Consider the following 57,671-nt stretch of genomic DNA (forward strand, 5'->3'; position numbering starts at 1 on the left):
AACCGCGACACGTTCTCTCCCGACATGGCATTCCTCTCGTGTACAACCGGACGAACGGACTTGCACGACGTTCAAGTAGAACCGTAGCGGCCGACTCGTACAGCGTGCAAGTCATTCTTGAACTTTGTGCAATCAGGTCTTCTGACCTACTGTTGGCTCATGCCGCGTGACACGTTGACCAGGGAGCAGATCATCGAGGCCGCCATCGGGCTGCTGGATGAAGAGGGCCTGGAAGGCCTCAACATGCGCAGTCTCGGCAAGCGTCTGGGTTCCGCCGCGACGGCGGTCTACTGGCACGTCCAGAGCAAGGACAACCTCGTCGTCCTCGCCAGCGACGAGGTCTGGACCGAGATCGAACTGCCCGACCTCGACACGGTGGACTGGCACACGGCGGCCTCGACGATGGCGGGTGACCTGTTCGCCATGTTCACCAGGCATCCCTGGCTCGTGATGGCGTTCGCCTCCCAGCCCCTCTACGGCCCCAACAAGGCCCGGCACGACGACCACAGCCTCGCGGTCTACGAGAAGGCCGGCTTCGTGGGCGCCGAGGTCGACCAGGCGACCGCGGCCGTCTTCATGTACGTGCTGGGCAACGCGGTCGGTATGGCCGCGGAGGTGTCGGTGAACCGGAAGCTGAGCCGGCACGGCGGCAACTCCCAGACGCGGATCGAGGAGGCCATGACCCACGCGACCGAGATCGCCGCGCGCTTCCCCCGGCTGCGGTCCCGCACCGAGGCCTTCGCGGACTCGGACTACGCGGCCGCTCCCGAGAAGAGCTTCGAGTTCGGCCTCCAGGCGGTCCTCTCGGGCCTCACGGACCGTCTCGGAAGCCGGTAGCTGCCGCTGCGCGGCCGGGCCGGCGCGGTGGACGTGAACAGTCGTCATCGATGCCTCCTCGGCCGCCGGACGGATGCGGTTCCCGCTTACGGAGACGACGCTAGGGCGCTGCCATATCGTCGCCCTATCGGACGCTTATCGCTCTTCGCGCACGCGCGGATATCCCCGTCGGCACCTGTCCGGCGGGGATCGTCCTGTCTCGCGTCGTGGCTACGTGGTCCGGACCGCCAGCGAGCGCACCCCGGTGAACTCGGGTGAGCCGAAGAAGACCGGTGCGATGTCCGGGTCCACCCGGAGCTGCGGGAAACGGTCCAGGACGAGGTTGAAGACGATGCGGGTCTCCACCCTCGCCATGGCCGCGCCGATGCAGTAGTGGGCCCCACGTCCGTAACCGAGGTGCTGGTTGGGCGCGCGGGTCACGTCGAACACGTCCGGGTCGGTGAACTGACGGGGGTCCCGGTTGGCCGCTCCGAGCTGGAGACTGACCATCCGGTCCCGGGGGATCCCGACGCCCGCGATCTCGACGTCGGTCTCGGTGGCCCGGTAGGTGGTCGTCGCCGGCGTGAAGTACCGCATGACCTCCTCGAACATCCCGGGTACGAGCCCGCGGTCGGCCCGCACCTTCGCCGCCTGCTCCGGGAAGGACTCCAGGCACAGCATGGTGTTGCCGATCAGGATGGGGCTGGTGAGGTGCCCGGCTCCCAGCACGGCGACCGCGAAGTTGATGACCTCGTCCCGCGCCATCGGGGCTCCGTCGAGGTACCTGAACTCGAGCATGAGGCTCAGCAGGTCGTCCTTGGGGTCCTTGCTGCGCTCGTCGATGATGTCACCGAGGAAGTCCCGCAGCGGGAGCAGCGGCCCCAGCAGCGAGTCGAAGTACTCCTCGCCGCCCGAGTCGACCGTGCTCATCTGCACGTCGGCGTCCATCGTCTGGTCCACGGCCTTGAACATCTCCCGGTGTTCGGCCGGGGTTCCGAGCAGTTCGCTGAAGAGGATGCCCGACAGGTCGTCGATGAAGTCGCCCAGCAGGTCGAACCGTTCCCGGCCCGCCAGCTTGTCCAGCAGCTCGGTGCCCAGCCCGGTGATCCGCAGCTCCAGGTCCTCCATCGCCCGTGGGCTGAACGCCCGGCCGACCTGGCGCCGCATGTGGATGTGCTCGGGTCCGTTCATCTGGGCCATGTCGCCCTTGATGAGCTTGGCCTGCTCCTCGTCGACGTCGAAGAGGCGCGTCGAGTCGGCCGAGAAGGACTCGGAGTCGTTGAGGGCGGCCAGGACCTCCGGGTACCCGGTGACCTGCCAGACCCCGTGCTCCTCGTCGAACACCACTTTGTCCTGCGGAAGCTGCCCACGCAGCCAGTACTTGTCCGGTGCGAGGCCCCACCGGTCGGCGAACGCGGTCATACGTAGTCCCTTGGCTGGAGGTCGGCTGGGTCATCGCGTGCGGTGCCGGGTGCGGCGCACCGCTCCCGGCGGAGCGGGAGGGTCAGAGGCGGACGTGCATCGAGCGGACGCCCACCATGTCCTCCGACGGGAAGAACGTCGTGGGGTTGTCGGGGTCGGTGGTGAAGTCCGGGTACCGGTCGAGCAGCGCGTTGATCGCGATCCGGCCCTCGAGCCGCGCGAGCCGGGTGCCCAGGCAGAAGTGGACGCCGTGCCCGAACACGATGTGCGGGTTGGGGCTGCGGCCCGGGTCGAAGTCGTCGGGGTTCTCGAAGCGGAGCGGGTCCCGGTTGGCCGCGCTCACCCACGGCAGGACCATCTGCTGCGCGGGGATGGTGACGCCGCCGATCTCCACCTCGCGGGTGGTCACCCGGGACAGGGTCGCCGCCGGGCACAGCAGGCGCAGTGCCTCCTCGATGGCGGTCGGCACCAGCGAGCGGTCCGCGACCACCCGGGCGAGCTTGTCGCGCTCGGTGTCGAGACAGGCCATGGTGTTGCCGACCATCATGGTGCTGGTGATGTGGCCCGTGATGAGCAGGACGTTGGCGATGTTGACGACCTCGTTGTCCGTGAGGGTCTCACCGTCCTGTTCGGCCTGCATCAGATAGGTCAGCAGGTCCTCACGGGGCTTCGCGCGGCGCTCCAGCACCTGGGAGAGCATGTAGTCGAGCAGGGGCTTCAGACGGGCCTCCGCCGCATGGATCTGGTCCTCGATCCCGTCTCCGCCGGCGACGAAGTCGAGGCCGCTCATGTTCTCGATGATGTCGAACGCGGCGCCCTTGAAGAGGTCGAAGTCGTCGGTGTCGAGGCCGAGGAGGTCGGCTATGACACGGACCGGCAGCGGATAGGCGAAGTCCGCGACGAGTTCGAAGCTGCCCTTGGCCGGGACGGCGTCGAGCAGTTCGTTCGTGATCTTGACGATCCGCGGTTCCAGGCTCGCGATGACCTTGGGGCTGAAGGCGGACCCGATCAGCTTGCGGTACTTGGTCTGCTCCGGCGGGTCCATCTGCGAGATGTCGCCCTCCTGGAATTTCGGGTCGACCTGGACCGCGGCGTAGGCGGCCGTGCTGGCCGAGAAGCTCTCGTGGTCGCCCAGGATCCGCTCCACCTCGTCGAAGCCGTACGCGCACCAGGAGCCGAGCTGCTCCACGTACTCGACCGGGGCCTTCGGCCGGTTTCCGTGCAGCCAGGGGCTGTTGGGGTGGACGTTCCAACGCTCGGTGACTCTGGACATGAAAGGGGTTCCTCTTCTCCGGGACGGTCTGCGGGACGGGCGGGGTGAGGGGGTGACAGCTGGGGCTACTCCGGGGAGGCGGTGGCGTCCTGCAGGCTCCTCGGCCGCAGGTCGGTCCAGTGCTCCTCCACGTACCGGAGGCACTCGTCCCGGCCGGCGGGGCCGTGCACGGACCGCCAGCCGGCCGGTACGTCCGCGAACGAGGGCCACAGCGAGTGCTGCTCCTCGTCGTTCACCACCACGCGGAACTGGCCGTTCTCGTCGTCGAAGGGGTTGCTGCTCATTCCTGGACTCCTTCTCTCTCCGGTGCGGAGTGCTGTTCGGGTGGGGTGTCCGCCGGTGTCACCGGCGCTCCACCGGGTCGGTGCCGCGCATCGCGGAGAGCTCCCGGCCGATGACCGCGCAGATCTCGGCGGCGGGCCCGGCGTTGATCAGGTCGTGGTGGGTGCTCCGGACGTCGAACTGCTTGACGGTCCCGGTGATGTACGGCGCCCACAGGTCCCCGTACGTCGCGTCCTCGTTCGGCACCGCGTTGAAGAAGAGCGCGTCGCCGTGGTGGACGGGGGACTGGAAGCCCGGCGTCAGCGAGGTGTGGTTGACGACGACCTGGACCGCCCTGTCGAGGAACGACTCGTAGTCGTCGGAACCGGCTCCGCCGGTGAGCTGGGCCCGGAAGTACTCCCGCAGCGCGCTCGGGGTGGGGGGCGCCTGGGTCACCAGATAGCTGCTGGGCACGCTGTCCATCAGTGCGAGCACCGCCACCTCGTGCCCCAGCCCCGACAGTTCCGCGGCGACCGCCTGGGCGAGGGTGCCGCCGATGGAGTACCCGGCCAGGTGGAAGGGGCCCTTCGGCTGGACGGCAAGGATCTCACCGACGTAGTCGGTCACCATCTCGGCCAGCGACCCGGGCAGCGGGGTCACCCCGTCGAATCCCTTCGCCTGGATTCCGTAGACGGTCCGGTACTCCGGGAGCCGGCCGGCGAAGCCGAGGTAGGGCCAGCAGATCCCACCGCCCGGGTGGACGAGCCACAGCGGTTCGCCGTCCTCGTCGGCCGCGTCCGCCGGGGCCTTGATCGTGAGAACGCCGGCGAACGGGTCCTCGGCCCGGCCCGACGTGCCCTCCGTCTCCAGGAAGGCGGCGAGTTCTGCCACGGTCGGCGCGTCGAACACGGCCCTGATCGGCAGGCTGACGCCCAGGACCACCTCGATGCGGCTGATGAGGCGGGACGCCAGCAAGGAGTGCCCGCCCCGGGCGAAGAACCCGTCGTCGATGGTGACGGCGTCCAGTCCCAGCACCTCGGCGAAGAGACCGCACAGGATCTCCTCCCTGGTCGTGCGGGGCGCACGGCCGGTGGAGACGCCCGCGTAGTCCGGCGCGGGCAGCGCCCTGCGGTCCAGCTTCCCGCTCAGCGTGAGGGGGATCGCGTCGATGACCGTCAGCGCCGAGGGCACCATGTGCTGCGGCAGCCGGCCGCGCACCAGGTCCAGGACCTCCGCCACGAGGGCGTCGTCCCCGGCCCGGCCGGCGGCCGGGACCAGGTAACCGGCGAGGCGCCGGTCCCCGGCGTTGTCGTCGACCACGACGACCGACCGGTCCACGGCCGGATGTGCGGTGAGGGCCGCCTCGACCTCGCCGAGTTCGATCCGGAAGCCGCGGATCTTGACCTGGTCGTCGGCGCGGCCGTGGAACACGAGCGCTCCGTCCGCGGTCCAGGACACCCGGTCCCCGGTCCGGTACATCCGCTCACCCTCCGCGCCGAAGGGGCAGGGCACGAAGCGGCCGGCGGTCACGAGCGGCCGGCCGAGATAGCCACGGGCCACGCCCGGGCCGGCGATGTAGAGCTCGCCCGGCACCGAGACGGGCACCGGCTGCAGGGTCGCGTCCAGGACGTAGAGACGCGTGTTGTGGATGGGGGTGCCGATGGGGAAGACCGGGTCGCCCGCGTCGAGCGGCGTGCTCATGGTGGCGCACACGGTGGTCTCGGTGGGCCCGTAGACGTTCATCATCCGCCGGCCGGGGGCCCACCTGGCCACCAGGTCACCGGGTGGTGTCTCGCCGCCGACCAGCAGGGAGACGACACTGCCCAGTGCGTCGTGCGGCATCGCCGAAAGCATCGCCGGGGGCAGCATCATGTGGGTCACCCGGTGCCGGTCGACGGTCCGGGCGAGCGGGGTGCCGGGGGCCAGGTCCTCCTTGTCGGCGAGCACCAGCACGGCTCCCGAGAGCAGCGCGGTGAAGATCTCGCACAGCGACACGTCGAAGCTCGGCGAGACGAGTTGCAGCATCCGGCTGTCGTGGGTGACCGCCATCCGCTCCACGTGGGCCGCCACCAGGCCGGAGACGCCGCGGTGGGTGACGACCGTGCCCTTCGGCAGGCCGGTCGACCCCGAGGTGTAGATGAGGTACGCGGCGCTGTCGGGTGTCACCGTCCGCGCCACCCGCGTGCCGGACCGGTCCGTGGGGACCTCGTCCACCCTGACACCCGGCAGACCGTGTCCGGCCAGCACTCCGGCGGCCGTCCCGTCCACGACGGCGAGCCCGGCTCCGGAGTCACCGAGCATGTAGGCGATGCGGTCGGCCGGGTAGGTGTGGTCGACGGGCATGTAGACGCCGCCCGCCTTGATCACACCGAGCAGCGCGACGACCAGGTCGGGCGACCGGCGGGCTGCCACCGCCACGACCGTCTCGGGGCCGACCCCGTGACCGCGCAGGACCTCCGCGAGGCGGTCGGCCCGCGCGTCGAGCTCCTGGTAGCTCACCGTCTCCGCCCCGAAGAGGAGCGCCGGGGAGTCAGGACGGGCGGCGGCCTGCCGCTCGAACTGGTCGGCGACGGTCCCCCCGGGTGTCGTGGCGGCCGTGTCGTTGAAGCCGGCGAGGAGCAGTTCCCGCTCCTCCTCCGGCTGGGTGCGGGCCGCCCCGAGCACCGTGTCGGGGTCCGCCACCACCTGGCACAGGACCCGGGCGAAGCGGTCCGCGATGCCCTGCGCGCCGGTTTCGTCGAAGTGGTCCTGCTGGTACTCCATCACCACGTGCAGACGGTCGTCCGCCGCGGCGGCGATGCCCAGCGGGTAGTGCGTCCCGTTGCCCGTGCTCACACCGGCGATGGAGACGCCGTCCGCGAGCCCGTCGCTGAGACCCTCGCGGTCCATAGGGAAGGACTCGAACACGACGACCGTGTCGAACAGCGAACTGAGTCCGGTACCCCGGCAGATGTCGGTGAGCCCGATGTGGTGGTGGTCCATCAGCGGCCCCTGCCGGTCCTGGAGGCCGGTCAGCACCTGGCGGAGGGTCTGCCAGGGCGACAGTTCCACGCGTACGGGCAGCGTGTTGATGAACAGGCCGGCCATCGACTCGACTCCCGCGACGGCCGCGGGGCGGCCCGAGACGGTGGTGCCGAACACCACGTCCTGGCGGCCGGTCAGTCCGGCGAGGGTGATCGCCCAGGCGCCCTGCACCAGGGTGTTGAGGGTGACCCCGATGGTGGCCGCGGAACGCACCAGCTCACGGGCGGTGTCCCCGGGCAGCGGCACGTCCAGCTGGCCCACACGCCGCGGGTCCGCCTCGACCGAGTGGTCGGTGACGATCAGGGTGGCGTCCTCGACCCCGGCGAGTTCGGTCCGCCACGCCCGCGCGGAGGCCTCGGCGTCCTGCCGCGACAGCCACTGGAGGAAGTCCCGGTAGCCGCGGTTGCGCGGGAGGACGGACGGGTCGCCACCGGAGGCGTACAGCCGCAGCAGTTCCTGCATCAGCACGCTCAGCGACCAGCCGTCGAGCAGTGCGTGATGGCTGGTCAGGACGAACTCGGCCTGTCCGGGTGCGGTCAGCGCCAGCGACATGCGCAGGAGCGGCGGCACGGCCGGGTCGAAGTGGTCGGCCTCGTCCCTGGCGAGGAAGCGTTCCAGTGCCTCGGCCCGCCGCTCCTCGTCGAGTCCGCGCAGATCCGTCTCCTGCCAGGGAAGTGCGACGTCGTCCAGGACCAGCTGGACGAGCTCCCCCGTGGTGTCGCGGACGAAGGCGGTGCGCAGGTTGGCGTAACGGTCGAGCAGGGCCTGTCCGGCCGCCCGCATCCGCCGCGGGTCCACCTCGCCCGCGAGCCGGTAGACGACCTGGACGTGGTAGGCGTCGTACTCCGAGTCGACCAGCATCGATTCGAAGAGCAGGCCGGACTGGAGCGGGGTGAGCGGCCACACGTCGGTCAGTGACGGGTAGCGGGCCTCCCAGCGTTCGAGTTCGTTCTGGCGTACGGACACGAGCGGCACGTCGGAGGGTGTCAGCCCGCCGGCACCCGGGCGGGTGGCGTGCCGGGCGACACCCTCCAGGGCGGATGCCCACAGGGTCGCCAGCTCGTTCACCTCGTCGTGGGTGAGGACCCCCGTGGGGAAGCCGAGGCGGACGCCGAGCCGGGGCCCGTCGGGCCCGTCCGTCACGGCGGCGTTGATCTCGAGGGTGGACATGGCGGGCATGTCGGCGTCGGGGACGGCGATCAGCTCGTTCATCCCCGGGGTCTGCGTCCAGCCCAGACCCCGCAGCTCCTCGGGCATGTCGGCGGAGGAGAACCGGCCGAGGTAGTTGAACGCGATCTGCCCGGTCGGACACGGGGCGAGCACCGCCGCGGTGTCCTCGTTCAGATACCGCAGCAGCCCGTAACCCATGCCCTTGTCAGGGATCCGCAGCAACTGCTCCTTGACCGCCTTGACCACCGAACCCGCCGCCCCGCCACCGGCGAACGCGTCCTCGACGTCCACGTCACCGACGTCCAGACGCACCGGGAACATGCTCGTGAACCAGCCCACCGTCCGCGACAGGTCCGCACCCGGGACCACCGCCTCCTCACGGCCGTGACCCTCCAGCTTCACCAGCACCGACGACTCGTCCACACCCCGCGCAGCACGCCAGCGGGACACCGCCAACGCCAGCGCGGCCAGCAACCCGTCGTTCACCCCACCACGGAAAGCGGCGGGAACGTCCGTCAGCAGTGTCTCGGTCACGGCCTGCGGGAGACGCACCCAGACGTAGTCGACCGACGAGATGACGTCGGTGGTGGGGTCGAGGGGGCGGCTGCCGATCAACGGGTCCGGGCCCTCCACGACCGACCGCCACAACTCCAGCTCACCCGCACGCCCCGACGCCTGTTCCCGCAACGCGTGCGCCCAACGACGCACCGACGTCCCCACACCGGGCAACTCAGCCACCCGGCCCTCACGCACCGCCCGCCACGCCGACGCCATGTCCGGCAGCAGAACCCGCCACGACACACCGTCCACCACCAAGTGATGCAACACCACCACCAGACGCCCCGCCACCGACGCACCCGCGTCGAACCACACGAACCGCGCCATCACCCCACCAGCCGGATCCAGACCCCCCGTCGCCCCGTCCAGCTCCCGCGCGGCCACCTCCAGCCACGCACCGTCCCACGAACCATCACACTCCACCCGCCGCACCAGCCCGGCCACATCCACCGAACCCGCCGGCAACACCTCCAACCCACCCCCCACCAGACGCGAACGCAACACGTCATGCCGCTCCCACACCGCCGACAACGTCGCCGCGAGACCCCCCGCACCGATCCCCACCGGCAGATCCACCACCGACGACATCGAGAACCGCCCGAACCCACCACCCAGCTCCAGCAGATACCGCGCCACCGGCATCAACGGAACGAACCCCACACCACCCCCCGCCAACTCCTCCAGCACCACCGACCCACCACGGCCACCCGCCACCGACGCCAGCTCAGCCACCGTCCGCAACTGGAACACCTCACGCGGCGACACCTCCACACCACGCGAACGCGCCCGCGACACCACCTGGATCGAACGGATACTGTCCCCGCCCACCGCGAAGAAGTCATCGTCCACACCCACCCGGTCCACACCCAGAACCTCGGCGAACACCGACGCCAGAACCCGCTCCCCCTCCGACACCGGCGCCCGGTACACCTCACCCTTGAACACCGGAGCAGGCAGACCACCACGATCCAGCTTCCCGTTCGGCCCCAACGGCAACCGATCCAGCACCACCAGCACCGACGGCACCATGAACTCCGGCAACCGCCCCGCCACGAACCGCCGCAACTCCGCAACCGACACACCAGCCGTCAGATCGACGTGCAGGTCACCGATGCTCTCGGCCGTGCCCTGCTGCGTCCCGACCGCGCCCACCGGGACGACGTAGCCGACGAGCTGCTTGGCACCGCCCTGGGTGTGTACGGTCACCACGGCCTGGGACACCCCGGGGTGTGCGGTCAGCGCGGCCTCGACCTCGGCCGGCTCGATCCGCAGACCACGGATCTTCACCTGCCCGTCCCCACGCCCCACGTACTCCAGACGCCCCTCCGCGTTCCAGCGGGCCAGGTCACCCGTCCGGTACATCCGCGCACCCGCCGCACCCCACGGATCCGCCACGAAACGCTCCGCCGTCAGACCCGGCCGGTCGCGGTACCCGCGGGCCACGGACCCACCGCCGACGTACAACTCGCCGACGACGCCCGGCGGCACCGGCCGGAGGCCGTCGCCGAGGACGTAGGTACGGCCGCCCTCCAGCGGGGTTCCGATGGGGACGGCCGCCGAGCCGCCCCACTCCTCGTCGGACGCGAGGGCGAAGGCCGCCGCGTAGAACGTCTCGGTCTGGCCGTACCCGTTGACCACCCGCACACCGGGGAGGGCCTTGCGGGCCCGTTCCACCAGGGAACCGGGCAGCGCCTCGCCGGCGAAGACGAGCGTGTCGACGTCGGTGCGGCCCTCGATCCGGTCGAGGATCTCGGCGAACACCGACGGCACGGAACTGATGACCTGTCCGGGCCAGCCGTCCCGCTCGGCCAGCTCCAGGACGTCCCGCACCACCTCGACACTGCCGCCCGTCGTCAGCGCCGTCATGATCTCGAACACCGACACGTCGAAGTTGACGGACGTGCCGGCCAGTACCCGGGCTCCGGGCCTCGCTCCGAGCGCGGCGGCCAGTCCCGGAAGGCAGCTCGTCACGTTCCGCTGGGTGACCGTGACGCCCTTCGGGGTGCCGGTGGAACCCGAGGTGTACATGACGTAGGCGGCGTTGTCGGGCAGCGCGGCGCGAACGGCCGGCGCGGTGCCGTCACCGGCGTCTTCGGCGTCCCCGGCGTCCAGGAGGAACCGGGGGACGTCGTGGTCGGGGAGCGTGCCGTCCGTGGTGGCGTCGGTCAGCATCAGGACGGGCCGGGCCTGCTCGAGCATCAGCCCGAGCCGGGCGCTCGGGTAGCGGGGATCGACCGGCAGGTAGGCGGCACCCGCCTTCCATATGCCGAGCATCGCGACGACCAGGTCCGCCGACCGCGGCAGCGCGAGCGCGACCAGCGACTCCGCCGTCACACCCCGCTCCCCCAGCGCCCGCGCCAGACGGTTCGCCCGCGCGTCGAGCTCCCCGTACGTCAGCTCCACCTCCCCGCACACCACCGCGAGCGCGTCGGGTGTCCCGGCGGCGCGGGCCTCGAAGAGCGCGGGCACGGTCGTGTCCGCGGCCCGTACGGTCGGGCCGGCGAGCGTGGCCAGCCGTTCCGCCTCCCCCTCCAGCAGGACGTCCGCGGCAGCGACGCGCCGGTCCGGGGCGGTGACGAGCTGCTCGACGAGGGAGGTGAAACGGGACGCGAGCTTCTCGACACTGCTCCGGTCGAACAGGTCGGTGGCGTACTCCAGGTACCCGATCACTCCCTGGCCGGGGATGTCACCCATGTTGAAGAACAGGTCGAACTTCGCGGTCGCCGTGAAGGAGGGCTCCCAGCTGACCTGGACGCCCCGCATGTCGAAGCCCTCGCGGGTGATGTTCTGCCAGGCGAACATGACCTGGAACAGCGGGTGGTAGGCCGTCGAGCGCTCCGGGTTGAGCAGCTCCACCAGGCGCTCGAACGGCGCGTCCTGGTTGTCGTACGCCGCGAGCGCCTTCTCCCGCACCCGGTCCAGCACCTGCTCGAACGACGGATCGCCCGACAGGTCCACCCGCAGCACCCAGGTGTTCACGAAGAAGCCCACCAGGTCGGCGAGCTGGGCGTCGGTGCGGTTGGCGATCGGGGAACCCATGGTGATGTCGTCGCCGCCGCCGAGGCGGTTCAGCAGTACCGCGAGGGCGGACTGCAGAACCATGGCGGCCGTCGCCCCGTGCTTCCTGGCCAGCTCCTCGACACCTGCCGCCACCTGGGGCGGGAGCCCGAACTCGACGGAGTCGCCGCGGTGGCTGGGCGCGGGGGGACGCGGCCGGTCGGACGGCAGTGGGAGCGGCTGCGGAGCCCCGGCCAGCTCGCGGCGCCAGTGTGCGGCCTGGGCGGCGAGCAGGCTGTCCGGGTCGTTCTCGTCACCCAGCAGCTCACGTTGCCACAGCGTGTAGTCCACGTACTGGACCGGGAGTCCGGGCCAGTCGGGGGCCGCGCCCTCCAGACGCGCCGCGTAGGCGCGTTCCAGGTCCCGGGCGAGAGGGGCGATCGACTCCCCGTCGACGGCGATGTGGTGGATGACCAGGGCCAGCAGGTGCTCCTGCGGTCCGCACCGCAGCAGCGTGGTGCGCGTCGGGATCTCCGTCGCCATGTCGAAGGGGCGGTCGAGGATCCCGGCGAGCGTCTCCTGGACGGCGTCGGGCGCCACCTCGACGAGCGGGGTGTCCGAAGCGGCCTCCCCGGCCGGCACCACCTGCTGGTACGGGGTCCCGTCGGCGTCCTCGGCCATCAGCGTGCGCAGGGCCTCGTGCCGGGTGACCACGTCCCGCAGCGCCGCGCGCAGCGCCTCGACGTCGAGCGGTCCGGTGAGCCGCAGCACGAACGCGTGGTTGTACGTCGCCGAGGGCCCTTCGAAGCGGTCCACGAACCACAGGCGCCGCTGGGCGAAGGACAGCGGGACACGTTCGGGGCGCTGCCCGGCCCGCACCAGACGGGGCCGGGCGGGGCCCCCCGAGGACAGCTGTCCGCTGAGTCCGGCGACGGTGGGCGAGGCGAACACCTGCGGTACGCGGACCTCCGCACCCAGGGTCGCGCGGATCCGGTTGACGAGCCGGGTGGCGAGCAGGGACTGACCGGTCCTGGCGAAGAAGTCGTCGTCGATCCCGACGCGTTCGACACCGAGCACCTCGGCGAACAGCCGGCACAGCACTTCCTCGGTCGTGCTGCGCGGCGCCCGGTAGGCGACACCGGTGAATCCGGGTTCCGGCAGGGCGGCGCGGTCGACCTTGCCGTTGGGCAGCAGCGGGAACCGCTCCAGGGTCACGAAGGCGGAGGGGACCAGGTGGTCGGGGAGCTTCGCGGAGGTGTAGGCGCGCAGCTCACGCGGTGTGCCTGGGGTGGCCGGCACGACGTAGGCGGCCAGGTACTTCGAGGTGGCGCTCCCCCTGCTCTCGCGGGCGACCACCACGGCCTGGGCGATGTCCGGGTGCGCGGTGAGGACGGCCTCCACCTCCGCGGGCTCGACCCTGACGCCCCGGATCTTCACCTGTCCGTCGCCCCGTCCGACGTATTCGAGGTGGCCGTCGGCGGCCCACCGGGCGAGGTCGCCCGTGCGGTACATCCGCGAGCCGGCCGGTCCGAAGGGGTCGGCGACGAAACGTTCGGCGGTGAGGGCCGCCCGGCCCCGGTAGCCCCGGGCGAGCGAGGCTCCCGCGACGTAGAGCTCTCCCGTCACGCCGGGTGGTACGGGGCGCAGTCCCGCGCCCAGCACATGGACGCGCACGTGTTCCAGCGGTCCGCCGATCGGCGCGGTGGTCCGGCCCGTCCACTCCTCGTCGGCGGGCAGGGCGAAGACGGTGGCGTAGAAGGACTCGGTCTGGCCGTAGCCGTTCACCACCCGGATCCCGGGGAACGCCTCACGGACGCGGGAGACGAGCGCGGCCGGCAGCCCCTCGCCGGCGAACACCACGGTCCGGGGGCTGATCCTGCCCGGCAGCTCGTCGAGGAGTTCGGCGAACGCTGAGGGCACCGAGCTGATCACGTCGGCGGCCCAGTCGCCGCGCTCGCCCAGGGCGAGTACGTCGCGCACGAGCTCGACCGTGCCGCCCGCGCAGAGCGTGGAGAACACCTCGAACACCGACACGTCGAAGTTGACGGACGCGCCGGCCAGCATGTGGGCGCCCTGTCCGACACCCAGCGCCGCCACCAGGGACGGAAGGCAGCTGGTCACGTTCCTGTGGGTGACCGCCACCCCCTTGGGCGTACCGGTGGACCCGGAGGTGTACATGACGTAGGCCACGTTGTCCGGCGCCGGTGCGGCGGGGGCGGTGGCGGGCGACGCGAGGAGCGCGTCCGCGAGGTGCAGCACGGGGACGCCGGTCCGCGGCAGGGACGGTCCGGCCTCGGCGTCCGTGAGGACGAGCGAGGGGGCGGCGTCGGCGAGGAGGAACTCCAGCCGGCCGCTCGGGTACGCCGGGTCGATCGGCAGGTATCCCGCGCCGGACTTCAGCACGCCGAGGAGCGCGACGACCAGGCCGGTCGTCCGGGGCAGCGCGACCGCGACCACCGACTCCGGGCCCACGCCCCGGCCGGCGAGGAAGCCGGCGACCCGCCCGGCCGCCTCGTCCAGCTCCCGGTACGTCAGCGACTCGTCACCGCTCACCACCGCGACCGCGTCCGGGGTAGCCGCCGCCCGGTCGGCGAAGAGGCGTGGAAGCGTCGTGTCCGGCACGGGGGCGGGCGGCACCGCCGCGCGCCGCACCCGGTCGAGTTCCCCGGGACTCAGCACGTCGACGGCCGCGACCGGCTGGTGCGGGTCGGCCACCAGGGCTCGCAGCACGCGTTCGAAGCGCTCCGCGACGGTGACCACCTCGTCGCGGCGCAGTGCCCCGGGCTGGAACTGCAAGGAGAGTTGCAGGGTGGGGTCGGCGTCCGCCATGACGGTCAGCGGGTAGTGGGTGCCGCTGAACGGGGTGATGCCGGTGATCGCGACGTCGGCGGTGTCGTTCGCCTCGCTGAGACCGACGTGGTCGACGGGGTACGACTCGAAGACGACGATGGTGTCGAAGAGCGTGCTCGTGCCGACCGCCTGCTGGATGTCGGTCAGGCCGTGGTGGTGGTGGTCGAGCAGCGCCCCCTGCCGGTCCTGGAGACCGGTGAGCAACTGCGCGAAGGTGTCGCCGGGCGCACGGCGTACGCGTACGGGAAGCGTGTTGATGAAGAGTCCCACCATGGACTCCACGTCCGGCACGGCGGGAGGGCGGCCCGAGACCGTGGCGCCGAAGACCACGTCCTGACGTCCGGTCAGCTCGCCGAGCAGGACGGCCCAGGCGCCCTGGACCAGGGTGTTCAGTGTGACGCCCAGGTCGGTGGCGCACGAGGCCAGTTCCCGGGCGAGACCGTCGGCGAGCGGCACCTCGACGTGGCCGATGTCGTCGCCGTGCGCGCCGGAGGGCCGGTCCCCGACCAGCAGGGCGGGCTCGTCGAACCCTTCCAGCTCGTCCGCCCACGCGGCGGCCGACACCGCGCGGTTCTGCCGCGCCTGCCATACGAGGAACTCCCGGTACCCGCGCACGCGGGGCAGCGCGGTGTTGTCGCCGCCGGAACCGTAGAGCCGCAGCAGGTCCTGCATGAGGACCGGCACGGACCAGCCGTCGAAGAGGACGTGGTGGGCGGTGAGCACGAGGGCCGCGCTGTCCGGGCCCCGGGTGATCAGCGAGATCCGCAGCAGCGGCGGGGTTCCGGGGTCGAAGCGCGAGCCGCGGTCCGCGAGGAGGAAGCGGTCGAGGGCCTCCTGGCCCTCACCGCTCATGTCCAGGTGGGCCCAGGGAAGTTCGACGTCCTGGACGACGAGCTGGACGAGGTCGCCGGTGGCGTCGGGGACGAAGGCGGTGCGCAGGTTGGCGTGCCGGTCGAGCAGGGCCTGTCCGGCCGCCCGCATCCGCCGGGCGTCCACCGGGCCGGACAGGTGGTAGGCGAACTGCATCTGGTAGGCGTCGTGCCCGGTCTCGGACACCATCGATTCGAAGAGCAGGCCGGACTGGAGCGGGGTGAGCGGCCACACGTCGGTCAGTGACGGGTAGCGGGCCTCCCAGCGTTCGAGTGCGTCCTGGCGTACGGACACGAGCGGCACGTCCGAGGGCGTCAGTCCACCCGCGCCGGGGCGTACCGCCCGGCCGGCCACGGCCTTCAGGGCCGACTCCCACAGCCCTGCGAGCTCCTCCACGTCCGCCCTGTCGAGCACACCGGTGGGGAAGCCGATCCGGGCCGTCAGCTGTCCGGAGTCGGCGACGAGGGCGTTGATCTCGAGGGTGGACATCGCGGGCATGTCGGCGTCGGGCACGGCGATCAGCTCGTTCATCCCCGGGGTCTGGGTCCAGCCCAGACCCCGCAGTTCCTCGGGCATGTCGGCGGAGGAGAACCGGCCGAGGTAGTTGAACGCGATCTGCCCGGTCGGACACGGGGCGAGCACCGCCGCGGTGTCCTCGTTCAGATACCGCAGCAGCCCGTAACCCATGCCCTTGTCAGGGATCCGCAGCAACTGCTCCTTGACCGCCTTGACCACCGAACCCGCCGCCCCGCCACCGGCGAACGCGTCCTCGACGTCCACGTCACCGACGTCCAGACGCACCGGGAACATGCTCGTGAACCAGCCCACCGTCCGCGACAGGTCCGCACCCGGGACCACCGCCTCCTCACGGCCGTGACCCTCCAGCTTCACCAGCACCGACGACTCGTCCACACCCCGCGCAGCACGCCAGCGGGACACCGCCAACGCCAGCGCGGCCAGCAACCCGTCGTTCACCCCACCACGGAAAGCGGCGGGAACGTCCGTCAGCAGTGTCTCGGTCACGGCCTGCGGGAGACGCACCCAGACGTAGTCGACCGACGAGATGACGTCGGTGGTGGGGTCGAGGGGGCGGCTGCCGATCAACGGGTCCGGGCCCTCCACGACCGACCGCCACAACTCCAGCTCACCCGCACGCCCCGACGCCTGTTCCCGCAACGCGTGCGCCCAACGACGCACCGACGTCCCCACACCGGGCAACTCAGCCACCCGGCCCTCACGCACCGCCCGCCACGCCGACGCCATGTCCGGCAGCAGAACCCGCCACGACACACCGTCCACCACCAAGTGATGCAACACCACCACCAGACGCCCCGCCACCGACGCACCCGCGTCGAACCACACGAACCGCGCCATCACCCCACCAGCCGGATCCAGACCCCCCGTCGCCCCGTCCAGCTCCCGCGCGGCCACCTCCAGCCACGCACCGTCCCACGAACCATCACACTCCACCCGCCGCACCAGCCCGGCCACATCCACCGAACCCGCCGGCAACACCTCCAACCCACCCCCCACCAGACGCGAACGCAACACGTCATGCCGCTCCCACACCGCCGACAACGTCGCCGCGAGACCCCCCGCACCGATCCCCACCGGCAGATCCACCACCGACGACATCGAGAACCGCCCGAACCCACCACCCAGCTCCAGCAGATACCGCGCCACCGGCATCAACGGAACGAACCCCACACCACCCCCCGCCAACTCCTCCAGCACCACCGACCCACCACGGCCACCCGCCACCGACGCCAGCTCAGCCACCGTCCGCAACTGGAACACCTCACGCGGCGACACCTCCACACCACGCGAACGCGCCCGCGACACCACCTGGATCGAACGGATACTGTCCCCGCCCACCGCGAAGAAGTCATCGTCCACACCCACCCGGTCCACACCCAGAACCTCGGCGAACACCGACGCCAGAACCCGCTCCCCCTCCGACACCGGCGCCCGGTACACCTCACCCTTGAACACCGGAGCAGGCAGACCACCACGATCCAGCTTCCCGTTCGGCCCCAACGGCAACCGATCCAGCACCACCAGCACCGACGGCACCATGAACTCCGGCAACCGCCCCGCCACGAACCGCCGCAACTCCGCAACCGACACACCAGCCGTCAGATCGACGTGCAGGTCACCGATGCTCTCGGCCGTGCCCTGCTGCGTCCCGACCGCGCCCACCGGGACGACGTAGCCGACGAGCTGCTTGGCACCGCCCTGGGTGTGTACGGTCACCACGGCCTGGGACACCCCGGGGTGTGCGGTCAGCGCGGCCTCGACCTCGGCCGGCTCGATCCGCAGACCACGGATCTTCACCTGCCCGTCCCCACGCCCCACGTACTCCAGACGCCCCTCCGCGTTCCAGCGGGCCAGGTCACCCGTCCGGTACATCCGCGCACCCGCCGGACCCCACGGATCCGCCACGAAACGCTCCGCCGTCAGACCCGGGCGCCCGTAGTAGCCGCGGGCCACGGCGCCCGCGACGTAGAGCTCGCCGACCACCCCGGGCGGCACCGGTGCCAGCCCCGGGCTCAGCACGTACGCACGCATGTTGCCCAGCGGCTCACCGATGGGCACGCCGCGCGAGGCGTCCCAGTCCTGGCCGGCGTCCACCGTGAAGGTACCGGCGTAGAAGCTCTCGGTCTGGCCGTAGCTGTTGACCACCCGCACGCCGGGGAACGCCTTGCGGGCCCGCTCCACGAGTGACGCCGGAAGGGCCTCGCCCGCGAAGACGAGGGTGTTGACGCTGGTGCGCCCCGCGATCTGGTCGAGCACCTCGGAGAAGACGGAGGGTACGGAGCTGATGACCTGGCCGTGCCAGCCGTCCCGCTCGGCCAGCTCCAGGACGTCCCGCACCACCTCGACACTGCCGCCCGTCGTCAGCGCCGTCATGATCTCGAACACCGACACGTCGAAGTTGATGGACGTGCCGGCCAGCATGCGGGAGCCGGGGCCGACGCCGACCACCGTGGCCAGGCGCAGCACGCCGTTGACCACGCCGTGGTGCGTGATCGCCACGCCCTTCGGGGTGCCGGTGGAACCGGAGGTGTACATGACGTAGGCCAGGTTGTCCGGGCGCGGCGGGACTCCGGTGGGAGAGGCGTCCGTCCCGTCCAGGTCCAGCTCGTCGAGCAGCAGGGCCGTGGTCGTGTGGGCGGGCAGGACGGGCGCCGTCGCGGTGTCGGTCAGCAGGCAGTCGGGGCGGGCCTGGTCCAGGACGACGGTCAGCCGGCCGCTGGGGAAACGGGGGTCGAGCGGCAGGTAGGCGGCGCCGGACTTGAGGATGCCGAGCATCGCGACGACCAGGTCCGCCGACCGCGGCAGCGCGAGTCCGACCAGCGACTCCGCCGTCACACCCCGCTCCCCCAGCGCCCGCGCCAGACGGTTCGCCCGCGCGTCGAGCTCCCCGTACGTCAGCTCCACCTCCCCGCACACCACCGCGAGCGCGTCCGGGTCGACGGCGAGCTGCTGCTCGAACAGTTCGGGGACCGTGAGCGCGGGTGTGGGCGCGGCGGATCCGGCGAACCGGGCGAGCTGCTCGCGCTCGCCCGGCAGCAGGACGTCCACCGATCCGATCGGCCGCTCCGGCTGGGCACCGCAGACGCGCAGCACCTTGAGGAAGCGCTGTCCGAGGTCTTCCACCGTGGTCCGGTCGAAGAGGGCGGTGGAGTACTCGAGGACGCAGCGCATGGTGTCGTCGAGGGGGTCGACGGCGAAGTTGAACTCGAGGTCGAACTTGGCGGTATGGGTGGGCACCGCCTCCAGCCGGCCCGTGGCGGGTGTCAGGTCCAGGTCGATGCGGTCGCTGCTCTGCCAGGTGAACATGACCTGGAACAGCGGGTGGTAGGCCGTCGACCGCTCCGGGTTGAGCAGCTCGACCAGGCGCTCGAACGGCGCGTCCTGGTTGTCGTACGCCGACAGCGCCTTGTCCCGCACCCGGTCGAGAACCTGCTCGAAGGAGGGATTGCCCGACAGGTCCGCGCGCAGTACCCAGGTGTTGACGAAGAAGCCCACCAGGTCCAGCAGTTCCTCGTCGGTGCGTCCGGCGACGGTGTTGCCGAGGGGGATGTCGTCGCCGGCCCCGAGGTGGTGCAGGAGGACGACGAGCGCGGACTGCATGACCATGGGAACGGACGCCCCGTGCCGCTGTGCCAGGCGCTGCGCGGCGGCGAGGACGCCGGGCTCGATGGCGAACTCGACCATGCCGCCCTGCCGGCTGATCATCGAGGGGCGGGGGCGGTCCGTGGGCAGCTGGATCTGTTCGGGCGCCCCGGCGAGCTCGGCCGTCCAGTATCCGAGCTGGGCGGTGATGACACTCTCCGGGTCGCTCTCCTCGCCCAGGAGTTCCCGCTGCCACAGGGTGTAGTCCCGGTACTGGACCGGGAGTTCGGGCCAGTCGGGCGCCTCGGAGCGGCTCCTGGCCGCGTAGGCCCCGGCCAGGTCCCGGGTGAGGGGGACCATCGACTCCCCGTCGGCGGCGATGTGGTGGATGTTGAGGACCAGCAGGTGGTCGCCGGGACCGGAGCGCACCAGTGTGGCCCGGACGGGGATCTCGTGCTCCAGATCGAAGTGGTGGCCGATCGCGCGGGCCACCACCGCGTCCCTCTCGTCCCCCTCGGCCTCGACGAGGGGCATGTCCAGCGTGAAGTCCGAGGCCGGTACGACGTGCTGGGCCGGCACTCCGCCGGCGTCGACGACGAACACCGTGCGCAGGCTCTCGTGCCGGACCACCACGTCACGCAGGGCGGCGCCCAGCGCGGTCACATCGAGGTCTCCGTCCAGTCTGACGAGGAACGGAATGTTGTACGTCGCCGACGGCCCCTCGAAGCGGTCGATGAACCACAGGCGCCGCTGGGCGAAGGACAGAGGGATCATGGGACGTGTACTCCTCGGTGAGTCGGCCTGTGGCCGGTTGCGTCCGGTCGGCAGGGCACTGCCTATGACGGGGCGGGCGGTGGGGCGGTCAGCCGGTCCGCCGCCGTTCGACGACCGCGGCCATGCCTTCCACGGTCGGCTGCTCGTACAGCTCCTGCGTCGTCACGCGCACGCCGAGCTTCTGTTCCGCCAGGGCCAGCAGGCGGGTGGCGCGCAGCGAGTTGCCGCCGAGCTCGAAGAAGGAGTCGTCCCGGCCGACCCGGGGCCGGCCGAGGGCGTCGGACCAGATGAGCGCGAGCCGGTTCTCCACCTCCGTCCTCGGCGGGCTGAACTCCTTGGCCGGGCGGCCGGGGGCCGTGGCGAGCAGGAGCTGGGCACCGTCGACGCCGCCGTAGGAGTCACGGGGGATGGCTGCGACCTCGGCGGGCCGTACCGGTACGGGGCAGTCGGCGGCGAGGGCGGCGACGGCCGTCCGCACCGCGTCCTGGCCCACCGTCTCGGGGACGTAGGCGATGAGCACCTCGCTGACCCGCTGCTGCTGGGGCGCCAGTTTCTCGACGATGGCCGGGTTGCGCAGGTCGAGGCCGATCAGGAGGTAGGGGTCGTCGAGTGCGACGGCCTCGAGGAACAGCCTCAGCCCCTGTTCCGGGGAGATGGTCCGGAAGCCGCGGTGCTCGGCGGCGGCGGTGGACCGCCCCCGGTTCACGCCGACGTCGGTCCACATGCTCCAGGCGAGGCAGTGCACCCGCCGGCGGCGTTCGTGGTGCCAGTGGTCGGCGAAGCCGGCGAGGAAGCTGTTGGCCGCGGAGTAGGCGCCGAACGAGTGTCCGCCGAACTCACCGTTGACCGAGCCGAAGAGGACGAGTGACGCCTGCTCCCTCGTCTCCAGGACACGGGCGACGGCCAGCGTGCCGGAGACCTTCGCGCGGTACTGCTCGGCGTAGGTCCGGGCGGTCTCGTTGGCGATGGTGTGCTGGTCGGGGTCGTCCCACTGTCCGGTGGGGTCCGCGGCGGCCAGGTGGAGCACCCCGTCCAGCGGCCGGCCCCATCGCTCCTCGGCCGCGCCGACGGCGGCCTCCAGGGCTTCCGCGTCGGCGACGTCCACCTGCTCGTGCACGACCTGTCCCAGCGCGGTCAGGACGGAGAGGCGGGCCGCCTTCTCGCCCTCGGCGGGTGAGCGGCCGACCAGGAGCAGCTTGACGCCGTACGCGGCGACCAGGTAGGTGGCGATGTCGTGGGCGATGCCGCCGAGCCCGCCGGTGACCAGGTACAGTCCGCCCGCCGTGACCGGCTGCCTGCTCCTGGCCGCCGCCGTGCCCGCGTCGGGGAGCGGCACGAGTCCGGGCTGCCACCGGTCCCCCCGCCGGGAGGCGACGATCCCGGCACCGCTGCCGGGGTCGTCGAGTTCCACGGCGACGGCCCCGGCCCAGCGGCCGGCGTCGGCGGGCAGGTCGAGCTGGCGCACCGGCAGCGGGGCGGCCTCGCTCACCGCGGTGCGGACGAGTCCCGGCAGGGCGCACACGCCGAGGTCCACCCGGTCGCCCTCGGTCACGTACTGGGCCCCGGCGGTGAGGACGAGGAGCTGCGGGTGGCCGAACCCGCCGCCGGACAGGACCGCGACGAGTGCGGTCAGCTCGGCGGTCGCGGTGGCCAGCCGTTCCGCCGGGGTGCCCTCGAGCGCGAGGGGCAGCGCCAGGACGACCGAGGCGAGCGGGCCGTGCTGGTCGGTGACCGCGGCGAGGAGTTCGCGCACCGCGGTCCGGTCGTCGGCGGGGACGCTGTACCGCACGGGTGAGTGCGCGGTGAGGACGGCGCCTCTGCGCACGGCGACGACGGCGCCGCCGATGCCGAGCCGCTCGAAGTCGGCGTCCTCGGCGAGGACCAGCCGGATCCCGGGTGCGGGGCCGGCCGGGGCGGCCGGGGCGGCGACGCGGGCCCACTCGCGTCCGAACAGCCAGGTGGTGTCGTCGGGTTCGCCGGCGTCCGCGGGGGTCGTCCGGTCGGCGAAGCGGCCGTCCCGCAGGGCGGTGACCAGGGCCGCGCGCTGAATCTTCCCGCTCGCCGTCTTGGGGAACTCGGCCTCGGTGACCGGGACGACGAGGTCGGGCGCGATTCCCGACTCGCGGACGAGTACGGCGCGGGCCTCCTGCTCGGTCCTGGCCAGCGCGGCGGTGTCCCAGCTCGTGGGGACGTAGAAGACGACCAGCTGGTCGGTGGCGGCTCCCGGCTCGCGGATGCCGGCGGCGGCCGAGAAGGAGACGCGTACGCCGTCGAGACGCTCGACCACGCTCTCCAGTTCGTGCGCCATGTAGTTGATGCCCCGGACGATGATCTGGTCCTTCTTGCGGCCGGCTATCACCAGTTCGCCGTCGCGCACGAAGGCCATGTCCCCGGTCCGGAACCAGCCCTGCTCGTCGTACCCCTCGCGGTTGGCCTCCTCGTTGCCGAAGTAGCCCGCCATGATGGTGGGTCCGGTGATGCGCAGCTCGCCCATCCGGCCCTCGGGGAGCACCGCGCCGGTGTCGTCGACGACCCTGATCCGTACCCCGGGGATCGGACGGCCGACACGCGAGAGCACGACCGCGTCCGGGTGGCCCGGGTCGAGGTCGCGGATCGTGCCGGTGAGCGAGGCGGGGTCCACGGCGACGGTTCCGGCGGCGCGGTCCTCGCGGTTCTGCCTGCTGTAGGTGACGCCCGAGCAGGTCTCGGACATGCCCCAGGCCGGTGCCATGGCGTCGGCGGGCAGCCCGTGCGGGGCGAGCAGTTCGAGGAAGCGGTGGCTGGTCGCCGCGATCACCGGCTCGCCCCCGTTGGTGATCTCCCGCAGGCAGGAGAGGTCCCAGCGGCGGTCCGCGATCTCGTCGGCCCGCTCGTTGATCAGCGCGAAGGCGAAGTTGGGGGCCCAGGTGTTCGTCGCGCGGTAGCGGTCCACCCAGTCGAGGTAGAGCAGCGGGTCGGCGAGGAAGTGCTCGATCTTGGCGTTGACGTGCCGGCAGCGCAGGAAAACGTCGCGGATGTTGTAGAAGGCGACCGTGACGTGGTCGAACGGCATCCAGATGAGGCTGATGTCGTCGGCGGTGAGCCCCGAGTGCCGTGCGACCGCCGCCGAGCGGGCCGCCACGCTGCCGTGGGTGTGCTGCACGCACTTGGGGACTCCGGTGCTGCCGGAGGTGAGCAGGTTGAGGACCGGGGAGGAGGGAGTCGCGGGGAACCAGTCCTCGTCGGACGGGTGGGCGGCGAGTTCCTCGACCGTGAGGATCCGTACGCCGGGCTCGTCCCAGAGCGTGCGCACCCCGGCCAGCGCTCCGGCGGTGGCCGCGTCGGTGACCAGGACCGGCCGGCCGAGCAGGTTCCAGGCGCCCCGCAGCTTGCGGTTCGTCTCGTCGGCCGTGGCGTAGGTGTTCGCGACGGCGACCGGGGTCGGTAGGAAACCGCCGAGCACACAGGCCCAGAAGGCGGTCAGGTAGCCGCGGTTGTCGTCGAAGACGAAGAGCGCCGCGTCCCCGGGGCGCAGGCCGGCCGCCCGGAGCCCTCCGAGCACGTGCTGGGCGTCGTCGAGGAGCTGGGCGTAGGTCTGTGTCCGGTCGTCCGCGCCGGCGGTGATGTAGACGGTCCCCTTGCCGGGTGCCAGCTCGGCCGCCAGGCGCAGGGCCTCCTGGAGTGTGGCGGGTGCCCCGTCCGGGAGGCCGAGGTCGCCGCCGTACAGCTCGGCGGGCGGCAGGTCCGCCGGGGCTTCGGGCCGCGGGGGCGCGAGGGGTGCCGCGGCCTCCGGTTCGCGGGCGGCGGGCCCGGCTCCGCGCACGGCCTTGCGGGCGACGGCCGCGGCGTCGACGACGCCGGGGATGGCGCGGGCGGCTTCGGTGAGCTCCCGCAGCGTCCGGGGTCCGACGGGGTCCGAGGAGATCACGCGTGCCTCCCGTGCGTGTCGCCGGCCAGCATGGTTCGGCCGATGAGGGACACGACCTCGGCGGCCGAGTCGAGGAAGTAGAAGTGCCCGCCGGGGTAGTACTCCGTGGTGAAGGCGGCGGTGGTGTGGTCCCGCCATCGCTCCACGCCGTCCAGCGGTGCTCTGGGGTCCTCCTTGCCCGCGAGGACGGTCACGGGGCAGTCCAGCGGCGCCCCGGGCTCCGGGTGGTGCCGTTCCCAGAGCGTGAAGTCGGCGCGCAGGGTGTAGAGCATCGACTCCATGACGTCCTCGTCCTCGGCGATCTCCTCGTCGATGCCGCCGAGCGCGATGATCTCGTCCCGGAAGTCGTCGTCCGGGAGCTCGTGCAGCATGCGCACACCGGTCTCACCGGGGGCGGGCTGTGCCGAGAGGAACAGATGGGCGGGACCGCCGCCGCCGCGCGCCCGCAGTGCCCGGGCGAGCTCGTAGGCGAGGACGGCACCGGCCGAGTGCCCGAAGAAGGAGAAACTGCCGTCCAGGACCGGCCGCAGTGCGTGGCGGAGGACCTCGACCAGGGCACGGACGTCGGTGAACGGGTCCTCGGCGATCCGGTTCTGACGCCCGGGGAGCTGCACGGCGACCAGTTCGATTCCGGGCGGCAGCAGGCCGGCCCAGTCCGTGTAGGCGGGAGCCCCGGCACCGGCGTGCGGGAAGCAGATCAGGCGGTGTCCGGCCCCCGGTCGACGGGCGCGCCAGACATAGGGGCTCTCGGGGGCCAGTTCCTGACTTTCCAACAGCGTCATGGGCGGGCTACTCCTCGCTCGGCTCGCGCAGCCCGGGCCGCTCGCATGGCGAGCGCGTCCCGGCACGCCGCCGGGCACGGCGGCGGCCTGGTGGCAGCGGTGTTCTCGGCTGGGTCGGGGCGGGTGGGGGAATGCGGGGCGACACCGGCGGTGCGGGCGGGGAATTCACCCGCCCGACCGCGACATCGCTGTCATTTCATCGACACTCGGAAAATGCGCCCTGATGGGCCGGCACGGAAAGGCGAATGCAGAAGTCGTGCGCCCCGGAGATGAGGAAGAGGTGCATTCTCGACGGGCCTTCCAGGCCACGACGAGCGCGCCGGGAGACGATCACCGTGGTGATTCCGGGACCGTCCCTGAAAATGATGCAGCAGGCCGAGGAACAGCAGTTCCCACCGTACGCTCCCCCCGTCCGGATGATCAGCCTGTACCGGCCCGATCATTCAGCCCGTACGACGTCCCATACTTTCGGCCCTTTACGCGCCCGGAGTCAAGCAACTTCGACGGGGTCCGGCCCGCCGCCGTGCGGGCCGGTCGGCCCGGGGCGGCCGCACGCGAATACCGTCCGCCGCGGCGCGTACCGGCAACCTGATCCGTACCGGGTCACAGGCATCTCCCGTGTCCTGTCGACAGGACACGGGCGCGGCCGGCCGCACAGGGGGAATCCTCCGCGGGCCGATCACCGCGCTCTTCACTTATGCGGAGCGGGCACCATGCTGTGTCCCTGTGGATCTGCGAGGTAATTCGATGGAATACGGAATTCTGGGCCCCGTCTGCGTGCGGAGGGACGGCAAGGAGCTCGGCCTGGGCGGGACGAAGCCGCGGACGGTGCTGGCGGCGCTCCTCATCGCCGAAGGCTCCTTCTGCCCGGACACCCGGCTGAGCGGATTCCTGTGGGGGCACCGGCCGCCCGCCACGCTCAGCGCCCAGCTCTACAACTACGTCTCGCGGCTGCGCCGCACGCTGGGCCCCGGGGTGCGCATCGACCGGCGTGACCAGGGCTACCTCATGCGCACGGGGACCGCGTCCTTCGACCTCCTGCGGTTCCGGGAGCTGGCGGGCGAGGGGCAGGCGGCGATGGCCGAGGGCCGGTACGGGGAGGCCGGTGACCTGCTGCGCGACGCACTGGCCCTGTGGCGCGGTCCCGTGCTCGCGGATGTCTCGGAGCACCTCGCCCTCGCGGAGGGGCCGCCCCTCGAGGAGGCCCGGATCTCGGTGCTGGCCGGCCGGGTGGAGGCGGACCTCGCCATGGGCAGGCACCCGGAGGTGCTGCCCGAACTGACCAGGCTGGTGGCCCGGCACCCGATGCACGAGAGGTTCCGCGCCCAGCTGATGACCGCGCTGTACCGGGGCGACCGGCAGACCGAGGCCCTGACCGCCTACGACGTGGGCCGGCGGAGGCTGAACGACGAGATGGGCCTCGAACCGGGGCCGCTGCTGCGCCGGGTCCACCGGGCCATCCTGGCGTCCGACCCCTGTCTGCACCGGCCGCTGGACCAGTGGCGCTGAGGCCGGCCCTCCGGCCGCCGCTCCCGCACCGGGCGGCCGGGAGCGGGCGGAGTCAGACGCCCAGCGGGCTCATCCGGCCGAGATGGTCGTACTGGGTGGGCAGCGAGGCCACCAGCTTCTGGGCCCTGGCCCGCACCGCGGTGAACTCCGCCCGGGCGGCGGCGCCGTCGACCATCGAGAGGGCCGCCGACGGCCGCAGGGTGATGGCGCCGGTGCCCAGCAGGACGGACACGCCGGCCTGCGGGGACCGCCCCCGGCGGTGCGTCCGGGGAGGCTCCGCACCTGGCGGCCGTACCCGCCAGCGCGCGATGCGCCCGGCGAGACCGGCACTCACCGGCCTGGTCTTGGCGTCCCGCCAGTACTGGGTGTGGTCCCGCGCGGAACCGAGGTAGTGCAGCATCAGGAACTCCTGCGCCGCGTCCGCCGCACGCGAGACGAAGGCGTTGTAGCCGTCCCTCAGCGCGGGGTGCCAGTCCGAGCCGGGGAAGTGCCTGACCAGCTCCTCCAGTTGGTGGTGAACCGACGAGACCCCGCTCTCCTCCAGGGGTTCGGGACTTCCGGCGGACGCCCCGACGGCCACGCAGTTGTGCAGCCACGCCTGCCGGCTGCGCCCCACCGGAAGCACCGCGTGCACCGCCTCCGCGCCGTCCGCCTCGGGCCCGACCGCCGCGCGCAGCTCGGCCTCGGCCTCCGCGGGGGTGCAGTACTCCTGGGCGTACACGTATCCGGCGCCGAGGCGCGCCGCCAGGGGCACCGTCCAGATCCATCCCGCACCGCGCGCCGTCACCGTCGTGCAGGGCGGGATGCCGCGCGTCCTGGTGTCGACGGGTACGGCCAGGGTGACGGTGCTGTCGTTGGGGAGCGTGTCGCTGTGCGGGACGCGCGGTACCTTCAGCGCCCGGCGCAGGAGCAGCCCCTGCTCGCCCGTGCAGTCGACGAACAGGTCGCCGCGGACGTCCCCGTGCTCGGCCGTCGTCACGTGCTCGATCCATCCCCGGGCGTCCAGCCGCACGTCGACGACGGTGCCGGACAGCACCTTCGCCCCCCGCTCCACCGCGTAGGAGGTCAGGTGACGGGCGAGTGGCGCGGACTCGAAGTGGTATCCGTACGGGCCGGGGATGAGGGACTCCGTGGTGGTGACTCCGTGGAGGCCGCGCGGGCTGCGGCCGGCGTCGCAGAGCCAGGACGCGACGAAGCAGTCCCGGTCGAAGCGCCCGCTCGGTCCGTCGTGCAGCCACCATTCCGTGAGCGGGAAGCCGTGCACCTGCCGCGTCTCCTCGAACGGCAGATAGAAGTGCCGGCCGGGACGGCTCCACTCCTGGTACCGGACGGCGAGCTTGTACGTGGCCCCGCACGACGGCATCCAGTCCTCGTCCTCCATGCCCAGGAAACCGAAGAACTCCCGGAGGTCTCCGAGGGACGATTCCACTCCGGCACGCTCCGCCCCGGTGGGCACACTCTGCAGCAGGGTGACAGAGATTCGGTCCCTGAAGGCGGCTTTCAGATAAGCCGCGGCCATCGAGCCCTCGACGTTTCCGCCCACGACCACGACTTCTGTCGGATTTCGTGTACTCACGACAGCACCTCCATCCTGTTTTCACTTGTCACGCAGTACGTCCCATGTGCTGCGCGGACGTCACTGTGGCATTTGGTTCTATGCGTCCTCTACATCGCTCTTCCGCCGACTTCAGTGGAATATGTACCCGGCAGGATCGGGCGGCTCCTCATGTCCTGCCGACAGGACACCGGCGGGTGCCGAAATGCCGGGCTGGTCAAGGACCGGCGGGGTGGCGATGATGACCGGGCCGGTGATTACCGGACCCCCCGCACAGCGGAAACACCGACCGAATACGCCGTCTCCCGCGGACGGCGTCCGGACGCGTCCATCCCGAGGAAAGGGAACACCGATGCAGAGGAATCCACTTGATGTGGGGGCCTATCAGGCGGCCGAGCGACTGCTGCGGCACCACCGCCGCGAACTGGTACTCGGCGCCAAGGTCACACCCCGCTGGACCGACGGCGGAACCGGCTTCTGGTACACCGTGGACACCGCTGCGGGGAAGCGGTTCGTGACCGTCGACCCGAAGGCCGGCACCAGACGGGAGGCCTTCGACCACGGACGTCTGGCGGCAGCGCTGGCGGACGCCTCGGGGCAGCCGGCCGACGCCGCCTCGCTGCCGTTCCCGGCGGTGCGGCTCACCGCCGGGGCGGTCGAGTTCGACGCCTTCGGGGAGCACTGGCGCTGCGGTCTCGCGGACTACGTCTGCGAGAGGGTGCCAGGCAACGCCCCCGGCAGTCCGCTGGAAGTGGCGTCCCCGGACGGGAAGACGGCCGTCTACCGCGCCGGGCACGACCTCCGTGCGCGTTCCCTGGACGGCGACCGCGACTGGGCGCTGACGTCCGACGGCACCGAGGACGAGGACTACGGGGCGAACCCGGACTACCTCATGTACTCGACGCTGGTGACGAAACTGGGACTGCCCCACCTGCCGCCCGCCGTGGCCTGGTCGCCGGACTCCGCCCGTGTGCTCACCCACCGCACCGTCCAGCGGGGGGTACGCCGGACCCCTCTGGTGCGGGCGGCGCCCGCCGGGGGCGGCGACCCGGAGCTGCTGTCACCGCGCTTCGCCGTCCCGGGTGACGAGCACCTGCCGATGGCGGAGTTCGTCGTACTGGACGTCGCCGGCGGTACGGTCACGGCCGCGCAGGCGGACCCGGTGGCGATGTCGATGATGTCGCCGCTGTTCCAGAAGTGGGCCTGGTGGTCCGAGGGCGGTTCGGCCGTCCACTATCTGAGCCGTACCCGTGACGCCCGCACGCTGAGTCTGCACCGGCTCGACCCGTCCACCGGTGAGGTGCGGACGGTGCTCTCGGAGAGCGGGCCGACCCGGGTGGAGCCCGGCCAGCAGCAACTTCAGGCTCCGCTGGTGCGGTTGGTGGGCGACGACCAGGTGCTCTGGTACTCGCAGCGCGACGGCTGGGGCCACCTCTACCTGTTCGCCGCAGGCACCGGCGAACAGATCGCCCAGGTGACGTCGGGCGCCTGGGCCGTACAGGAGATCCTGCACGTCGACGAGGGCGAGCGAGTCGTGTACTTCACGGCGTCCGGCCTCGTGGAGGGCAGCCCCTACCGCCGCACGGTGTGCCGGGTGTCCCTGGACGGTTCCGGTTTCGCCCGGCTCACGGACGACGATCTCGACCACGACGTCACCGTCGGGCCGGACGGCGAGTACTTCGTCGACTCGGCGTCCACCAGCTCCCTCCCGCCGGTGACCACCGTGCGGGACCGCGGCGGCGCGGTGCTGGTGGAACTGGAGCGCGCGGACATCAGCCGCCTGGAAGCGGCGGGGTGGAGCCCGCCCCAGCCGTTCCGCACCACCTCGGCCGACGGCACCACCGCCATCCACGGGCTGCTGTACCCGCCCCACGGCTTCGACCCGGCCCGCCGGTACCCGGTGATCGACACCCCGTACGGCATCCCCACGGCGGGCCGGGTCAGCCCGTCGTTCGATCCCGGCTACTACGGGTACGAGGCGGAGGCGCTGGCCGCCCTCGGCTTCGTCGTCCTCGCGATCGACGGGCAGGGGTCCCCCGGCCGCGACAAGGCGTTCCACGACGCCTCGTACGGGAACCTGGAGGACGCCTGCGGGCTGGCCGACCATGTGGCCGCCCTGCGGGAACTGGCCTCCACCCGGCCGTGGATGGACCTGGACCGCGTGGGGGTCACCGGGATGTCGTCGGGCGGCTACGCGTCCGCGCGGGCCCTGCTGCGCTACCCGGAGGTCTTCCGGGCCGGCGTCGCCGAGTCCGGGATGCACGATTTCCGGCTGCTGGAGCCCGGCCTCGCCGAGGCGTATCAGGGGCCTGCCGGCTCCGACGCGTACGCCGGCCTCTCCAACGCCGAGCTCGCGGACCGCCTCACCGGCAAGCTGCTGCTGATCCACGGCGGCCTGGACGACCGGGTCCCGCCCCAGGTCACGCTGCGGCTGGCCGAGCGGCTGATCGCCCACGGCAAGGACTTCGAGCTGGTCGTGGTCCCGGACGCGGACCACATCTACTTCGGCTACGAGCACTACGTCACCCAGCGCCGATGGGACTTCCTGGTCCGCCACCTGCTGGACGCCGAACCGCCGTCCGGCTACCGGCTGCCGGCGGTCCCCGTCGACCTGGAGGCGCTCGGCGAACTGTTCGGCTGACCCCTACGCCCTGACGTACGCACCATCGCACCGTGAAGCGCCCGTGACCGGGGACGCCTGTCCCCGGTCACGGGCGCTTCGCCGTCCCCGCCGGCACCCGCGGGCCGGCCGTCAGCCGACCAGGACCCCGAGGGCGCGCACGGCCCGCTCCTCCCACGCCCGGGCGCCTACCTCGACGAACTTGTCCTGGGCGGCCAGCAGCCGGTCGCGTGCCTCCTCCGGCCGCCCGAGCCTCCGGCACACCTCGCCGAGCACCAGGTTGATCCGGCCGGTCACCAGCGGGACCCTGCTGTCCTCGGCGATCTCCGCCGCCTCCGTCAGCGTGGCCTCGGCGAGCTGGAGCGACCCCGTCGCCAGGTGTGTCTCCCCCAGGCCCAGCAACGCGTGCGCGAGGCCTACGGAGTCGGACTTCTCCTTGACGATGCGCACGGTCCGCAGGAAGGACTCCTCGGCGGGCCCGAGCTCCCCCTGGGCGAGATACACGCGGCCGAGCTGGTGCAGCGCCTGCGCGAGGTTGCGCGAGTTCTCCGATCCGGTGCCCTCCTCGGCGCGGACGGCGTCCACGGCGTACCGCATCGCCGAGTCCATCCGGTTCCTGGCCAGTTCGGTGTTCGACATGTTGTTCAGCGTGTGGGCTTCGCTCCGCCGGTCACCGATCTCCTGGAATATGGCCAGCGCCTCGGCGTAGCGCTGCATGGAGGTGTCCAGGTCACCCCGGTTGTGGTCGATCATGGCCATGCACCGGAGGGTTATGGCCCGGCCGCTCTGATGGGAGGCGTCCTCGTAGAACCGCAGCGCCGCGTCGAAGTGCGGGGAGGCGGACTCCAGACTGCTGGTCATCTCCAGGGTGCCCAGTCCGTAGCGCATGGTTCCCTGTCCGACCAGGTCACCGGCCGAGTAGGCGGCTTCCAGCGCCACCTCGCAGCACTGGCGCCATTCCTCCGTGTACCTGCGGATGGCGAAGAAGTCCGTCGTGGTGACCGTCAGGTCCCAGGCGAGCTCGGCCAGACCGAGCCTGGCGGCCTGCCGCACGGACGCGACGAGCGCGAGCCGTTCCGCCTCGTACCACTCCAGGGGCGCGGTGAGCAGCTCGTCCATCAGCCCGGACTCGATCCGGCGCCGCTGGATCTGGCTGTGGGGCATCACGCTGCTGTCGGCGCCCTCCCGACGGGTGCCCTCCTCGGCGATGGTCAGCAGCGTCCTCAGGAACCGGACCGTCGCCGCCTGCTGGTCGGCCTCCGGCTCGTGCCGACGGGCCAGTTCGAAGGCGTACAGACGGAGCAGGCTGTGGAAGCGGTACCGCAGCTGTCCCGTCGCGTCCACCCCGACCACGTCGAGGAACTGGGCGTCCACCAGGTCCTCGACGAGTCGCTCCGCGTCGAGGACCTCCTCGTTGAGGACCGCCGCGGCGACCCACGCGGTGAAGTCCGGTACGTCGAGCAGACCGAGGCGGCGGAACAACCGGGCGGCGTCCTCCGCCAGGTACCGGTAGCTCAGCGCGAAGCTGGCCCGGATCTGCGATTCGCCCTGGCTCAGCTCGTCGAGCCGCCGGCGTTCGTCGCTCAGCCTCGACACCAGGTAGCGCACCGTCCAGTGCGGTTTGGAGGCGAGCCGGGCGGCGGCGATCCGCAGGGCGAGCGGCAGCAGGTCGCAGAGTTCCGCCAGCCGGACCGCGTCGGCCCTCGCCGGGGTGATCCGCCGGTCCCCGACGATGGTGGTGAGCAGCTGGAGGGCCTCCGCCTCGGACAGCGGGCCCAGGTGCACGCGGGCGGGCGAGGGCCACGCGACGAGTTGTTCGAGCTGGTCCCGGCTGGTGACGAGCACACAGCACTCTCCCCGGCCGGGGATCAGCGGTCGGACCTGCGCGTAGGTGCGCGCGTTGTCGAGGACGACGAGGACGCGCCGTTCGGTGAGCAGGCTGCGGTAGAGGGAGACCCGCTCGTCCAGGTCCGCGGGGATCTGCTCGCCCGGAACACCGAGCGAGCGCAGGAAGCGGCTGAGCACCTCGTGGGCCGAGGCGGGTTCGTGGTGCTCGTCGTAGCCGCGCAGGTCGGCGAAGAGCTGGCCGTCCGGGAAGTGCTCGGCCGCCCTCACCGCCCAGTGCAGTGCGAGCCCGCTCTTGCCGATCCCGGCGGCGCCGGTGATCAGCCCCACGGCGCAGGTCACCGGCCCGTCCGTGCCTTCGACCAGCCCCTCCAGGGCGGCGAGTTCCTCGTCGCGGCCGGTGAAAGCGGGCACGGCGGGCGGCAGTTCGGAGGGTACGGAGTGGGTGGCGACCGGCTGCTGCTGTTGCTGCCTGCGTTCCGCCGCGGGGAGCGCCGCGGGGGCGAGCGAGGGGTCGTCGCGCAGGATGGCGTCGTGCAGTTCCCTCAGGTCGGGTCCCGGTTCGATGCCGAGTTCGTCGATGAACCGGCTGCGCGCGTCCCGGTAGGTCTCCATGGCGTCGGCCCGTCGGCCCGAGCGGTACTGGGCGAGCATCAGGTGGTGCCGGGTGCGTTCGCGCAACGGGTACTCACGCACCATCGCGCGGAGTTCGGGGATGAGTTCCTGGTGCTGGCCCAGGCCCAGACGTACGAGGGTCGAGTCGTCGTAGGCGTTGAGCCGGTGCTCCTCGAGACGGGCGGCCTCGTCCTCGATCACCTGACCGGTCACGCCGGCGAACGCGGGTCCCCGCCACAGTCCGAGCGCCTGGGCGTATCCGTGGGCGGCTTCGGGGAGGCGGTCCTCCTTGGCGGCCTGTTCGGCCGTCCGGACGAGGGAGGAGAACTCGAGCGAGTCACAACGGTGGTCCTGTGCCCTGAGCACGTATCCGGGGTGGGCGGTGACGATGACGTCGCCGGGGATACCGGCGCCCTTGAAGATCTTCCGCAGCGCGGCCACGCAGATGGCCACCTGAGTGCGTGCGGTGGTGGGCGGGTTGTCGTTCCACACCGTGTCCACCATGGTGTCCACCGGGACGACGCGTCCTGGAGTGAGTAACAGCAGGGCCAGGATGGTGCGTTGCCGTGCGCCTCCGAGCGGCACACCGTTTTCCCCCGCGGTGACCTCCAGAGGCCCCAAGACCTTGAAATCGAGTTGTTCCCCCACTCGGGCCCCCAGTTCGACATCCGGCCTCTGACGAGGTCCCCCGTAGGTTATCCGTCCGGCGGATCAACCCGTAGCTCTCGCACGTCGCCCGGCCCCTGCGGGGCGGCGGCGGCTCGGGGACCCGGTGCGGTGGCGCCGGGGGGTGCGGTGGGGAGCGTACTGCGCGGCGTGCGGGTCCTCAGACAGAGGCGAGCGGCAGGGTGGCGGCGCCCTGCGAGGTGGCGGGCTGCACCGGCTTCGGGGGAGCGACGGGCCACGGGGTGGAGTCCTGCGGGCTCAGCGCCACCGGCTGCACCGGCTTCGGCGGAGCGACCGGCCACGGGGTGGAGTCCTGCGGGCTCAGCGCCACGGGCTGCACCGGCTTCGGCGGAGCGACCGGCCACGGGGTGGAGTCCTGCGGGCTCAGCGCCACCGGCTGCACCGGCTTCGGGGGAGCGACGGGCCACGGGGTGGAGTCCTGCGGGCTCAGCGCGACGGGCTGCACCGGCTTCGGCGGGGCGGGCCAGGGGGTGGAGTCCTGGACGGCGGCGAGGACGGCTGTCGATATGGACGTACCGACACCGGAGACCGTGGTCTCGGCGGCGGCGAGGCCTGACGCGGAGGCGATCGCGGCCGATGCGGCCAGTGCGACGGTGACCGACTTGACCGTTGCGCTCCAGGAGTTCCTCATTTTTGTTTCCATCCCTCTCGTCAACGAGTTCGCTCTGCTGAGCTGCGGTTTCTTCGTTGAGCAGGAAGTTAGGAGGGAGCCTTTTCGCACTTTTATCGCGTGGGCATCGGGTGCGTAGTGGGTTGTTAACGCCTCCCCCGGTCCGACCGCGGCGCGGCCATGGGGGGAGGTTTTCCACCCCCGGCGGACGGAGGGTTTCCGGCTACCCCGGCACACCTCGCCGGGCGAACACTCGTTGTGGCGGCGGAGGTCCTGCCGCTGTACGGAGGTGAAAGCCCCGATGACGCCAATCCCGGTCACAGGTCCCGTGCCGGCCCCCGTACGAGGAGCCGGCACATCGCGGACCACCGCCGAGTGCCACATCTGGTCCTTGCCACCGCTGTCCCGGCCGTCGTCCTGGTTCGGCCTGCTGGACAGCACGGAGCTCTCGCGCTGCTCGTCCTTCGCCCACGAACTCGACCTGGCGCGGTTCGTCACGGGCCGGATGCTCGCCAAGACGGCGCTGGCCTCGCTCGTGGGCACCGGACCGGAATCGATCCGGCTGCACACCCGGTGCCCCGATTGCGGAGGTCCACACGGCAAACCGCGTGTGGTCGTGGGTCCGGGTGCGGGCTGGGAGCTGTCCATCTCGCACTCGGGCGGCACCGTCGCGGTGGCCGTCGCCCAGGGCAGCCCGCTGGGGCTGGACGTCGAGCAGGAGGAGCCCTGGCACGGTGACGGGCTTCCGCCGGAGTACGAGCTCGTCCTCACGCCGGCCGAGCGCTCAGCGGTGGAGGCGCTGCCGCAGCACCGGCGCGCCCGGGCCTGCCTGACCTACTGGACCCGTAAGGAGGCCCTGCTCAAGGCCACCGGTGAGGGGCTCAACCGGCCCATGACCGACTTCACGCTCTCCGCGCCGGACGAGCCGCCCGCCCTGCTGGCCTGGCACACCAGGGAGCGGGACCGCCCGGTACCCGCGCTCGCCGACGTGCGGCTGGCCGAGGACTGCCACGGCGCGGTGGCCGTGCTCGGGGTCCGCACCGTACTGCCGCGTGTCCACAACAGCGCCGATCTGCTGCCCGCCGGCCGTCCCGCGGTGAGACGGCCGCCACCGGAGCGCATCCATGTCGTCTCGACGGAGCGTCCGCTGTCCGGCGCCACCGGGCACGCGAGGGCCCCGGCCGAACGCCTGCCCTGAGCACGCCCCCGCCGGACGCCGCCGTCCTCCACGGGACGACCGGCCCCGTTGGACCCCGTCGACACTTCAGAGCACCGCCGACCCCTACGAGGATGACCTCCATGCCCAAGATCACCTACGTGAGCGCCGACCGGCACTCGCAGACACTCGACCTGCCCCTGGGCACCACCGTGATGCGCGGGGCCGTCACCAACGACATCGACGGCATCGTCGGCCAGTGCGGCGGCCAGGCGCAGTGCGCCACCTGCCACGTGTACGTCGACGCGGCCACGGTCGACCTGCTCGAAGCGGTCGCTCCCGACGGTGAGGAGGACGGCATGCTGGACTTCACGGTCTGCTCGCGGGAGCCCAACAGCCGGCTGAGCTGCCAGCTCACGGTCACCGACGGGCTCGACGGCCTGATCGTCCACCTCCCGGAACGGCAGGACTGATGTCCACCGACCTGATGTCCGCCCGGATCGTCGTCGTCGGCACGGGGCAGGCGGGATACCAGACCGCCGCCTCGCTGCGCGACCACGGCCACACGGGGCCCCTGACCCTGATCGGCGAAGAGGGCGTCCTGCCGTACGAGCGCCCGCCGCTGTCGAAGGCGTTCGTCAAGGGGGACGGGGACACCGCCCCGCTGCTGCTGCGGCCCCGGACGTTCTACGAGCGCCGGTCCGTGGCACGGATCGACGGAACCGTCACCGCGGTGGACCGGGCGGCGCGGGCCGTCCAGGTCGACGACGGCAGCGTCCACCCCTACGACCACCTCGTCCTGGCGACCGGCTCCCGGGCCAGGTCACTGCCCGTGCCGGGCGCCGGCCTGACCGGTGTGCGGACCCTGCGCACCCTGGCCGACGCGGAGTCGCTGCGGACCGCCCTGCGCACCGCGGCCCACGTGGTGGTGGCCGGCGCCGGCTTCATCGGCCTGGAGTTCGCCGCGTCCGCCGCGGAACTGGGCCACCGGGTGACGGTGGTCGAGGTACGCGACAGGCCTCTGGCGCGGGCCGTCTCCGAGCCGACGGCCGCGCACTTCACACGCCTGCACCGGGCACACGGCAACCGCCTGCTCCTCGGCCGGGCGCCAACACGTTTCCACGGTGACGGGACCGGGAGCGCGGAGGCGGGGGGCGGCGGAAGGGTGACGGCGGTCGAACTGGCCGACGGACGGCGGATTCCGGCGGACCTCGTCCTGGTCGGAGCGGGAGCCGCTCCGCGCACGGAACTGGCCGAGGCGGCCGGGCTCGCGGTGTCCGGTGGGATCGTCACCGACTCCCTCCTGCTCACCAGTGATCCGCACATCTCCGCGGTCGGTGACTGTGCCGCCTTCCCCCAGGCGGGTTCCGGTGCACTGCACCGGGTGGAATCGGTGCAGAACGCCGTCGACCACGCGCGGACCGTCGCCGCCCGGCTCACCGGCGCCCCGCGGGTCCACGACGCCCTGCCCTGGTTCTGGAGCAACCAGTTCTCCGCCTCCCTGCGGATCGCGGGCATCGGCAGCGGTCATGACACGGAGGTGGTCCTGCCGGGAGACGCTGCCGGCGCCTTCTCCGTCCTGCTGTTCAGGGGGGACGCACTGCTCGCGGTCGAGTCGGTCGACCGGACCCCCGACCACCTGGCGGCACGCCGGATCCTCGCCTCCGGTGTCCCCCTGACCCCGCACGAGGCCTCCGCCGCGGGCTTCACCCTCAAGGAGCACCTGCGGCGGGCCTCGACGGCAGGGAACGCACGCCGGTAACCGGTGCCGTGTGAGGCCCGGGGCCCGGCAGGGCCTCGCCGGAGCAGGAGGATCCCGGCCCACAGACCCCACAGACCCCACAGGCCCCCTGCCACCCCTGCGTCTCCCGCGTTCCCCGGCGTCCCGTCCCGCACTTTCCGCGATCCGGAAGAGTCCACGCCTCTCGGAGCGGCCTCGGGCCCACCAGGCCCGGTCCCGCTCACCCCATCCGACGGGACCGGCCCCGACCGGGCCGCCCCATCGGTACGCGGACGCGCGACGGGCCCGACCGGCCCCTCACGCGTCCGCCGGCCCGCCGCACGACGCCGGGCCCACCACCGTCACCGCCCGTGGCGGATTCAGGCCTGGTCCCCGCCGGCCTCGGGGGACATCCAGACGACCTCCCAGATGTGGCCGTCCGGGTCCTGGAAGGAACGGCCGTACATGAAGCCCTCGTCCATGGGGTCGTTGGCGGGCGACCCGCCGTTGGCGAGCGCGGCGTCGGCCATCTCGTCGACCTTCTCGCGGCTGTTCGCGCTCAGGGCGAGGAGGACCTCGGTGGTCCTCGACGCGTCCGCGATCTCCTTCTTGGTGAAGTCCTTGAAGCGCGGCTCGCTGATGAGCATGGCGAAGATCGTGTCGCTGATGACCAGACAGGCCGTCGAGTCGTCACTGAACTGGGGGTTGAAGCCGAAGCCGAGCTTCGAGAAGAAGTTCTTCGTCGTCTCGAGGTCCTTGACCGGCAGGTTCACGAAGATCATCTGAGGCTGCGACATGACAGTTCCACTCTTCCGTCCGGCACTCTGCGTGCTCCCGGGCGCTCCGTACGAGCGCTTTCGAGAGGTAGACGACCGCGCCGCGCGGAACTCATCGCTCCGGGACGAGAAGTTTCCGCGCGCCGTGGCCCCCGCCCCGCGGGGGCGGCCTAGCGTCTCGGAGCATGAGCGGAGCGACAGGCAGAAGGATCACCGAGAAGCTGTCGGACGAGACCCTGCGCGGCGCCACCGGCCGGGACTGGGAAGGCTGGTTCGCCGTACTCGACACCTGGGACGCGACCCGGCGCAGCCACGGGGAGATCGCCGCGTTCCTCGGTACGGAACACAGGATGGGCGGCTGGTACGCCCAGTCGGTCGCCGTCGGCTACGAGCAGGCGCGCGGCCTGCGCCAGGTCGGCCAGTCCTCGGCCGGCGACTGGAACACCTCGGGCAGCCGGACGCTCGCGGCGGCCCCGGAGCGTGTCCTGGACGCCTTCACCGACCCCCGGACGCGTGAGCGCTGGCTGCCAGGCGTGGACCTGTCCGTGCGGAGCCGGCGTCCCGGGAAGTCGCTCAGCGCGGACTTCGCCGACGCGTCCGGGGACGCCGGGCGGCTCGCCCTGTGGCTGGAGGAGCTCCCGGACGGCCGCACCCGCCTCGGCGTGGGCCACGGGAAGCTGGCGGACGCCGAGGCGGTGGCCCGGTACAAGGTGTTCTGGAAGGAGCGCCTCGCCGTGCTGAAGGCGGTCCTCGAGGAGGAACCCCGCTGACCTCAGGGCACGGCGAGCGGTGCCCCTCCCCTGATCAGGGCGGCGCCCAACGGGGTGAGGGTGTGCAGGACCGAGCTTCCGTGGCGCAGCGTCCGGACCAGGCCGGCCTCCCGCAGCACACAGGCGTGCTGGCTCGCCGAGGCGAGGGAGACCCCGGTCCGGCGGGCCAGCTCGCTCGTCGTGCAGCCGTGGCCTATGGACCGCAGGACGGCGGATCGCGTGTGGCCCACGAGGCGGCCGAGCCAGGGGCCGGGGTCGGCCGACGCCGGGGCGCCGGGGTGGGTGACCGGGTAGACGAGCACCGGCGGGAGGGCCGGATCGCGGTAGACGACGGGGGTCCCCCTGCAGAAGAACGAGGGCTGCAGGAGCAGGCCCCGCCCGTCGAGGCGCAGTTCCCGGTCGACCGGGTAGTCGGCCTCCAGCACGGGGGCGCGCCAGCGGATCATCGGGGGCAGGGTCGCCAGGAGCTCGTCCGCGCCGCCGTCCAGCAGGGCGCGGCCCCGGACGGCGCGGTCGGCCTCGATGCTCGCCCGGACGTGCGGCCAGTACGGCTCGACCGCGGCGCGGTGATAGGCGCGCAGGGTGGAGATGAGGCGCCCCAGCGGCTCCGTACGCCCCTCGGCCAGCGCCTCCGGCAGGGCGGCGGACGGGTGTCCGCCGGACGGCCTGCGGGCCGTGGCGCCCTTGCCGGTCAGCAGTCCGAGTTCCGCGCGTATGCGGTCCGCGGGCGTATCGCGCAGCGCCTCCGTTCCGGCATCGAACCCGAATGGCTCGGGACCGCCTCCGGAAGGCGTCAGGAAGTCGGGGAAATAGCCTCGGGGCGGGACGACCGCGGACAGCAGGCGCGCTTCACCATTCAACCGGGTACGGGATTCCTTCCGCCATTTCCCGAACACCGTGGAACCCCGCCGGTCCCTCAGCCGGTGAAAACTGAGAATGGTCTCCCACATCGCGTCCGGCCTCGTGGCCATCCGCACGCGCGAGAGGTCCACCCCGGACATATGGATACGCAGCACCGAACCCCCACCTGTTGCACCCGCAATTGCCCCCGCCGTAGCGTATGCACAGCGTCACAGGAGGTCACCACGGGGTTTCGGCCACAGTTGAAATGTCTCGCCCGTATCCACGCCAGCCGAAAAGCTGTACGACGTCGGGTACGCATCCGGCGTCACCGAATGAGCGGGTGAGGGCCGTGGGGGGCTTTGCCTGTTCGGCGGCGGTGAGCGACGGTGCGGCTCCGTACCCGGCAGAGGTAAGCGGGTGCGGTCCGGGGGTGGGGATCCCCGGGCCGCACCCCGCCCGCACGTCCCCGCTTTGCGCACCGAACGGTGAAAAGCCAACCACCTGAATGGTTCGCCATTCAAATGACGAAGCGGCGGCACCCCCGCACAGGGTGCCGCCGCTTCCGGGTAATCCGGCTCCGCCAGGGGACGATGAGGGTCTCGGTGACCCCCCGGCGGTATCCGGAGTCGTGTGGCGCGCCTGGCGCCGGGCCTCAGCGGCTGTCGCTGCCCCGCGATTCGGCGGCGGCCCGGCCCGCTTCCAGCCGGGCGACCGGAATGCGGAACGGCGAGCAGGAGACGTAGTCCAGGCCCACCTCGTGGAAGAAGTGCACCGACTCGGGGTCCCCGCCGTGCTCACCGCAGATGCCGAGCTTGAGGTCGGGGCGGGTGGCCCGGCCCGCTTCCACGGCGCTGCGCACGAGGGAGCCGACGCCGTCCTTGTCGATCGTCTCGAACGGGGACACCCCGAAGATGCCCTTCTCCAGGTACGCGGTGAAGAAGGAGGCCTCCACGTCGTCGCGCGAGAAGCCCCACACCGTCTGGGTGAGGTCGTTCGTGCCGAAGGAGAAGAACTGCGCCGCCTCGGCGATCTGACCGGCGGTCAGTGCGGCGCGGGGCAGCTCGATCATCGTGCCGATGCTCAGCCTCAGCTCGGTACCGGTGGCCGCCTCCACCTCCGCGATGACGCGGTCGGCCTCCTCGCGGACGATCTCCAGCTCCTGGACCGTGCCGACGAGCGGAATCATGATCTCGGGGCGCGGGTCGCCCTTGGCGTTCTTGCGCTGCGCCGCTGCCTCCGCGATGGCACGGACCTGCATCGCGAACAGCCCGGGGATGACCAGGCCCAGACGGACACCGCGCAGTCCCAGCATCGGGTTCTGCTCGTGCAGCTTGTGCACGGCCTGCAGCAGGCGCAGGTCGTTCTCGTTGGCGTCCTTGCGGGACTCGGCGAGCGCCACCCGCACGGAGAGCTCGGTGATGTCGGGCAGGAACTCGTGCAGCGGCGGGTCGAGCAGCCGGACGGTGACGGGCAGGCCGTCCATCGACTCGAACAGCTCGATGAAGTCGGCCTTCTGGAGCGGCAGGAGCGCGTCCAGGGCGGCCTCGCGCTCGTCGTCGGTATCCGCGAGGATCAGCTTCTCGACCATCTCGCGGCGCTCACCGAGGAACATGTGCTCGGTACGGCACAGGCCGATGCCCTGGGCGCCGAAGCGACGGGCCCTCGACGCGTCCTCGGCGTTGTCCGCGTTCGCCCGTACGCGCAGCCGGCGTACCCGGTCGGCGTAGGCCATGATCCGGTGCACCGCGGCGACGAGCTCGTCGGCGTCGTCGGCGCCGGCGTGCATGCGGCCCTCGAAGTACTCGACGACCGGGGACGGCACGACGGGCACCTCGCCGAGGTACACCTTCCCGGTGGAGCCGTCGACGGAGACGAGGTCGCCCTCCTCCACGACGGTGTCCCCGACCGTGAGCCGGCGGCGCTTGGTGTCGACCTCGATCTCCTCGGCGCCGCAGACACAGGTCTTGCCCATGCCGCGGGCGACGACGGCGGCGTGCGAGGTCTTGCCGCCGCGCGAGGTCAGGATGCCCTCGGCGGCGATCATGCCGTCGAGGTCGTCGGGGTTGGTCTCGCGGCGGATGAGGATGACCTGCTCGCCCGAGCGCGACCACTTGACGGCGGTGTACGAGTCGAAGACGGCCTTGCCCACGGCCGCGCCGGGGGACGCGGCGATGCCGCGGCCCAGGAGCACGGTGGCCGCCTCGTCGTCGAAGCGCGGGAACATCAGCTGCGCGAGCTGGGCGCCGTTGACCCGCTGCAGCGCCTCGGCCTCGTCGATGAGGCCCTGGTCGACGAGCTGGGTGGCGATGCGGAAGGCAGCCCCGGCCGTCCGCTTGCCGACCCGGGTCTGGAGCATCCACAGCTGACCGCGCTCGATGGTGAACTCGATGTCGCAGAGGTCCTTGTAGTGGGTCTCCAGCGTCTCCATGATCTTCATCAGCTGGTCGTACGACGTCTTGTCGATCGACTCCAGCTCGGCGAGCGGCACCGTGTTGCGGATACCGGCGACGACGTCCTCGCCCTGCGCGTTCTGGAGGTAGTCGCCGTAGACGCCCTGGTGGCCGCTGGCCGGGTCACGGGTGAAGGCGACGCCCGTGCCGGAGTCGGGGCCGAGGTTGCCGAAGACCATCGAGCAGATGTTGACGGCCGTGCCGAGGTCGCCGGGGATGCGCTCCTGGCGTCGGTAGAGCTTGGCCCGGTCGGTGTTCCACGAGTCGAAGACCGCCTTTATGGCCAGGTCCATCTGCTCGCGCGGGTCCTGCGGGAAGTCCCGCCCGGCGTCCCGGTTGACGATCTTCTTGAACTGCTTGACCAGCTTCTTCAGGTCGGCCGCGTCGAGATCCACGTCGACGGTGACGCCCTTGGCCTCCTTCGCGGCCTCCAGCGCCTCCTCGAAGAGGTCGCCGTCGACCCCGAGCACGGTCTTGCCGAACATCTGGATGAGGCGGCGGTACGAGTCCCAGGCGAAGCGCTCGTCCCCGGCCTGGGCGGCGAGACCGACGACCGAGGCGTCGGAGAGGCCGATGTTCAGGACGGTGTCCATCATGCCGGGCATCGAGAACTTCGCCCCGGAACGGACGGAGACCAGCAGCGGGTCGTCCGCCTGCCCGAGGTTCTTGCCCATCCGCTTCTCGAGCGCCGTGAGGTGCGCGCTGACCTCGTCGCGCAGCTCGGCCGGCTCGTCACCGCTGTCGAGGTAGACCTTGCAGGCCTCGGTGGTGATCGTGAAGCCCGGAGGGACGGGGAGCCCGAGATTGGTCATCTCGGCGAGGTTGGCACCCTTGCCACCCAGAAGGTCCTTCAGATCCTTGTTGCCCTCGGTGAAGTCGTAGACGAACTTCTGGGGATCTTTGTTTTCCGACACGGGTCTCGACTCCTCGAGGACGCGGTGGCTGCCCTGACGGCGAGGAACATACCCAGATCGAAGGTGTCTGGGTACGGCCACGTGCGCGTCATGAGGTCTCAACCACCCGTCCGCCAGCAGATCGAAAGTATCGCGTCGGTATCCCACAACGAGACCAAGCGTTCACTTCTTGAACTCAACATCACCTCACGTCACCACTTCCGACGGACTTGAGCACCCTCCGCGATGGATGATTTGATCGATCAAAGTAAACCCAGCTGGCACCCAGTGCCGTCATTTGAGAAGTACAGCCTCCATCAAGGTGCTCATCTGAGCCGAAGCAGCCTCAAGGGTGGCGAGAATCACGCCCTCGTCCGCGCTCAGATGTCACCATCCGGACGCACGGGAGTTCACTCCGGGTCATCTCAAAGCTACGCCAGTGCGACACAAAGTGACCCCGCACGGGCAGAGTGAGAGCGGGCGCACACCTACAGGCCGTGATCATGGGTCGCCGACCCGGATATCAAGAGAAAAGCCCGCTCATCTGAGCGGGCCTTCTCGCGGGCACTGGGTGCCTCGTGTGCGGGGGCGGTTCAGCCGCCCGAGGTGTCCAGTTCCGCGTCGGCGCTCACGCCCGCGCAGTCGTACGGGTCCTTGAGCCAGCCGTCCGGCAGTGCCACCCGGTTGTTGCCCGACGTGCGCCCCCGAGGGCCGTCCGCGCCGTCCGGCCAGGGCTGGTCCAGGTCGAGCTCCTGGAGCTGGCCGCCCAGCTCCTCCAGCGACGAGGTGACCGCGAGCTTCCGGCGCATGTCCGAGCCGACCGCGAAGCCCTTGAGGTACCAGGCCACGTGCTTGCGGAAGTCGATCACGCCCCGGCTCTCGTCACCGATCCACTCCCCCAGCAGCGTCGCGTGGCGCAGCATGACCTCCGCGACCTGGCGAAGGGTGGGCGCCTGCCTCGTTCCGGTGCCCTCGAAGGCACTCACCAGGTCGCCGAAGAGCCAGGGCCGGCCCAGGCAGCCGCGGCCGACCACGACGCCGTCGCAGCCGGTCTCACGCATCATCCGCAGGGCGTCGTCTGCGCTCCAGATGTCACCGTTGCCGAGGACGGGGATCTCGGGGACGTGCTCCTTGAGCCGTGCGATGGCGTCCCAGTCGGCCGTGCCGCCGTAGTGCTGGGCAGTCGTCCTGCCGTGCAGGGCGACCGCCGTGACGCCCTCCTCGACGGCGATGCGGCCGGCGTCCAGGTAGGTGGTGTGGTCGTCGTCGATGCCCTTGCGCATCTTGATCGTGACCGGCAGGTCACCGGCCTGTGCCACGGCCTCCCGGAGGATCGCGCGGAGCAGGGGCCGCTTGTACGGGAGAGCGGAGCCGCCGCCCTTGCGGGTGACCTTGGGGACCGGGCAGCCGAAGTTCAGGTCGATGTGGTCGGCGAGGCCCTCGTCGACGATCATGCGGACCGCCTTGCCGACGGTGACCGGGTCCACTCCGTACAGCTGGATGGAGCGCGGGGTCTCGCTCGCGTCGAAGTGGATGAGCTGCATGGTCTTCTCGTTGCGCTCGACCAGCGCCCGCGTGGTGATCATCTCGCTGACGAACAGCCCCTTGCCGCCCGAGAACTCACGGCACAGGGTGCGGAAGGGCGCGTTGGTGATGCCGGCCATGGGTGCGAGCACGACCGGCGGCTGCACGGTGTGAGGGCCGATCCGGAGCAGCGGGAGGGCGGGGGCGAGCGTGGTCATGGCCCCATTGTCCCGTACGCGGAGGGCGGCGCGGTCGCCGGCCGCTCCGGCCCTCGCGAGGGGACGTGCTGCGTCCTGGGGGCCTGCCGCGCGTGCGGCGGGACGGGCACGGGCCCGGACCACCGAGGTGGTCCGGGCCCGTGGTCGTACGTCGTACCTGGTCAGTTCCCGGCCGGCGCGTCCTGCGCCGGCTCGGCCTCGGCGGCGGCTGCCGCGCGCTCACGCATCTTGCGCACGAGCTCCTGCTTCTTGTCCTCGGCGGCCTTGCGGTCGTCGTTGCGCGCGGGGTTCGCGCCCTGCTGTTCGGCGCGGGACAGCTTCTTGCGCTGTCCGCCCACGCCGAGGAGGTTGTTGCGGCTCTTGGCCACGGGGTTCTCCCGTTCGTAGTGAGGGGGTGAGGATGACCTGTCGTGTATCGATCCGATGGGCGACGGGCGGTCGGGCCCGTCGCACGCTCACTCGTAGATCTGGAAGAACGAAGACATGACGGAAAGGTACCCCGGCCACGCGGGGTGCTTCATCCGCTTTTCCGGCCACGCCTCGACAGCGGCTCAGGAGCTCGGGTCGACCGTGGCCTGATGGGCTCCGGTCAGGTGCTCCTCGGCCTTCAGCCAGGGCAGGAACTGCGCGCTCTTGCGCCATCCGCAGGTCTCGCAGGTCAGCTGCCGCTGCATCCCCGACTTCCGCACGTGGACGACGTGTTCACGGCCGTGCTGGTCCCATCGGCTGACCTTGCTCGTGGTCATGGACGGCATCCGGGCCTCCCCTGTGGACGAGTGCGCCCAGTGTGCACGAGGCCCCCGGTTCCGCGCGGCGGAACCGGGGGCCTCGTCATGATGACCGGGGTGCGTCAGCAGCCCAGCAGACGGGAGCCGAGGTAGCCCTGGATCTGGTCCAGGGAGACGCGCTCCTGCTTCATGGTGTCGCGCTCGCGCACGGTCACCGCGTTGTCGTCGAGGGTGTCGAAGTCGACGGTGACGCAGAACGGCGTGCCGATCTCGTCCTGGCGGCGGTAGCGGCGGCCGATGGCGCCCGCGTCGTCGAACTCGATGTTCCAGTTCTGCCGCAGGTCGGCCGCGAGGCCCTTGGCCTTCGGCGACAGCTGCGGGTTGCGGGACAGCGGCAGGACGGCGACCTTGACCGGCGCCAGGCGCGGGTCGAGACGCATCACGGCCCGCTTCTCCATGACGCCCTTGGCGTTGGGCGCCTCGTCCTCGTTGTACGCGTCGAGGAGGAAGGCGAGCAGCGAGCGGCCGACACCGGCCGCGGGCTCGATGACGTACGGCGTGTAGCGCTCGCCCTTCTCCTGGTCGAAGTAGGAGAGGTCCGTACCGGACGCCTTGGAGTGGGCCGTGAGGTCGTAGTCGGTGCGGTTGGCGACGCCCTCGAGCTCGCCCCACTCGCTGCCGCCGAAGCGGAAGCGGTACTCGATGTCAGCGGTGCGCTTGGAGTAGTGGGAGAGCTTCTCCTTCGGGTGCTCGAACCACCGCATGTTCTCCTCGCGCATGCCCAGGCCGGTGTACCAGTTCCAGCGCTGCTCCATCCAGTACTCCTGCCACTGCTCGTCCTCGCCCGGCTTGACGAAGAACTCCATCTCCATCTGCTCGAACTCACGCGTGCGGAAGATGAAGTTGCCCGGAGTGATCTCGTTCCGGAAGGACTTGCCCATCTGCGCGATGCCGAACGGCGGCTTCTTGCGCGAGGTCTGCTGTACCTGGCCGAAGTTGGTGAAGATGCCCTGGGCGGTCTCGGGGCGCAGGTAGGCGACCGAACCGGAGTCCTGGGTCGGGCCGAGGTGGGTGGAGAGCAGGCCGGAGAACTGCTTCGGCTCGGTGAAGGTGCCCTTGTTGCCGCAGTTGGGGCAGTTGAGGTCGGCCAGGCCGTTCACGGGCGGCTTGCCGTGCTTCTCCTCGTACGCCTCCTCCAGGTGGTCGGCGCGGTAGCGCTTGTGACAGGAGGTGCACTCGGTGAGCGGGTCGGAGAACGTGGCGACGTGGCCGGAGGCGACCCAGACCTCGGGGGCCAGGATGACCGACGAGTCGAGACCGACCACGTCCTCGCGCGAGGTCACCATGTAGCGCCACCACTGGCGCTTGAGGTTCTCCTTCAGCTCGACGCCCAGGGGCCCGTAGTCCCATGCGGCCTTCTGGCCGCCGTAGATCTCACTGCAGGGATAGACGAAGCCACGGCGCTTGCTCAGGCTGACGATGGTGTCGATCTTGTCGGCGGCCACGGTGCTCTCTTCATTACGACGGCGAAATTGGACAGGGGCGGCGCGAAGCGCCGGGCGGGCGAATGCCCCAGATTACCGGCGGGCGCACCCCCTGGATCAAATCGGTGGGGCGCATCGCGGTCACCGGGTCCGGATCCGGGCATCTCATCAGCCTTGTTGACAATCGTTTCCACTTTTGTTGAAAATGACTGTCATGAACGTACGCCGCCTCATACCCACAGCCGCCGTGGCCGGAGCAGTAGCCCTCGGTCTCACCGCGCTCTCCGCCTGCTCCTCCTCCGACGCGGCCGAGGGCGGGAACGACGGCAGGCTGGACGTGGTGGCGTCCTTCTACCCGATGCAGTTCCTGGCCGAGGAGATAGGCGGCTCCCACGTCTCCGTCACCTCGCTGACGAAGCCGGGTGTGGAGCCGCACGACCTGGAGCTCAGCCCCCGGCAGATCGGAGAGCTGGGCGAAGCCGACTACCTCCTCTTCCTCAAGGGCATACAGCCGGCCGTCGACGACGCCGTGGCGCAGGCCGGGGTGAAGAACACGGTGGACGCGGCGGAGCTGACCACGCTCGAGAACCACGGTGCCGAGGTCGACGGCCACGCCCACGAGGAGGGCGGTGAGCACGCCGACGAGCACGCCCACGAGGGCGAGGAGCACACCCACGAGGGTGCCGACCCCCACGTCTGGCTCGACCCGGTGAAGTACGCGGAGGTCGCCGAGGGCGTCGGGAAGTCCCTGGAGAAGGCGGACCCCGAGCACGCCGCCGACTACCGGAAGAACACCGATACGCTGGTCGCGAAGCTGAACGGCCTGGACAAGGCCTACAAGACCGGGCTGAAGGACACCGCGACGAAGACCTTCATCACGACCCACTCCGCATTCGGGTACCTCGCCGAGCGCTACGGCCTCACCCAGCAGGGCATCGCCGGCATCGACCCCGAGGCCGAGCCCAGCCCCGCCCGGATCGACGAGATCCACTCCGTCGCCGAGAAGAACAAGGCCACCACGGTGTTCTTCGAGACGCTCGCGAGTGACAGGACCGCGAAGACCCTGGCGAAGGACCTCGGCCTGGAGACCGCCGTCCTGGACCCGCTGGAGGGAATCACGGACAGGTCCGCGGGCGCTGACTACACCGAGGTCATGAAGTCCAACCTCGCCGCGCTGCAGAAGGCCCTCGGCGCGAAGTGACCCCCGAACCACCCGCGGCAGCACCGGAGGCGATCGTGCCCGAGTCCAGTACGCCAGAACCCGTGATCAGTCTGCGCGGAGCCACGGCGACGCTCGGCGCGCGCCCCGTGCTGCGCGGAGTCGACCTCACCGTCCACCGCGGTGAGGTCGTGGCCCTGCTCGGCGCGAACGGATCCGGCAAGTCCACGGCCGTCCGCTCCGTCATCGGCCAGGTGCCGCTCACCGACGGGACCGTCGAGCTGTTCGGCACCCCGCTGCGGCGCTTCCGCCAGTGGGCCCGTGTGGGATACGTGCCCCAGCGCACCACGGCGGCGGGCGGCGTCCCCGCCACGGTCCGCGAGGTCGTCGCCTCCGGGCGCCTGTCCCGTACGAAGCTCCGGCTGCCGGGCCGGGCGGACCGGGCGGCCGTGGACCGGGCCATCGAGCTGGTCGGCCTCACCGACCGCGCCAAGGACTCCGTGAACGCCCTCTCGGGCGGCCAGCACCAGCGGGTCCTCATCGCCCGCGCGCTCGCCTCCGAGCCCGAGGTGCTGATCATGGACGAGCCGATGGCCGGCGTCGACCTGGCCAGCCAGGAGATCCTCGCCACGACACTGCGCGAGCAGGTCGCCGGCGGAGCGACGGTGCTGCTCGTCCTCCATGAGCTCGGCGCGCTGGAACCGCTGATCGACCGGGCGATCGTCCTGCGTGACGGCTGCGTCATGCACGACGGGCCGCCTCCCGAGGCCGTGGGCCAGCACGCGCTCCCCGGCCACGACCACGTACACCCCCACGCGGCCTCCGAGCCCGTCCGGACGGGACTGCTGAGCTGACCATGCTGGAATTCCTGAACCCCCCCTTCATGCAGCGGGCCCTGATCGCGGCCGTCCTGGTCGGGATCACCGCCCCCGCCATCGGCATCTATCTGGTCCAGCGCCGTCAGGCCCTGATGGGCGACGGCATCGGCCACGTGGCGATGACCGGCGTCGGTCTCGGCTTCCTGCTCTCCACCAACCCCGTCTGGATGGCGACGCTCGTCGCCGTGGCCGGCTCGGTCGTCATGGAACTGATCCGCTGGTACGGACGCACCCGGGGCGACATCGCCCTGGCCATGCTGTTCTACGGCGGCATGGCGGGCGGGGTGATGCTGATCAACCTGTCGGACACCGGCTCCAACGCCAACCTGACCTCGTTCCTCTTCGGGTCCCTGTCCACGGTCTCCGAGGAGGACGTCACCGCGATCGTGGTCCTGGCCGCGTTCGTGGTGCTGGTCACCGTCGGGCTGCGGCGACAGCTGTTCGCGGTCAGCCAGGACGAGGAGTTCGCCCGGGTCACCGGCCTGCCGGTGCGCGCGCTCAACCTGCTGGTCGCCGTGACGGCGGCGATCACCGTCACGGTGGCGATGCGGGTCGTCGGCCTGCTGCTGGTCAGCGCGCTGATGGTGGTGCCGGTCGCCGCCGCACAGCAGATCTCGAAGTCCTTCAAGGTGACGTTCGTCCTGGCCGTCGCCATCGGTACGGCCGTCACCCTGGCGGGCACCGTGACCTCGTACTACCAGGACGTGCCGCCCGGCGCGACGATCGTGCTGCTGGCCATCGCCGCCTTCGTCGTGCTGACGGCGCTCGCCACCCCCCTGGCCCGCAGGCGCGCCCGGAACCGCGGGAACGAGGCGGACCGGTGCACCCTTGAGGTACCGGCGGCCCGCCCGGCCTCGGACGACGTCCGTGTCTGACGTGTCGACCGTGCCGCCCGGAGGGGCTGGCACAATGGCCCGACGTACGTACGGGCGACACGAGGAGGCAGCGGTGGCGACGGCGCCGATCAGTGGCACGAACGCGGCTCCGGTGCGCGGCCGGTCCACCCGGCAACGGGCGGCGGTGGCGGCGGCGCTCGACGAGGTCGACGAGTTCCGCAGCGCCCAGGACCTGCACGATGTGCTCAAGCACCGTGGCGACTCGGTCGGGCTGACCACGGTCTACCGCACCCTCCAGTCGCTCGCCGACGCCGGCGAGGTCGACGTCCTGCGCACGACCGACGGCGAGGCCGTCTACCGGCGCTGCTCGACCGGTGACCACCATCACCATCTGGTCTGCCGCGTCTGCGGCAAGGCCGTCGAGGTCGAGGGCCCCGCCGTGGAGCAGTGGGCCGAGACCGTCGCCTCGCAGCACGGCTATGTGAACGTGGCCCACACGGTGGAGATCTTCGGGACCTGCGCGGAGTGCGCGGGGGCGAAGGACTGACCCGGGGCACCCAGGACGACCGGCTCCGGAGGGGCCCCGGCGACGGGGCCCCTCCGGGCCGTCTCAGCCCTTGATGATGTCCTCGGCCCCGCCGAAGCGCCGGTCGCGGCGGGCGAACTCCAGGCAGGCGTTCCACAGGTCGCGGCGGTCGAAGTCCGGCCACAGGACGTCCTGGAAGACCATCTCGGCGTACGCGCTCTGCCAGATCAGGTAGTTGGACGTGCGCTGCTCACCACTGGGACGGACGAACAGGTCCACGTCCGGCATGTCCGGGTAGTAGATGTACTTGGCGAAGGTCTTCTCGTTGACCTTCGAGGGATCGAGCTTGCCCGCCGCGACGTCCTGGGCGATGCGCTGCGCCGCGTCGGCGATCTCCGCCCGGCCGCCGTAGTTGACGCAGAAGTACAGCGTCATCGCGTCGTTGTCCTTCGTCTGCTCCTGTGCGACCTGGAGCTCCTGCACGACGGACTTCCACAGCTTCGGCATGCGGCCGACCCAGCGGATACGGATGCCGAGCTCGTCCATCTCGTCGCGGCGGCGGCGGATGACGTCCCGGTTGAAGTTCATGAGGAACTTCACCTCGTCCGGTGAGCGCTTCCAGTTCTCCGTGGAGAACGCGTACAGCGAGAGGTTCTTGACGCCCATCTCGATGCAGCCCTTGAGGACGTCCATGACGACGCCCTCACCGACCTTGTGCCCCTCGGTGCGCGGAAGGCCCCGCTCCTTGGCCCAGCGGCCGTTCCCGTCCATCACGACGGCGACGTGCCTGGGCACGAGCTCGCCGGGGATGTCCGGAGGGGTGGCGCCGGAGGGGTGCGGCTCCGGCGTCTTGTACTCACGCCGGCTACGGCCGCCGAGCATCCCGCGTACTGCCATGAGCTTCTCTCGTCTCCCTGTGTCAGTTCTCCACGTACCGCAGCGAGCGCAGGCCGCGCTCCAGATGCCAGTGCAGATAGGCGGACACGAGTCCGCTCCCCTCCCTGACATGGCGCGCCTCGGACGCGTCCGCCGTCTCCCAGTCGCCGGTGAGCAACGCGCTCAGCAGTTCGAGGGCCTCCGCCGAGGGTACGACGCTGCCGGGCACCCGGCAGTCGCCGCACACGGCACCGCCCGCCGCGACGGAGAAGAACCGGTTCGGTCCGGGCATTCCGCATCTGGCGCAGTCGTCGAAGCTGGGGGCGTAGCCGTTGACCGCCAGGGAGCGCAGCAGGAACGCGTCCAGGATGAGGTTGGGCGCGTGCTCGGCGCGTGCGAGGGTGCGGAGCCCCCCGACGAGCAGCAGGTACTGCTGGACCGCCGGCTCGCCCTCGTGGTCGGTGAACCGCTCGGCGGTCTCCAGCATCGCGGTTCCCGCGGTGTAGCGGGCGTAGTCGGAGACGATGCCGCCCCCGTACGGGGCGATCGTCTCGCTCTGCGTGCACAGGGGGAGCCCTCGGCCGACCAGCTCGCTGCCGCGGGCGAAGAACTGCACGTCCACATGGGAGAAGGGCTCCAGCCGCGCACCGAACTTCGACTTGGTGCGGCGCACCCCGCGCGCCACGGCACGCACCCGCCCGTGGCCGCGGGTCAGGATCGTGATGATCCGGTCGGCCTCGCCCAGCTTCTGCGTACGCAGCACGACGCCGTCGTCCCGGAACAAGCTCATGCGCCCATTGTCGCCCACCGGGGCCGGCGCCCGTCGGCGGTCCTCGCTCCTGGGCTCCCGGCGTCCCGTGGGTGCCTCCAGGGGCCTGCCGACGGGGCGCACGACGGCTCCCGGGGCCCGCCAGGGCGCACGCGGGCCCGCCGGTGCCCCGTGGGGCTCCCGCACCGCTCCCGAGCGCCTACGAAGGCGTACGCGCCGCCTCGAGCAGCTTCGCGGTGTCCGCGGGGCAGAGCTGGAGCGCGCTGCCCACCGTCGTCAGCACGTGGCGCTCCGCCTGGGTGTACGGGCCGTCGGCGAGCGCGATTCTCGCGCCGCGCAGCAGGACCGTTTCACGGCCGGCCACGGCCAGGTGCGGCGCGAGGGGCTTCAGTACCTCGTGGAGCTCGATGGCGAGGGCGGCGCCGCAGGCCTCGGCGGCGGGGTCGGCACCGTCGCCGTGCCCGGTGTCGGCGGCGAGCACCTCGACGATGGTGAAGAGCTGCTCCTGGGAGCAGTCGTCGAGTCCGGCGTCGCGGACGGTGGCGGCCGCGGTCTCCAGGACCGTGCGGGAGGTGGTGCCGCCCGCGGCGAGCACGGCCAGCGTGACCGTGTGCACGGCCTCCCGCAGCATGGCGGAGAAGCGGGTGGTGGTGGGGTGGTCGAGTGCCTCGGGCGCGAAGTGCGTACCGCAGGCCGCACAGGCGACGACCGGTCCCGCGCTGCCCCGGGCCAGCAGGGGCAGGCCGAGGACGGTGAGACGGTGACGGCCGCTGAGGCGTCGGTAGTTGCGGTCGCCCCCGCAGCACGGGCAGAAGAACTCGCCGTCACCCACGGTGTCCCAGACGGTACGGATGCCGTAGATGCGCAGTCCTACGGCGCGTCGTCCTTTGGCTGTCCGCACGTCGCACACCTCCGTAACACCACGGCAACACTGCCGCGTTGGACGTGATGTTAGCCACATGCGTGTTGCGGCGTCAGTATTCCGGACGTCACAACCCCGGGATATGGCCGAACCCCGCCCACCCGTGACGGGTGAACGGGGCTCCGGGGCCATGCGCTCCGGCGGCGTATCAGACGTTTGTCCGGAATGCCGCGCGGTGGTGTCAGCGGGTCGCGCGGTTGACCGCGGAGACGACGGCCTTGAGCGAGGCGCGCGTGGTGTTGGCGTCGATACCGATGCCCCACAGCACCTTGCCGTCGATCGCGCACTCGATGTAGGAGGCCGCCTGCGCGCTGGCACCCTCGCTCATCGTGTGCTCGGTGTAGTCCAGCAGGCGGGCGTCGATGCCGATGGCCTGCAGCGCTTCGAAGAACGCCGAGATCGGACCGTTGCCCGTGCCGGTCAGCACCGTGTCCGTGCCGTCGACGGTGGCCTCGACGGTGATCGTGTCCTGGCCGTCGGTGCCGGTGGTCGTCTGGCCGGAACGGATCTGCACGCGGCCCCAGGCGTTCTCCGGGCTCGGCAGGTACTCGTCCCGGAAGGTCGACCAGATCTGGAGCGGGGTGACCTCGCCGCCCTCGGCATCGGTCTTGGCCTGAATGATCCGGGAGAACTCGATCTGCATCCGGCGCGGCAGGTCCAGCTTGTGGTCGTTCTTCAGGACGTAGGCGATACCGCCCTTGCCGGACTGCGAGTTGACCCGGATGACGGCCTCGTAGGAGCGGCCGACGTCCTTCGGGTCGATCGGCAGGTACGGCACGGCCCACTCGATGTCGTCGACGGTCTTCCCCTGGGAGGCCGCGTCGGCCTCCATCGCGTCGAAGCCCTTCTTGATGGCGTCCTGGTGGGAGCCGGAGAAGGCGGTGTAGACCAGGTCGCCCGCGTAGGGGTGGCGCGGGTGGACCTCCATCTGGTTGCAGTACTCGCTGGTGCGGCGGATCTCGTCGATCTGCGAGAAGTCGATCTGCGGGTCGACGCCCTGCGAGAAGAGGTTCATGCCCAGGGTGACCAGGTCGACGTTGCCGGTGCGCTCGCCCTGGCCGAACAGGCAGCCCTCGATGCGGTCGGCGCCCGCCATGATCGCCAGCTCGGCGGCGGCCACGGCGGTCCCCCGGTCGTTGTGCGGGTGGACCGACAGGCAGACGTACTCGCGGCGGGTCAGGTTGCGGGACATCCACTCGAAGCGGTCCGCGTGGGTGGAGGGCGTCGAACGCTCCACGGTGGCGGGCAGGTTGAGGATGATCTCGCGGCCCTCCTCCGGCTGCCACACGTCGCAGACGGCCTCGCAGACCTCCAGGGCGAAGTCCAGCTCGGTGTCGGTGAAGATCTCCGGGCTGTACTGGTAGCCGAAGACCGTCTCGTCGCCCAGGATCTTGTCCGCGTACTCCATGACCAGGCGGGTGCCGTCCACGGCGATCTGCTTGACCTCCTCCTTCGAGCCGCGGAAGACCACGCGGCGGAAGGTGGGGGCGGTGGCGTTGTACAGGTGGACCGTGGCCCGGTGGGCGCCGCGCAGCGATTCGACGGTGCGCTCGATCAGTTCCTCACGGGCCTGCGTCAGGACGGAGATCGTCACGTCCTCGGGGATCGCGCCCTCTTCGATGATGGAGCGCACGAACGCGAAGTCGGTCTCGCCCGAGGACGGGAAGCCGACCTCGATCTCCTTGTAGCCCATGCGTACGAGCAGATCGAACATCTCTCGCTTGCGTGCCGGCGACATGGGGTCGATCAGGGCCTGGTTGCCGTCGCGCAGGTCGGTGGACAGCCAGCGGGGCGCCTTGGTGATGCGGTTGTCCGGCCAGGTGCGGTCGGAGATGTCCACGGCCTCGTAGCCGCGGTACTTGTGCACCGGCATACCGGAGGGCTTCTGCAGTTGCTTCGCGTTGGTCACGGGGGTGGGGCCACCGACGGGGGTGACGGCATCACTGTGCGCGGAGGGATTCACTGCGGTCATGGCGTACGGCTCCTCTGAGGTCCAGCAGGGGCGGCCGACTGTGTCGCTGCAACAGCGAACTCCGCGGGGAGGGAGCCGGCCTACGACTACAGGCCCTCGCCGCGGCAGCTAAGAAGGAGCAGCCCGAAACGCATGATGCGGCAACACTAACCGAGGGGCGCCTGGTGCGTCGGTCCGTATCAGTATGCGGGATCAAGCCGCCGTGCAGGCAGAACGGTGATACATCACTCTATTTCGTCAATCGCGATCGCAACCAGTGACAGTGTGGTGACTGAGTGCCACAGTCGTTGGTATGCAGCCTCGACCGAACAACGGGTTCCAGCCCGTCTTCTGCACCATCGTGCCGCCCCACGTCCTCGACAAGCTGTCCCAGGCAGACGATCCGCTCCTCGCCGAGCCCGCGCGCCGCACCCTGGAGGCCGACGGCGCGCGACGTCACCACCGGCGGGTGACCGCGCTGGCCTGGACCCCCCAGGCCACAGGCACCTCCGCCCCGGTCCCGGCCAAACCGCACCGCACCCTCTACGACTGCCGGCACGGCACGGACCTGCCGGGGGTCAAGGTCCGCGACGAGGGCGAGGAGCCCACCCAGGACGCCAGTGTCAACCGCGCGTACGCGGGACTCGGCGCGACCTTCGATCTGCTGCTCACGGAGTACGGCCGCAGCTCGATCGACGGCAAGGGGCTGCCGCTCATCGGCTCCGTGCACTACGACGAGAAGTACAACAACGCGTTCTTCGACGGTGAGCAGATGGTCTTCGGGGACGGGGACGGCGAGATCTTCCTCGACTTCACCGTCGCCATCGACGTGATCGCCCACGAGCTGGCGCACGGCCTGACCCAGTACACGGCCAACCTGGCGTACGAGGGCCAGTCGGGGGCGCTCAACGAATCCGTCTCGGACGTCTTCGGTTCCCTGGTCAAGCAGTACTCACTGGCCCAGAGCGCGGACCAGGGCGACTGGCTGATCGGTGAGGGGCTGCTCGCCCCCCGGGTCAGCGGTGCCGCGCTGCGCTCGATGAAGGCCCCGGGCACGGCGTACGACGACGACGTGCTCGGCAAGGACCCCCAGCCCGGGTCGATGGACGACTACGTCGAGACGGACGAGGACAACGGCGGGGTCCACATCAACTCCGGCATCCCCAACCGCGCCTTCTACCTGCTCGCCACGGCGCTCGGCGGGAACTCCTGGGAGCGGGCCGGCCGGATCTGGTTCGACGTGCTGACCGGCGGTGAACTCGCCCAGGACGCGTCCTTCACGGACTTCGCCAAGCTGACCGTCGCGGCGGCGCGGCACAGGTTCGGGGAGGGCGACGAGGCGGAGGCGGTACTGAAGGCGTGGTCGGAGGTGGGCGTGCCGACCCGCTGACCGGGTAGGTACACGCGGGGTCGTCCGGTCGGGTCAGGCAGGAGCCAGTACGCATGCGCATTCAGGTGAGCCGGACCGGTGGGTTCGCCGGCATCGCACGCCGCGGTGAGGTCGAGACCTCGGGGCGTGCCGACGCCGCGGACTGGGAGTCCCTGGCCGAGGCGGCGCTCGCCGCCGGCCGGGGAGGCCCGCCCGCCGGGGTGGCGGACGGCTTCCGCTACCGGATCACGGTGGGCGACCGTGCGGTCGACTGCGCGGACCCACTGCTGACCGAGGCACAGCGGACGCTCGTCGCGAAGGTCCTGAAAGAGGGCGCGTAAGCTCCCGGGCCCGTTCCCGCCCCGTGGGGCGGGAACGGGCCCGGGAGGTCTCGCCGGGGCCGCGCTCAGAACCCCAGCTTGCGCAGCTGCTTCGGGTCGCGCTGCCAGTCCTTGGCGACCTTCACGTGCAGATCCAGGAAGACGGGCGTCCCCAGCAGTGCCTCGATGTGCTTGCGCGACTTCGTGCCCACGTCCTTGAGCCGCTTCCCCTTCGGGCCGATGATGATGCCCTTCTGGCTGGGCCGCTCGATGTAGACGTTGGCGTGGATGTCCAGCAGCGGCTTGTCCGCCGGCCGGTCCTCGCGGGGGAGCATCTCCTCGACGACGACGGCGATGGAGTGCGGGAGCTCGTCCCGTACGCCCTCCAGCGCGGCCTCGCGGATGAGCTCGGCGACCATGACCATCTCCGGCTCGTCGGTGAGGTCGCCCTCCGGGTAGAGCGGGGGGCTCTCCGGCAGCAGCGGGGCGATCAGATCGGCCAGCAGGCTCACCTGCTGGTCCTTGACCGCCGAGACCGGAATGATCTCGGCCCATTCGAAGCCGAGCTCGTCGGCCAGCGCGGAGACGGCCAGCAGCTGCTCGGCGAGCGCCTTGGACTCCACCAGGTCGGTCTTGGTGATGATCGCGATCTTCGGGGTCTTCTTGATCCCGGCGAGCTCCTTGACGATGAACTTGTCGCCGGGGCCGAGCTTCTGGTCGGCGGGCAGGCAGAAGCCGATGACGTCGACCTCGGCCCAGGTGGTCCGCACGACGTCGTTCAGCCGCTCCCCGAGCAGCGTGCGCGGCTTGTGGAGACCGGGTGTGTCGACCAGGATCAGCTGGGCGTCGTCACGGTGCACGATGCCCCGCACGGTGTGCCGGGTGGTCTGGGGGCGGTTGGAGGTGATCGCCACCTTCTGACCGACCAGAGCGTTCGTGAGGGTGGACTTGCCCGCGTTGGGGCGGCCCACGAAGCAGGCGAAGCCGGCCCGGTGGGGGGCGGTGTTCTCAGCCTGCTGCGCAGCAGCTTCTGTGTTCGGTCGAGCGCTCATGGCGCCCATTCTCCCCGATCCGGACGGCGGCGTTGCACAGCAGGGCGCCGCCGGCCCGAATCAGCCGGCGGTCACCGTGGACCGGAGTGTCCCGTCGGGCCCCGCGAGGAGCACGGGTGTGTCAGGCCCTCCCAGGTCACGGACGGCGGCCCGGTCGGCTTCCGAGGCGGTCGCGGCCTCGGAGACG

At 71.2% G+C, this 57,671-nt stretch carries 35 protein-coding genes (1 of these 35 running past the window's edge); 13 read left to right on the forward strand and 22 right to left on the reverse strand.

Features of this window, described 5'->3' with window-relative positions; all coding sequences use genetic code 11:
- Nucleotides 1-159 precede the first annotated feature (159 nt).
- A complete protein-coding gene (locus ACHFIV_RS25845; protein ID WP_398973598.1) occupies nucleotides 160-837 on the forward strand; it encodes a TetR/AcrR family transcriptional regulator in 678 nt (225 codons plus the stop codon).
- 210 nt (nucleotides 838-1,047) lie between these two features.
- Here the strand turns inward: ACHFIV_RS25845 and ACHFIV_RS25850 are convergent, their stop codons facing one another.
- The 6 genes from ACHFIV_RS25850 to ACHFIV_RS25875 form a co-directional block, all read right to left on the reverse strand.
- Complete coding sequence (locus tag ACHFIV_RS25850; RefSeq protein WP_398973601.1) at nucleotides 1,048-2,238, reverse strand: cytochrome P450; 1,191 nt, start codon at nucleotides 2,236-2,238, stop codon at nucleotides 1,048-1,050.
- 82 nt (nucleotides 2,239-2,320) lie between these two features.
- On the reverse strand, nucleotides 2,321-3,511 hold the full coding sequence (locus ACHFIV_RS25855; RefSeq protein WP_398973604.1) for a cytochrome P450: 1,191 nt from the start codon (nucleotides 3,509-3,511) through the stop codon (nucleotides 2,321-2,323).
- A gap of 65 nt (nucleotides 3,512-3,576) precedes the next feature.
- Complete coding sequence (locus ACHFIV_RS25860; RefSeq protein ID WP_398973607.1) at nucleotides 3,577-3,795, reverse strand: MbtH family protein; 219 nt, start codon at nucleotides 3,793-3,795, stop codon at nucleotides 3,577-3,579.
- 58 nt (nucleotides 3,796-3,853) lie between these two features.
- Nucleotides 3,854-20,134 (reverse strand): amino acid adenylation domain-containing protein, encoded by a 16,281-nt coding sequence (locus ACHFIV_RS25865; RefSeq protein WP_398973608.1) that lies wholly within the window; start codon nucleotides 20,132-20,134, stop codon nucleotides 3,854-3,856.
- Between the two features lie 88 nt (nucleotides 20,135-20,222).
- Complete coding sequence (locus tag ACHFIV_RS25870) at nucleotides 20,223-24,041, reverse strand: SDR family NAD(P)-dependent oxidoreductase (RefSeq protein WP_398973612.1); 3,819 nt, start codon at nucleotides 24,039-24,041, stop codon at nucleotides 20,223-20,225.
- Nucleotides 24,038-24,823: a thioesterase II family protein gene (locus tag ACHFIV_RS25875; protein ID WP_398973615.1), complete on the reverse strand. Its 786-nt coding sequence runs from the start codon at nucleotides 24,821-24,823 to the stop codon at nucleotides 24,038-24,040. Before ACHFIV_RS25875 ends, ACHFIV_RS25870 begins: the two co-directional genes overlap by 4 nt.
- 747 nt (nucleotides 24,824-25,570) lie before the next feature.
- Between ACHFIV_RS25875 and ACHFIV_RS25880 the strand changes: the two genes are divergently transcribed.
- On the forward strand, nucleotides 25,571-26,332 hold the full coding sequence (locus ACHFIV_RS25880) for an AfsR/SARP family transcriptional regulator (protein WP_398973618.1): 762 nt from the start codon (nucleotides 25,571-25,573) through the stop codon (nucleotides 26,330-26,332).
- A gap of 52 nt (nucleotides 26,333-26,384) precedes the next feature.
- Here ACHFIV_RS25880 and ACHFIV_RS25885 read toward each other — a convergent pair whose 3' ends face one another.
- Nucleotides 26,385-27,908, reverse strand: coding sequence for a tryptophan 7-halogenase (locus ACHFIV_RS25885; protein WP_398973621.1), 1,524 nt, complete (start codon nucleotides 27,906-27,908; stop codon nucleotides 26,385-26,387).
- 331 nt (nucleotides 27,909-28,239) lie between these two features.
- Between ACHFIV_RS25885 and ACHFIV_RS25890 the strand changes: the two genes are divergently transcribed.
- Nucleotides 28,240-30,528 carry a S9 family peptidase gene (locus tag ACHFIV_RS25890; protein ID WP_398973624.1) on the forward strand — a complete coding sequence of 763 codons (2,289 nt, stop codon included), beginning with the start codon at nucleotides 28,240-28,242 and terminating at the stop codon, nucleotides 30,526-30,528.
- A 111-nt stretch (nucleotides 30,529-30,639) separates the two neighbouring features.
- Here the strand turns inward: ACHFIV_RS25890 and ACHFIV_RS25895 are convergent, their stop codons facing one another.
- Together ACHFIV_RS25895 and ACHFIV_RS25900 are read right to left on the reverse strand one after the other, a co-directional pair.
- A complete protein-coding gene (locus ACHFIV_RS25895) occupies nucleotides 30,640-33,552 on the reverse strand; it encodes an AfsR/SARP family transcriptional regulator (protein WP_398973627.1) in 2,913 nt (970 codons plus the stop codon).
- A 241-nt stretch (nucleotides 33,553-33,793) separates the two neighbouring features.
- Complete coding sequence (locus tag ACHFIV_RS25900; RefSeq protein ID WP_398973630.1) at nucleotides 33,794-34,285, reverse strand: hypothetical protein; 492 nt, start codon at nucleotides 34,283-34,285, stop codon at nucleotides 33,794-33,796.
- Nucleotides 34,286-34,565: 280 nt separating this feature from the next.
- On the opposite strand from ACHFIV_RS25900, the gene ACHFIV_RS25905 reads away from it, so the two are divergent.
- The 3 genes from ACHFIV_RS25905 to ACHFIV_RS25915 all read left to right on the forward strand — a co-directional run bounded on the left by ACHFIV_RS25905 (nucleotide 34,566) and on the right by ACHFIV_RS25915 (nucleotide 37,182).
- Nucleotides 34,566-35,462 (forward strand): 4'-phosphopantetheinyl transferase family protein, encoded by an 897-nt coding sequence (locus tag ACHFIV_RS25905; RefSeq protein ID WP_398973632.1) that lies wholly within the window; start codon nucleotides 34,566-34,568, stop codon nucleotides 35,460-35,462.
- 101 nt (nucleotides 35,463-35,563) lie between these two features.
- Entirely contained in the window at nucleotides 35,564-35,893 is a 330-nt protein-coding gene (locus ACHFIV_RS25910; RefSeq protein ID WP_398973635.1) for a 2Fe-2S iron-sulfur cluster-binding protein, read from the forward strand.
- A complete protein-coding gene (locus ACHFIV_RS25915) occupies nucleotides 35,893-37,182 on the forward strand; it encodes an NAD(P)/FAD-dependent oxidoreductase (RefSeq protein ID WP_398973638.1) in 1,290 nt (429 codons plus the stop codon). Before ACHFIV_RS25910 ends, ACHFIV_RS25915 begins: the two co-directional genes overlap by 1 nt.
- A 338-nt stretch (nucleotides 37,183-37,520) precedes the next feature.
- Here the strand turns inward: ACHFIV_RS25915 and ACHFIV_RS25920 are convergent, their stop codons facing one another.
- Nucleotides 37,521-37,937 (reverse strand): VOC family protein, encoded by a 417-nt coding sequence (locus ACHFIV_RS25920; protein WP_398973641.1) that lies wholly within the window; start codon nucleotides 37,935-37,937, stop codon nucleotides 37,521-37,523.
- A 164-nt stretch (nucleotides 37,938-38,101) separates the two neighbouring features.
- Here ACHFIV_RS25920 and ACHFIV_RS25925 point away from each other — a divergent pair, with 164 nt between their 5' ends.
- On the forward strand, nucleotides 38,102-38,686 hold the full coding sequence (locus ACHFIV_RS25925; RefSeq protein WP_398973643.1) for a DUF4287 domain-containing protein: 585 nt from the start codon (nucleotides 38,102-38,104) through the stop codon (nucleotides 38,684-38,686).
- Between the two features lie 2 nt (nucleotides 38,687-38,688).
- Here ACHFIV_RS25925 and ACHFIV_RS25930 read toward each other — a convergent pair whose 3' ends face one another.
- From ACHFIV_RS25930 to ACHFIV_RS25955, 6 genes are all read right to left on the reverse strand, one after another.
- A complete protein-coding gene (locus ACHFIV_RS25930; protein WP_398973645.1) occupies nucleotides 38,689-39,702 on the reverse strand; it encodes an ArsR/SmtB family transcription factor in 1,014 nt (337 codons plus the stop codon).
- A 479-nt stretch (nucleotides 39,703-40,181) separates the two neighbouring features.
- A complete protein-coding gene (gene ppdK / locus ACHFIV_RS25935; protein ID WP_398973649.1) occupies nucleotides 40,182-42,893 on the reverse strand; it encodes a pyruvate, phosphate dikinase in 2,712 nt (903 codons plus the stop codon).
- A gap of 572 nt (nucleotides 42,894-43,465) precedes the next feature.
- Nucleotides 43,466-44,614, reverse strand: a complete 1,149-nt coding sequence (dusB, locus tag ACHFIV_RS25940; protein WP_398973652.1) for a tRNA dihydrouridine synthase DusB — start codon at nucleotides 44,612-44,614, stop codon at nucleotides 43,466-43,468.
- Between the two features lie 161 nt (nucleotides 44,615-44,775).
- Entirely contained in the window at nucleotides 44,776-44,982 is a 207-nt protein-coding gene (locus ACHFIV_RS25945; protein WP_398973655.1) for a DUF6243 family protein, read from the reverse strand.
- Nucleotides 44,983-45,165: 183 nt separating this feature from the next.
- Entirely contained in the window at nucleotides 45,166-45,369 is a 204-nt protein-coding gene (locus tag ACHFIV_RS25950; RefSeq protein ID WP_398973657.1) for a hypothetical protein, read from the reverse strand.
- Between the two features lie 95 nt (nucleotides 45,370-45,464).
- On the reverse strand, nucleotides 45,465-46,847 hold the full coding sequence (locus tag ACHFIV_RS25955) for a glycine--tRNA ligase (RefSeq protein WP_398973660.1): 1,383 nt from the start codon (nucleotides 46,845-46,847) through the stop codon (nucleotides 45,465-45,467).
- Between the two features lie 193 nt (nucleotides 46,848-47,040).
- Here ACHFIV_RS25955 and ACHFIV_RS25960 point away from each other — a divergent pair, with 193 nt between their 5' ends.
- The 4 genes from ACHFIV_RS25960 to ACHFIV_RS25975 all read left to right on the forward strand — a co-directional run bounded on the left by ACHFIV_RS25960 (nucleotide 47,041) and on the right by ACHFIV_RS25975 (nucleotide 50,246).
- Nucleotides 47,041-48,027, forward strand: coding sequence for a metal ABC transporter substrate-binding protein (locus tag ACHFIV_RS25960; protein WP_398973663.1), 987 nt, complete (start codon nucleotides 47,041-47,043; stop codon nucleotides 48,025-48,027).
- A gap of 35 nt (nucleotides 48,028-48,062) precedes the next feature.
- Nucleotides 48,063-48,839, forward strand: coding sequence for a metal ABC transporter ATP-binding protein (locus tag ACHFIV_RS25965; protein WP_398973666.1), 777 nt, complete (start codon nucleotides 48,063-48,065; stop codon nucleotides 48,837-48,839).
- Nucleotides 48,840-48,841: 2 nt separating this feature from the next.
- Nucleotides 48,842-49,738, forward strand: coding sequence for a metal ABC transporter permease (locus tag ACHFIV_RS25970; protein WP_398973668.1), 897 nt, complete (start codon nucleotides 48,842-48,844; stop codon nucleotides 49,736-49,738).
- Nucleotides 49,739-49,811: 73 nt separating this feature from the next.
- The gene (locus ACHFIV_RS25975) at nucleotides 49,812-50,246 is read left to right on the forward strand and encodes a Fur family transcriptional regulator (RefSeq protein ID WP_398973947.1); all 435 of its coding nucleotides are present in this window, start codon (nucleotides 49,812-49,814) and stop codon (nucleotides 50,244-50,246) included.
- Between the two features lie 63 nt (nucleotides 50,247-50,309).
- Here the strand turns inward: ACHFIV_RS25975 and ACHFIV_RS25980 are convergent, their stop codons facing one another.
- The 4 genes from ACHFIV_RS25980 to leuA form a co-directional block, all read right to left on the reverse strand.
- Nucleotides 50,310-51,122, reverse strand: coding sequence for an isoprenyl transferase (locus tag ACHFIV_RS25980; RefSeq protein WP_398973671.1), 813 nt, complete (start codon nucleotides 51,120-51,122; stop codon nucleotides 50,310-50,312).
- A 22-nt stretch (nucleotides 51,123-51,144) separates the two neighbouring features.
- Nucleotides 51,145-51,891 (reverse strand): DNA repair protein RecO, encoded by a 747-nt coding sequence (gene recO, locus ACHFIV_RS25985; protein WP_398973674.1) that lies wholly within the window; start codon nucleotides 51,889-51,891, stop codon nucleotides 51,145-51,147.
- 178 nt (nucleotides 51,892-52,069) lie between these two features.
- Complete coding sequence (locus tag ACHFIV_RS25990) at nucleotides 52,070-52,771, reverse strand: TerB family tellurite resistance protein (protein WP_398973678.1); 702 nt, start codon at nucleotides 52,769-52,771, stop codon at nucleotides 52,070-52,072.
- Nucleotides 52,772-52,973: 202 nt separating this feature from the next.
- A complete protein-coding gene (gene leuA / locus ACHFIV_RS25995; RefSeq protein ID WP_398973680.1) occupies nucleotides 52,974-54,764 on the reverse strand; it encodes a 2-isopropylmalate synthase in 1,791 nt (596 codons plus the stop codon).
- Nucleotides 54,765-55,056: 292 nt separating this feature from the next.
- Here leuA and ACHFIV_RS26000 point away from each other — a divergent pair, with 292 nt between their 5' ends.
- Both ACHFIV_RS26000 and ACHFIV_RS26005 read left to right on the forward strand, forming a co-directional pair.
- Nucleotides 55,057-56,133 (forward strand): M4 family metallopeptidase, encoded by a 1,077-nt coding sequence (locus ACHFIV_RS26000; protein WP_398973683.1) that lies wholly within the window; start codon nucleotides 55,057-55,059, stop codon nucleotides 56,131-56,133.
- Between the two features lie 53 nt (nucleotides 56,134-56,186).
- Nucleotides 56,187-56,453 (forward strand): protealysin inhibitor emfourin, encoded by a 267-nt coding sequence (locus ACHFIV_RS26005; RefSeq protein WP_398973686.1) that lies wholly within the window; start codon nucleotides 56,187-56,189, stop codon nucleotides 56,451-56,453.
- A 65-nt stretch (nucleotides 56,454-56,518) separates the two neighbouring features.
- Here ACHFIV_RS26005 and era read toward each other — a convergent pair whose 3' ends face one another.
- Both era and ACHFIV_RS26015 read right to left on the reverse strand, forming a co-directional pair.
- On the reverse strand, nucleotides 56,519-57,493 hold the full coding sequence (gene era / locus ACHFIV_RS26010) for a GTPase Era (RefSeq protein ID WP_187281951.1): 975 nt from the start codon (nucleotides 57,491-57,493) through the stop codon (nucleotides 56,519-56,521).
- Nucleotides 57,494-57,544: 51 nt separating this feature from the next.
- Nucleotides 57,545-57,671, reverse strand: the 3' end of a protein-coding gene (locus ACHFIV_RS26015; protein WP_398973688.1) for a cytidine deaminase. The gene runs 227 nt beyond the window's last position; only the last 127 of its 354 coding nucleotides appear in the window; its start codon lies beyond the right edge, outside the window; the stop codon is at nucleotides 57,545-57,547.

It is taken from the genome of Streptomyces sp. ALB3, from assembly GCF_044385685.1.
GTDB lineage: Bacteria > Actinomycetota > Actinomycetes > Streptomycetales > Streptomycetaceae > Streptomyces.

Excerpts from the sequence above, each read along its gene's own strand:
- ACHFIV_RS25970 (WP_398973668.1), top strand. The coding sequence starts at position 48,842 with ATGCTGGAATTCCTGAACCCCCCCTTCATGCAGCGGGCCCTGATCGCG.
- ACHFIV_RS25875 (WP_398973615.1), bottom strand. The coding sequence starts at position 24,823 with ATGACGCTGTTGGAAAGTCAGGAACTGGCCCCCGAGAGCCCCTATGTC.
- ACHFIV_RS25900 (WP_398973630.1), bottom strand. The coding sequence starts at position 34,285 with ATGAGGAACTCCTGGAGCGCAACGGTCAAGTCGGTCACCGTCGCACTG.
- ACHFIV_RS25920 (WP_398973641.1), bottom strand. The coding sequence starts at position 37,937 with ATGTCGCAGCCTCAGATGATCTTCGTGAACCTGCCGGTCAAGGACCTC.
- ACHFIV_RS25950 (WP_398973657.1), bottom strand. The coding sequence starts at position 45,369 with ATGCCGTCCATGACCACGAGCAAGGTCAGCCGATGGGACCAGCACGGC.
- ACHFIV_RS25925 (WP_398973643.1), top strand. The coding sequence starts at position 38,102 with ATGAGCGGAGCGACAGGCAGAAGGATCACCGAGAAGCTGTCGGACGAG.
- ACHFIV_RS25890 (WP_398973624.1), top strand. The coding sequence starts at position 28,240 with ATGCAGAGGAATCCACTTGATGTGGGGGCCTATCAGGCGGCCGAGCGA.
- ACHFIV_RS26005 (WP_398973686.1), top strand. The coding sequence starts at position 56,187 with ATGCGCATTCAGGTGAGCCGGACCGGTGGGTTCGCCGGCATCGCACGC.
- ACHFIV_RS25905 (WP_398973632.1), top strand. The coding sequence starts at position 34,566 with ATGACGCCAATCCCGGTCACAGGTCCCGTGCCGGCCCCCGTACGAGGA.
- ACHFIV_RS25980 (WP_398973671.1), bottom strand. The coding sequence starts at position 51,122 with ATGGCAGTACGCGGGATGCTCGGCGGCCGTAGCCGGCGTGAGTACAAG.
- recO (WP_398973674.1), bottom strand. The coding sequence starts at position 51,891 with ATGAGCTTGTTCCGGGACGACGGCGTCGTGCTGCGTACGCAGAAGCTG.
- ACHFIV_RS25865 (WP_398973608.1), bottom strand. The coding sequence starts at position 20,134 with ATGATCCCTCTGTCCTTCGCCCAGCGGCGCCTGTGGTTCATCGACCGC.
- ACHFIV_RS25855 (WP_398973604.1), bottom strand. The coding sequence starts at position 3,511 with ATGTCCAGAGTCACCGAGCGTTGGAACGTCCACCCCAACAGCCCCTGG.
- ACHFIV_RS25915 (WP_398973638.1), top strand. The coding sequence starts at position 35,893 with ATGTCCACCGACCTGATGTCCGCCCGGATCGTCGTCGTCGGCACGGGG.
- dusB (WP_398973652.1), bottom strand. The coding sequence starts at position 44,614 with ATGACCACGCTCGCCCCCGCCCTCCCGCTGCTCCGGATCGGCCCTCAC.
- ACHFIV_RS25845 (WP_398973598.1), top strand. The coding sequence starts at position 160 with ATGCCGCGTGACACGTTGACCAGGGAGCAGATCATCGAGGCCGCCATC.
- ACHFIV_RS26000 (WP_398973683.1), top strand. The coding sequence starts at position 55,057 with ATGCAGCCTCGACCGAACAACGGGTTCCAGCCCGTCTTCTGCACCATC.
- ACHFIV_RS25960 (WP_398973663.1), top strand. The coding sequence starts at position 47,041 with ATGAACGTACGCCGCCTCATACCCACAGCCGCCGTGGCCGGAGCAGTA.
- ACHFIV_RS25880 (WP_398973618.1), top strand. The coding sequence starts at position 25,571 with ATGGAATACGGAATTCTGGGCCCCGTCTGCGTGCGGAGGGACGGCAAG.
- ACHFIV_RS25910 (WP_398973635.1), top strand. The coding sequence starts at position 35,564 with ATGCCCAAGATCACCTACGTGAGCGCCGACCGGCACTCGCAGACACTC.
- era (WP_187281951.1), bottom strand. The coding sequence starts at position 57,493 with ATGGGCGCCATGAGCGCTCGACCGAACACAGAAGCTGCTGCGCAGCAG.
- leuA (WP_398973680.1), bottom strand. The coding sequence starts at position 54,764 with ATGACCGCAGTGAATCCCTCCGCGCACAGTGATGCCGTCACCCCCGTC.
- ACHFIV_RS25860 (WP_398973607.1), bottom strand. The coding sequence starts at position 3,795 with ATGAGCAGCAACCCCTTCGACGACGAGAACGGCCAGTTCCGCGTGGTG.
- ACHFIV_RS25850 (WP_398973601.1), bottom strand. The coding sequence starts at position 2,238 with ATGACCGCGTTCGCCGACCGGTGGGGCCTCGCACCGGACAAGTACTGG.